Annotated in this window: 57 protein-coding genes and 1 tRNA gene (2 of these 58 cut by a window edge); 38 read left to right on the forward strand and 20 right to left on the reverse strand. The window is 52.1% G+C overall.

Going from position 1 to position 57671, the window contains the following annotated elements; translation table 11 throughout:
* The 6 genes from NNL21_RS27280 to NNL21_RS27305 form a co-directional block, all read left to right on the forward strand.
* Positions 1–129, forward strand: partial view of an HAD family hydrolase gene (locus NNL21_RS27280; protein ID WP_256555512.1) — the end only. The gene continues 600 nt to the left of window position 1, outside the view; only the last 129 of its 729 coding nucleotides appear in the window; the start codon falls outside the window, past its left edge; the stop codon is at positions 127–129.
* Positions 108–1010: a hypothetical protein gene (locus tag NNL21_RS27285; protein WP_204820518.1), complete on the forward strand. Its 903-nt coding sequence runs from the start codon at positions 108–110 to the stop codon at positions 1008–1010. The genes NNL21_RS27280 and NNL21_RS27285 overlap by 22 nt, the downstream gene beginning before the upstream one ends.
* A 97-nt stretch (positions 1011–1107) precedes the next feature.
* Entirely contained in the window at positions 1108–2034 is a 927-nt protein-coding gene (locus NNL21_RS27290) for a DMT family transporter (RefSeq protein WP_204820519.1), read from the forward strand.
* Between the two features lie 402 nt (positions 2035–2436).
* Positions 2437–2925 (forward strand): hypothetical protein, encoded by a 489-nt coding sequence (locus NNL21_RS27295; RefSeq protein WP_204820520.1) that lies wholly within the window; start codon positions 2437–2439, stop codon positions 2923–2925.
* A gap of 157 nt (positions 2926–3082) precedes the next feature.
* On the forward strand, positions 3083–3628 hold the full coding sequence (locus tag NNL21_RS27300) for an STM3941 family protein (RefSeq protein WP_204820521.1): 546 nt from the start codon (positions 3083–3085) through the stop codon (positions 3626–3628).
* A 6-nt stretch (positions 3629–3634) separates the two neighbouring features.
* Positions 3635–4582: a Gfo/Idh/MocA family protein gene (locus tag NNL21_RS27305; RefSeq protein ID WP_256555513.1), complete on the forward strand. Its 948-nt coding sequence runs from the start codon at positions 3635–3637 to the stop codon at positions 4580–4582.
* An 83-nt stretch (positions 4583–4665) separates the two neighbouring features.
* Here NNL21_RS27305 and NNL21_RS27310 read toward each other — a convergent pair whose 3' ends face one another.
* Positions 4666–5058, reverse strand: coding sequence for a c-type cytochrome (locus NNL21_RS27310; protein WP_256555514.1), 393 nt, complete (start codon positions 5056–5058; stop codon positions 4666–4668).
* 183 nt (positions 5059–5241) lie between these two features.
* On the opposite strand from NNL21_RS27310, the gene tatC reads away from it, so the two are divergent.
* Together tatC and tatA are read left to right on the forward strand one after the other, a co-directional pair.
* Complete coding sequence (gene tatC, locus NNL21_RS27315) at positions 5242–5979, forward strand: twin-arginine translocase subunit TatC (RefSeq protein WP_204820523.1); 738 nt, start codon at positions 5242–5244, stop codon at positions 5977–5979.
* A gap of 17 nt (positions 5980–5996) precedes the next feature.
* A complete protein-coding gene (gene tatA, locus NNL21_RS27320) occupies positions 5997–6191 on the forward strand; it encodes a twin-arginine translocase TatA/TatE family subunit (RefSeq protein ID WP_204820524.1) in 195 nt (64 codons plus the stop codon).
* Between the two features lie 199 nt (positions 6192–6390).
* Here the strand turns inward: tatA and NNL21_RS27325 are convergent, their stop codons facing one another.
* Positions 6391–8106, reverse strand: a complete 1716-nt coding sequence (locus tag NNL21_RS27325) for a GMC family oxidoreductase (protein ID WP_204820525.1) — start codon at positions 8104–8106, stop codon at positions 6391–6393.
* 20 nt (positions 8107–8126) lie between these two features.
* Positions 8127–8909: a gluconate 2-dehydrogenase subunit 3 family protein gene (locus tag NNL21_RS27330; protein ID WP_256555516.1), complete on the reverse strand. Its 783-nt coding sequence runs from the start codon at positions 8907–8909 to the stop codon at positions 8127–8129.
* Between the two features lie 122 nt (positions 8910–9031).
* Here NNL21_RS27330 and NNL21_RS27335 point away from each other — a divergent pair, with 122 nt between their 5' ends.
* The 10 genes from NNL21_RS27335 (at position 9032) to lepB (ending at position 18950) form a co-directional block, all read left to right on the forward strand.
* Positions 9032–9721 carry a hypothetical protein gene (locus NNL21_RS27335; protein ID WP_204820527.1) on the forward strand — a complete coding sequence of 230 codons (690 nt, stop codon included), beginning with the start codon at positions 9032–9034 and terminating at the stop codon, positions 9719–9721.
* Between the two features lie 618 nt (positions 9722–10339).
* Complete coding sequence (locus tag NNL21_RS27340; protein ID WP_204820528.1) at positions 10340–11224, forward strand: ABC transporter ATP-binding protein; 885 nt, start codon at positions 10340–10342, stop codon at positions 11222–11224.
* Positions 11225–11237: 13 nt separating this feature from the next.
* A complete protein-coding gene (locus NNL21_RS27345) occupies positions 11238–11996 on the forward strand; it encodes an ABC transporter permease (protein ID WP_204820529.1) in 759 nt (252 codons plus the stop codon).
* Between the two features lie 6 nt (positions 11997–12002).
* The gene (locus NNL21_RS27350) at positions 12003–13151 is read left to right on the forward strand and encodes a sensor histidine kinase (RefSeq protein ID WP_204820530.1); all 1149 of its coding nucleotides are present in this window, start codon (positions 12003–12005) and stop codon (positions 13149–13151) included.
* On the forward strand, positions 13148–13750 hold the full coding sequence (locus NNL21_RS27355) for a response regulator transcription factor (RefSeq protein WP_204820531.1): 603 nt from the start codon (positions 13148–13150) through the stop codon (positions 13748–13750). The genes NNL21_RS27350 and NNL21_RS27355 overlap by 4 nt, the downstream gene beginning before the upstream one ends.
* 192 nt (positions 13751–13942) lie before the next feature.
* Complete coding sequence (locus NNL21_RS27360) at positions 13943–15346, forward strand: S-layer homology domain-containing protein (protein ID WP_204820532.1); 1404 nt, start codon at positions 13943–13945, stop codon at positions 15344–15346.
* 116 nt (positions 15347–15462) lie between these two features.
* A complete protein-coding gene (corA, locus tag NNL21_RS27365; protein ID WP_204820702.1) occupies positions 15463–16413 on the forward strand; it encodes a magnesium/cobalt transporter CorA in 951 nt (316 codons plus the stop codon).
* Between the two features lie 101 nt (positions 16414–16514).
* Positions 16515–16802: an alpha/beta-type small acid-soluble spore protein gene (locus NNL21_RS27370; RefSeq protein WP_204820533.1), complete on the forward strand. Its 288-nt coding sequence runs from the start codon at positions 16515–16517 to the stop codon at positions 16800–16802.
* Between the two features lie 182 nt (positions 16803–16984).
* Positions 16985–17533, forward strand: a complete 549-nt coding sequence (locus NNL21_RS27375) for an RNA polymerase sigma factor (protein ID WP_256555519.1) — start codon at positions 16985–16987, stop codon at positions 17531–17533.
* Positions 17520–18950, forward strand: coding sequence for a signal peptidase I (gene lepB / locus NNL21_RS27380; protein WP_204820534.1), 1431 nt, complete (start codon positions 17520–17522; stop codon positions 18948–18950). Before NNL21_RS27375 ends, lepB begins: the two co-directional genes overlap by 14 nt.
* 35 nt (positions 18951–18985) lie before the next feature.
* Here lepB and NNL21_RS27385 read toward each other — a convergent pair whose 3' ends face one another.
* Both NNL21_RS27385 and arfA read right to left on the reverse strand, forming a co-directional pair.
* The gene (locus NNL21_RS27385; RefSeq protein ID WP_204820535.1) at positions 18986–19648 is read right to left on the reverse strand and encodes a TrkA C-terminal domain-containing protein; all 663 of its coding nucleotides are present in this window, start codon (positions 19646–19648) and stop codon (positions 18986–18988) included.
* Positions 19649–19874: 226 nt separating this feature from the next.
* Complete coding sequence (gene arfA / locus NNL21_RS27390) at positions 19875–21386, reverse strand: arabinosylfuranosidase ArfA (RefSeq protein ID WP_204820536.1); 1512 nt, start codon at positions 21384–21386, stop codon at positions 19875–19877.
* Between the two features lie 159 nt (positions 21387–21545).
* Here arfA and NNL21_RS27395 point away from each other — a divergent pair, with 159 nt between their 5' ends.
* The gene (locus tag NNL21_RS27395; RefSeq protein ID WP_204820537.1) at positions 21546–22460 is read left to right on the forward strand and encodes an ArsR/SmtB family transcription factor; all 915 of its coding nucleotides are present in this window, start codon (positions 21546–21548) and stop codon (positions 22458–22460) included.
* 118 nt (positions 22461–22578) lie between these two features.
* Positions 22579–23454: a TRM11 family SAM-dependent methyltransferase gene (locus NNL21_RS27400; protein WP_309145359.1), complete on the forward strand. Its 876-nt coding sequence runs from the start codon at positions 22579–22581 to the stop codon at positions 23452–23454.
* Between the two features lie 17 nt (positions 23455–23471).
* Here NNL21_RS27400 and NNL21_RS27405 read toward each other — a convergent pair whose 3' ends face one another.
* From NNL21_RS27405 to NNL21_RS27420, 4 genes are all read right to left on the reverse strand, one after another.
* Positions 23472–24458, reverse strand: coding sequence for an aldo/keto reductase (locus tag NNL21_RS27405; RefSeq protein WP_204820538.1), 987 nt, complete (start codon positions 24456–24458; stop codon positions 23472–23474).
* 92 nt (positions 24459–24550) lie between these two features.
* On the reverse strand, positions 24551–25372 hold the full coding sequence (locus NNL21_RS27410) for an ABC transporter ATP-binding protein (RefSeq protein ID WP_204820539.1): 822 nt from the start codon (positions 25370–25372) through the stop codon (positions 24551–24553).
* A gap of 21 nt (positions 25373–25393) precedes the next feature.
* Positions 25394–26434, reverse strand: a complete 1041-nt coding sequence (locus NNL21_RS27415) for a FecCD family ABC transporter permease (RefSeq protein WP_204820540.1) — start codon at positions 26432–26434, stop codon at positions 25394–25396.
* On the reverse strand, positions 26431–27414 hold the full coding sequence (locus NNL21_RS27420) for a FecCD family ABC transporter permease (RefSeq protein WP_204820541.1): 984 nt from the start codon (positions 27412–27414) through the stop codon (positions 26431–26433). The genes NNL21_RS27415 and NNL21_RS27420 overlap by 4 nt, the downstream gene beginning before the upstream one ends.
* A gap of 260 nt (positions 27415–27674) precedes the next feature.
* On the opposite strand from NNL21_RS27420, the gene NNL21_RS27425 reads away from it, so the two are divergent.
* Entirely contained in the window at positions 27675–28670 is a 996-nt protein-coding gene (locus NNL21_RS27425; RefSeq protein ID WP_204820704.1) for an ABC transporter substrate-binding protein, read from the forward strand.
* 101 nt (positions 28671–28771) lie between these two features.
* Here NNL21_RS27425 and NNL21_RS27430 read toward each other — a convergent pair whose 3' ends face one another.
* Positions 28772–29644 (reverse strand): aldose epimerase family protein, encoded by an 873-nt coding sequence (locus tag NNL21_RS27430; protein ID WP_204820542.1) that lies wholly within the window; start codon positions 29642–29644, stop codon positions 28772–28774.
* Positions 29645–29766: 122 nt separating this feature from the next.
* Here NNL21_RS27430 and NNL21_RS27435 point away from each other — a divergent pair, with 122 nt between their 5' ends.
* On the forward strand, positions 29767–29952 hold the full coding sequence (locus NNL21_RS27435) for a YjfB family protein (protein WP_204820543.1): 186 nt from the start codon (positions 29767–29769) through the stop codon (positions 29950–29952).
* Between the two features lie 86 nt (positions 29953–30038).
* On the opposite strand, the gene speE is transcribed toward NNL21_RS27435, so the two are convergent.
* Both speE and NNL21_RS27445 read right to left on the reverse strand, forming a co-directional pair.
* The gene (gene speE, locus NNL21_RS27440; protein WP_204820544.1) at positions 30039–30911 is read right to left on the reverse strand and encodes a polyamine aminopropyltransferase; all 873 of its coding nucleotides are present in this window, start codon (positions 30909–30911) and stop codon (positions 30039–30041) included.
* Between the two features lie 84 nt (positions 30912–30995).
* Positions 30996–32186, reverse strand: a complete 1191-nt coding sequence (locus tag NNL21_RS27445; RefSeq protein WP_256555521.1) for an S-adenosylmethionine decarboxylase related protein — start codon at positions 32184–32186, stop codon at positions 30996–30998.
* Positions 32187–32441: 255 nt separating this feature from the next.
* On the opposite strand from NNL21_RS27445, the gene NNL21_RS27450 reads away from it, so the two are divergent.
* The 4 genes from NNL21_RS27450 to NNL21_RS27465 all read left to right on the forward strand — a co-directional run bounded on the left by NNL21_RS27450 (position 32442) and on the right by NNL21_RS27465 (position 35990).
* On the forward strand, positions 32442–32762 hold the full coding sequence (locus NNL21_RS27450; protein WP_204820545.1) for a PadR family transcriptional regulator: 321 nt from the start codon (positions 32442–32444) through the stop codon (positions 32760–32762).
* On the forward strand, positions 32759–33313 hold the full coding sequence (locus NNL21_RS27455; RefSeq protein ID WP_204820546.1) for an HAAS signaling domain-containing protein: 555 nt from the start codon (positions 32759–32761) through the stop codon (positions 33311–33313). The genes NNL21_RS27450 and NNL21_RS27455 overlap by 4 nt, the downstream gene beginning before the upstream one ends.
* The gene (locus NNL21_RS27460; protein ID WP_204820547.1) at positions 33310–34260 is read left to right on the forward strand and encodes a DUF4097 family beta strand repeat-containing protein; all 951 of its coding nucleotides are present in this window, start codon (positions 33310–33312) and stop codon (positions 34258–34260) included. The genes NNL21_RS27455 and NNL21_RS27460 overlap by 4 nt, the downstream gene beginning before the upstream one ends.
* Positions 34261–34529: 269 nt before the next feature.
* The gene (locus NNL21_RS27465) at positions 34530–35990 is read left to right on the forward strand and encodes an HD-GYP domain-containing protein (RefSeq protein WP_204820548.1); all 1461 of its coding nucleotides are present in this window, start codon (positions 34530–34532) and stop codon (positions 35988–35990) included.
* A 46-nt stretch (positions 35991–36036) separates the two neighbouring features.
* Here NNL21_RS27465 and NNL21_RS27470 read toward each other — a convergent pair whose 3' ends face one another.
* Positions 36037–36924: a helix-turn-helix domain-containing protein gene (locus NNL21_RS27470; protein ID WP_204820549.1), complete on the reverse strand. Its 888-nt coding sequence runs from the start codon at positions 36922–36924 to the stop codon at positions 36037–36039.
* 277 nt (positions 36925–37201) lie between these two features.
* Here NNL21_RS27470 and NNL21_RS27475 point away from each other — a divergent pair, with 277 nt between their 5' ends.
* From NNL21_RS27475 to NNL21_RS27485, 3 genes are all read left to right on the forward strand, one after another.
* A complete protein-coding gene (locus tag NNL21_RS27475) occupies positions 37202–37423 on the forward strand; it encodes a hypothetical protein (protein WP_204820550.1) in 222 nt (73 codons plus the stop codon).
* Positions 37424–37506: 83 nt separating this feature from the next.
* Positions 37507–41361: a response regulator gene (locus tag NNL21_RS27480; RefSeq protein WP_204820551.1), complete on the forward strand. Its 3855-nt coding sequence runs from the start codon at positions 37507–37509 to the stop codon at positions 41359–41361.
* A 97-nt stretch (positions 41362–41458) separates the two neighbouring features.
* Positions 41459–42169, forward strand: coding sequence for a response regulator transcription factor (locus tag NNL21_RS27485; RefSeq protein ID WP_204820552.1), 711 nt, complete (start codon positions 41459–41461; stop codon positions 42167–42169).
* A gap of 61 nt (positions 42170–42230) precedes the next feature.
* Here the strand turns inward: NNL21_RS27485 and NNL21_RS27490 are convergent, their stop codons facing one another.
* Positions 42231–42449 carry a hypothetical protein gene (locus NNL21_RS27490; RefSeq protein ID WP_204820553.1) on the reverse strand — a complete coding sequence of 73 codons (219 nt, stop codon included), beginning with the start codon at positions 42447–42449 and terminating at the stop codon, positions 42231–42233.
* Between the two features lie 685 nt (positions 42450–43134).
* Between NNL21_RS27490 and NNL21_RS27495 the strand changes: the two genes are divergently transcribed.
* On the forward strand, positions 43135–44682 hold the full coding sequence (locus NNL21_RS27495) for an ATP-binding protein (protein WP_204820554.1): 1548 nt from the start codon (positions 43135–43137) through the stop codon (positions 44680–44682).
* Positions 44683–44802: 120 nt separating this feature from the next.
* Here NNL21_RS27495 and NNL21_RS27500 read toward each other — a convergent pair whose 3' ends face one another.
* Together NNL21_RS27500 and NNL21_RS27505 are read right to left on the reverse strand one after the other, a co-directional pair.
* The gene (locus NNL21_RS27500; RefSeq protein WP_204820555.1) at positions 44803–46308 is read right to left on the reverse strand and encodes a copper amine oxidase N-terminal domain-containing protein; all 1506 of its coding nucleotides are present in this window, start codon (positions 46306–46308) and stop codon (positions 44803–44805) included.
* Between the two features lie 18 nt (positions 46309–46326).
* A complete protein-coding gene (locus NNL21_RS27505) occupies positions 46327–47766 on the reverse strand; it encodes an MBOAT family O-acyltransferase (RefSeq protein WP_204820556.1) in 1440 nt (479 codons plus the stop codon).
* A 445-nt stretch (positions 47767–48211) separates the two neighbouring features.
* Here NNL21_RS27505 and NNL21_RS27510 point away from each other — a divergent pair.
* The 4 genes from NNL21_RS27510 (at position 48212) to NNL21_RS27525 (ending at position 50463) form a co-directional block, all read left to right on the forward strand.
* Positions 48212–48286: transfer RNA gene (locus NNL21_RS27510), tRNA-Thr, on the forward strand.
* A gap of 205 nt (positions 48287–48491) precedes the next feature.
* On the forward strand, positions 48492–48962 hold the full coding sequence (locus NNL21_RS27515) for a hypothetical protein (protein WP_204820557.1): 471 nt from the start codon (positions 48492–48494) through the stop codon (positions 48960–48962).
* Positions 48963–49217: 255 nt separating this feature from the next.
* The gene (locus tag NNL21_RS27520; protein WP_204820558.1) at positions 49218–49697 is read left to right on the forward strand and encodes a hypothetical protein; all 480 of its coding nucleotides are present in this window, start codon (positions 49218–49220) and stop codon (positions 49695–49697) included.
* Between the two features lie 166 nt (positions 49698–49863).
* Positions 49864–50463: a tyrosinase family protein gene (locus NNL21_RS27525; RefSeq protein WP_204820559.1), complete on the forward strand. Its 600-nt coding sequence runs from the start codon at positions 49864–49866 to the stop codon at positions 50461–50463.
* Positions 50464–50587: 124 nt separating this feature from the next.
* Here NNL21_RS27525 and NNL21_RS27530 read toward each other — a convergent pair whose 3' ends face one another.
* Positions 50588–51256, reverse strand: coding sequence for an NUDIX hydrolase (locus NNL21_RS27530; protein ID WP_204820560.1), 669 nt, complete (start codon positions 51254–51256; stop codon positions 50588–50590).
* 1 nt (position 51257) lies between these two features.
* Positions 51258–51764: a large conductance mechanosensitive channel protein MscL gene (gene mscL, locus NNL21_RS27535; protein WP_204820561.1), complete on the reverse strand. Its 507-nt coding sequence runs from the start codon at positions 51762–51764 to the stop codon at positions 51258–51260.
* Between the two features lie 182 nt (positions 51765–51946).
* On the opposite strand from mscL, the gene NNL21_RS27540 reads away from it, so the two are divergent.
* The gene (locus NNL21_RS27540; protein ID WP_204820562.1) at positions 51947–53752 is read left to right on the forward strand and encodes an ATP-binding protein; all 1806 of its coding nucleotides are present in this window, start codon (positions 51947–51949) and stop codon (positions 53750–53752) included.
* A gap of 74 nt (positions 53753–53826) precedes the next feature.
* Here NNL21_RS27540 and NNL21_RS27545 read toward each other — a convergent pair whose 3' ends face one another.
* Positions 53827–54750, reverse strand: a complete 924-nt coding sequence (locus NNL21_RS27545; RefSeq protein WP_204820563.1) for a diacylglycerol/lipid kinase family protein — start codon at positions 54748–54750, stop codon at positions 53827–53829.
* 412 nt (positions 54751–55162) lie between these two features.
* On the opposite strand from NNL21_RS27545, the gene NNL21_RS27550 reads away from it, so the two are divergent.
* From NNL21_RS27550 to NNL21_RS27560, 3 genes are all read left to right on the forward strand, one after another.
* Positions 55163–55294 carry a hypothetical protein gene (locus NNL21_RS27550; RefSeq protein WP_256555522.1) on the forward strand — a complete coding sequence of 44 codons (132 nt, stop codon included), beginning with the start codon at positions 55163–55165 and terminating at the stop codon, positions 55292–55294.
* Positions 55291–56361, forward strand: coding sequence for an FUSC family protein (locus NNL21_RS27555; protein ID WP_204820564.1), 1071 nt, complete (start codon positions 55291–55293; stop codon positions 56359–56361). Before NNL21_RS27550 ends, NNL21_RS27555 begins: the two co-directional genes overlap by 4 nt.
* Positions 56362–56512: 151 nt before the next feature.
* Positions 56513–57277 (forward strand): DODA-type extradiol aromatic ring-opening family dioxygenase, encoded by a 765-nt coding sequence (locus NNL21_RS27560; protein WP_204820565.1) that lies wholly within the window; start codon positions 56513–56515, stop codon positions 57275–57277.
* Between the two features lie 122 nt (positions 57278–57399).
* On the opposite strand, the gene NNL21_RS27565 is transcribed toward NNL21_RS27560, so the two are convergent.
* Positions 57400–57671 carry the 3' portion of a transposase gene (locus NNL21_RS27565; protein ID WP_204820566.1) on the reverse strand. Its footprint extends 13 nt past the window's final position, so the window shows 272 of its 285 coding nt (coding positions 14–285); the start codon falls outside the window, past its right edge — the gene reads right to left on this strand; it ends in the stop codon at positions 57400–57402.

Consider the following 57671-nt stretch of genomic DNA (forward strand, 5'->3'; position numbering starts at 1 on the left):
CGCGGTGTTCGGCCGATTGGACGAATAGACCGGTTGAGCGAATTAATCCCATTGCTGGAGAAGCAGAACGAAAGCGATTCAACGTATACGGATCAGGAGGGACCGATATGCGGAACAAACAAAGGCTGATTGCCGCTATCGCAGTCTGCGTACTTGTTGGGGTGTTCATCGCTTTCAGGCTTCTGAACGGGACGTTAACGGCTTCAACCATTCATATCGTTGAGAAGAGTGAGGATCCAAGCGGCGAAGAGAGATGGATTCAGGCTTATGATCCGAATAATCAAGAGAAGGAGCAAGCCTTCAGGATCATGGTCAAGGACCGGACGGCCTGGAATCTGCTGGAGGTGGGTAACGAATATTTTGCATCTTATGAACGAAGAAGTGATAACGATGTTTACAAGCTTCGCAAGGCGGAGCCGGATGCTGTAAGAGATTCGTCCAATGGTACCGGGCCAGCCGCTATTAACGGCAATGTGGCGATCAATTCACCGATGACGATCTCCAATACACCGATTCCGGGCACGAACAGCACGCTCAAGCTCCGGCTTGTCGAGGGCAGCTATTCCGAGGACTGGCAGCCGGGCGCCTATCAAGGCACGGTCTACGAGGGGGAATTCATCTTCGAGGTGCAAGATGAGGTCGGCAATACAATCCAAACGACGGCGCTAAACCAATTTTATAATGAGCCGCTTACCTTCACGCATCTCTTCCTTCTATCACTTGATGATTACAATGGGGACGGTCTGCTGGACTTTACATTGGGTCAGCATGGCAACAGCAACGGTAATGAATACCGGATCTTCAGCGTGCAGCCGGATTTCAGTATCGTCGAGCTGCCGGTTCCAGGCTCAAGCTTATATGTCAGCGGCGGGACGGGAGATAAATATTCCATCAAGCTGGAGGCCGAAGAAGGCGGTATATTGCACTATTCCTACTACTCGCAGGAGGAAGGGAACTACGTTCAAAAGAAGCTGGGCTGGAAGGATGGAGCGTTCGCCGAGATGAAATAACAGTGGTGTATTTTCTTCTAACCGATCGAATCGAATTCATGATATGATGATGCCTGATTCTAGAAAAAGATGTATCGGATAGGAGATTATTCGCCGCATGGATAAAAAATGGATCTATTACGCAGGCCTCGCTGCAGTTGCGATAATTTGGGGGGCAAACTTCGGTGTATCCCGGCTTGCGATGGAAACGTTCGACCCGATCTTGTTTACTTTCTTAAGGTTCGGGCTGGCTGTCCCGTTCTTCTTCCTGCTGCTTAAGCTGAAGGAGGGAAGCATCGGGATATCATTCAAAGATGGTCTTCGGCTGGCCATCATCGGTCTTGTAGGTGTCACGGGGCTTGAGATCGCATGCATGTATTCCATCAAAATGACGACGCTCGCGAACGCTTCGCTGCTCAACGTGGCGCCATGGCCGATATTCGCGGCATTGTTTGCCCCATTATTCATGCGTGAGCCAATCTCTTCCCGGTTAATCGGCGGCGGCGGAGCCGCTATCGTGGGGGTCTGCTTCATCATTCTTGGCGGAGGGGAAGGCCTTAGTCTCTCCTCCGATAATATGATCGGTAACCTGCTTGCTTTTGGCATCAGCATTATCGGCGCTCTGTACAACGTAGCCTGCATGCCGCTGATGAAACGCTATTCCGCGCTGCGGGTCAGCACATGGCTCTCTTTCTTCGGCAGTCTATTTATGTATCCACTGACGCTCGGCTCTTGGAGCAAGGTGGATTGGAGCGGATTAACGGCAGGAAGTTATATGGCGATCGCCTACAATGTGCTGATCTGTACCGTGTTTGCCTTCATCGTATGGAATGCGTCGATGTTCAAGGTCGGTGCCGCGCGCGCGAATTTCTTCCGCTATGTCGTTCCTGCGGCTGCTGTAGCAGCGGGTTATCTGATGTTCGATGAGACGATAACGGGCTGGCAGCTGATGGGTACGCTGTTTATGGCCGCCGGACTCTTATGGATCAGTATGGAGAAGCAGAAGGGGGCGCCTTCCCTATCGGCTCCGGCTGCCAGGGGATAGCAATAGTAGATAGCGGAGAATGACATCGTGGCTGTTATAAGATGACAAGAACATATATCGTTAACCGGAAATGACATGAACGTTATCAGACGTATAATCATAGCACAGAAAGGACCGTTAGGATGATCAACCCTGACGGTCCTTTCTTATTTTCCCTGATAATATGATAAGAAGGTATAGCCTCTTTCATATACCTGTTTTAAAGGAAGCAGCTAGTTAGGGCTTACGCCATGGCTGGTTTTGTGTTGTTTCGTGGAATGAACAGAGTGCCCAAGTTTATCTATTCGGGCCGTCATTCCTCTTGAAAGTCATTATTGACGGCAGCCAGAAGGTGAGAGTAGAATTAACAAGGGTTTCTTACATCACCACATATCGGGCTACGGAGCGTGCTGCTGAACCATTATGAACATGAGATTATGGGCTATTTGCTGCTATGTCGCATTCATTTATTGGCTTTCCCTACATATTGCGCCGATGAAAATGCTGTTCTATCCCACGTTAGGCGCGTTCTGCTTTCTATTCATGTCCCGCACGGATTATAAGGGGATCGGCAAAATATCATTGGGAGCGTTCGGAGCTTCTATCATCGGTACAATCATTTATACCGTTACAATCGTCTACACTTTCATACCGGACATCCTTGCTCTATTTATCAATACGCTCGTCATTATTCGATTAATTCAGAAGTGCCGGCTTAATGCGCCCCCGGTGCTCGCCGTTTCGTTCATTCCGTTCTTTGCCGGAGGAAGCGGGGCCTCGATATGGTATATTCCTCTGTTTGTCGGCGCATCGCTCGCTGGATTGACGCTGCTTCTCATGGGGGTGGACTGGGTAGAGAAGACGCAGCGTTCCTGGGTCACATCCAGAAGCGGCGTTACGGAAGCGGAATAACTATGAAGACCGAAGCTTGTTCCCCATTAGAGAAGGAGGGACAAGCTTTTTTCAGTTTCCTCTGACTAATCAACAGTGATAAATTCGTGCTACACTCCCTTGCCGGGCGGGTAATTTGCCATTAGAGTGAATGAAAGGGAAAGGGAGGTGACACCGAATGCATACAAGGAATGAGGAGCTCGTTTTTTATCCCTCACCTAGGAAGCTGCTGGGTTTGAGCGCAGCTGCGATTATGTTCGTCCTGATTGGCGGGGTTATGATCGGGGTAAGCCGGAATGAGGAAGATTCGTCTGTTAGTATCCTGATAATAGGGCTGGTAAGCGTCCTTTTCTTTGGGCTATGCCTGATCTATCTTCTGTATCGCTTATTAAACCGGAAACCGTCTGTTGTACTGAATGATCAAGAAGTTGTGGATGATTCCTCTTACATAGGCGGCGGCCGGCTGCGTTGGGATCAGATTGAAGAGATTATGCTGTATGATTTTATGGGACAGCGGTTCATTGGAATTAAACTGTTGGATACGCCTGCGTTTCTGTCCCGGCAGAGCGGTCTCAAGAAACTACTCATGAAGCTCAATCGAGGGATGGTGAAGGCTCCCATTAATATCGCGCAGCAGGGGATAACACTTCCTCTTGAGGAGCTTTATGAGCTAATGATCGATCGTTGGGAAAGATCTGTGCAATCTAATAAGGCGAGGGAGTGATCGGTCGTGAGTTCAAAACGGGTTGGCATGATCGGGATCGGCGATATTGCCCGTAAAGCCTATTTACCGCTCTTGGCTGTGCATCGCGGCATCCAAATCGCAGGCTTGATGAGCCGTAACCCAGATACGGTAAGCGAGGTAGCGGAGCAGTACCGGATTGAAGGCCGGTTTACCCGCTTGGAAGAGCTGCTGGAGCAAGAGGTCGATGCTGTATTCGTACATAGTGCGACGGAGACGCATTACGACATCGTCATGCGCTGCTTGGCGCGCGGCGTTCATGTGTATGTGGACAAGCCGCTTTCCTACGATATCGGGCAATCCGAGGAAATGGCGGCAGAAGCGTCCCGGCAGGGGAAGCTGCTCGCAGTAGGCTTCAACAGACGATTCGCTCCGATGGTGCTGCGAGCCAAGGAATGGATCTCGGAGGCTGGTGGAGCGGGAACGATACTCGTTCAGAAAAACCGGATCAAGCTGCAGGGGCATTCGGCTAAGGAGACCCTATACGACGATGCGATTCATGTCATCGATTTGGCGGCATGGCTCGCCGGCGGTGCAGGCGACGGGCCGCAGCTATCGGCGGGATCGGTTCGCAGCAATGATAAAGGGCAGCTGTTATCCGTATTTGGCATGATGCGCGGGGAAGACTCGGGCTGCGTATCTGCATTTTCCATGGAGCGATGCTCGGGAGTGGATGCGGAACGGCTCGAATGGCATGGAGGCGGCCGGACAGCCATCGTGCAGGACTTGGAGCACGCGGTGCTGTCAGAGCCCGGGATTGGCGGGCGAACATTGACCTTCGGAGGCTGGGATTCCCATTTGTATCGCAGAGGGTTCGCCGGGATCGTGGATCACGTGCTTGCGGTACTTGATGATCCGCTGCGGTGCACGGTCCGCGCAGATCAGGTGCTCGGCAGCCACCGGTTAGTGGAGGCGCTCCTGTCTGAACGAGGTTAAAGGGCCATATGGAACAAGAAGAAGGATAGATCCCTGCGCTGCGGATGGATCTATCCTTCTTTTGTGTGAAGTCATGGCCGCAGTTACTTGTGCGAAGCAAGCCAATCGGTCAAAGCTTTGATATCCTCTTCGCTGAGACTGTTCTTAAAGCCCGGCATACCGCCGCCGCCGTCAGCGATCTTGGCTTGGATTTGATCTGCGCTCATACTGCTCCCGACCTTCTGAAGGTTCGGTCCAACGCCTCCGGCGAGATCCGCGGCATGACAGCCGACACAATTCTGCTTGTACACATTCTCAGCGGTTGCGTTGACCGTTCCTGCATTGCCTGCGTTGCCTGCATTGCCAGCATTGCCAGCATTGCCGGTATTCCCTGTATTACCGGTGTTCCCCGTATTGTTAGCGTTATTGCCGCATGCGGCTGCAATGATCAGGAGCAGTACCGCGCCAATCATGATGAGCATCATTCTTTTCTTCACTAACAGCAACCCCCTTGAATGTCGGTTCGATATTAGATTTCCCCTTTTTTTTACTGCCATGCACGCAAATTAAACATCCTTAATTAGCGCGTATAAGAGGAAGCCGAATGGATAAAATAAACTCATCCTTCATGAAAATGTTGGGACAACCGCATATAATTTGCAACTGGGGGTCTGCCTGGCATGGAAAACAATGAAGAGCTGATCCGGCATCTGACCGAGCTCCGCAGACGAATCATCATCGTCATATGCTGTTTCGCGGTTACTCTTGGCGGGGGGCTGTACGTCTCGCCGCAAATTTTGCTCTATATCAAAGCGCAGCCTGCAGCGGTACCGATCGCATGGAACGTCTTCTCCTTTACGGACGGGCTGTTCATCTACCTCCGTTGTGCCTTCATCTTCGCCGTGCTGTTCACGCTTCCCGTATTGCTGTTCCATACGTGGGCCTTCATCCGGCCTGGCTTGACGGAACGCGAGGCGAAGGGAACGCTCGCGTATGTCCCGGTCTCCTTTTTGCTGTTCTTGAGCGGGATCTCGTTTAGCTATTTCTTGATCTTTCCGATGATGCTGCGTTTCATGATGCGGATGAATCAAAGTATCGGTGCTATAGAAACCTATGGAATCGACCGCTATTTCGCCTTCCTGTTCAATGTCGTTTTTCCGCTGGGCATTGCTTTTGAGATGCCGCTCATTATTTTGTTTCTGACGCGGCTCGGGCTGCTGACGCCAAGCAGGCTTCGCAGCACGAGGAAGTATGCTTATGTCGGCCTTGCCATCGTCGGCTCCTGCATCTCGCCGCCGGATTTTGTCTCGCATCTGTCCGTTACCATCCCGTTGATCTTGCTGTTTGAACTGAGCGTCCTCATATCCGTGAGGTACTATAACCGCAGAATAGCCGCTCCCTTGCCAACCGGCGGCTAACGAAAGGAGAATGTAAGATGTTCAACAATATTGGAATATCGGGGCTCGTCATTATTTTGCTGATTGCGCTTATCGTGTTCGGTCCAGCAAAGCTGCCCCAGTTAGGAAGAGCGTTCGGCGACACGCTGCGGGAATTCCGCAACTCGACGAAAGGGATCGTCGATGAGGATATCATCGAGGCCGCTAAGGAAGAACCGAAGAAGCTGAATTAAGACACTGCAAGAGGCGATACTGATATGGCACACAAGAAGGCAGTCCGGCAAGGGAATGATCCACTCCCATGCAGAACTGCTTTTTTTTGCGTCAACGATTGTGGTCGATTGACCACCCTCATGCAGCGAAACACCGCGCGCTGTGCATAAACGAAAGAAAGGCACCGCGAGCGATGCCCTTCTTTCATTTGAGCGTATACTACTCCACTAGACCGCCTTTGGTCCGGTATTTCAATATGCCTTCAGCAGCTCTGTACGCGAGCGCGCCAACCGTTCCTGTCGGGTTATAGCCCGCATTCTGCGGAAAAGAGCTGGCACCGACGACGAAGAGATTGTCGGCATCCCACATTTGCGAATAGGAGTTGACCGCCGATGTTTCGGGAGACGAGCCCATAATAGCGCCTCCCGTGTTGTGCGTCGACTGGTAGGTCACGATATCATAGGGACCCAGTTCTTTTAAGGAATCGACGTGGTTGGCGCCCATTTCCTTGAGGATTTCACCGCATTTGCCGGCAAGGAACTTAGCAAGCTCGCGATCCTGATCTTCAAAGTCGAAGGTCAGACGCATCAAGGGATCGCCGAACGTGTCTTTATAGGTAGGATCTAAGTCTAGAAAGTGATGCCGATATGACATCGAAGACCCTTGACCTCCAACGGAGAGAGCGCGGTTCGCGTATTTAAGCGAGTTGTTCTTGAACTCGGGCCCCCATGTGGGCGACCCGCCTGGAATCGGATTGTTCAAGATCGGACGCTGACCAGTTTGGCTGAGCGATATGGAGCCGCCATGGATAAACTTCAAGTTTGAGTGATCGAAGTTATCGCCGTTGTAATCATCGATATTGACGCCTAAGGCTCCTGCGCCTGCGAAATTGTTGAATTGTTCCTTCTCGAAAAAGCCGACGGAGGCGCCTTTGATAACCTGATAGGCATAGTTTTTCCCGATGACGCCCGTTCCGGTGCTTGGATTATAGGGCTTCCCGATGCCGGACATGAGCAGCAAACGGACGTTGTTGAATACATATCCCGTCAGTACGACGATATCGGCGGGCTGCTCGATTTCTTTACCGGTCGTGACGTCTGTGTACATGACCCCCGTCACCTTGTTCCCGTTATGTAGGATGCGCCGCACCTGGGAGTGGGTCCGGATTTCGAACTTACCGGTTTTTTTGGCGACCGGGATGACCGTTACGACCGGATCCGCTTTAGCTCCGTATTCGCATCCGAAGCGCTCACAATACCCGCAATATTGGCAGGCCGCTCGAGAGATGCCGTCCGGATTCGTATAGGTTTCCGACAGGTTGGCGGAAGGCATCATATACGGGTGCAGCTTCATCTTGGTCGTCGCTTCGACGAACTTTACCATAGCAGGCGACTTGATCATCGGAGGTGTTGGATACGGATTGGACCGTTTGCCCCCAAGCGGATTCTCGTCACCTGATATACCCGCCATTTTCTCGAATTTGTCGTAATAAGGCTCAAGCTTGTCATACGTGATGCCCCAATCGAGAATGGTCATGTCGGTTGGGATTTTGTTCTTTCCGTAACGTTCGATCGTTTTGCTGCGGATTTCAAAATCATACGGCAGAAAGCGGTAAGTCTGCCCATTCCAATGTACTCCGGATCCTCCTAAGCCGTCGCCGATCAGGAACGATCCGTACTGCCGCATGGGCAGCGCACGTATTTTCTCATTGCTGCGGAAGGTGACTGTTTCCTTGGATAAATCCTGCATCAGGTCGTAGCGGACTCCGTAGCGGAGCTCGTCATGGACCATGTAGTAATCTTCCGTCTTGCGTGAGCGTCCTTTCTCCAAGCCGACGACGTTCAGGCCCCCCTTGGTCAATTCGGAGGCTATGATGCCGCCGGCCCAGCCGACGCCTACAATGACAACATCTGTTTTCGGTAATTTTGTGGCCATGTGTGAAATCCCTCGTTTCGCTATTTGGCCGCCATATGATCTTGGAGGCTGCTCGGGGCAATGGTTTTGAAATCTTTGTCAATAATCGACGTAAAGCTCATTTGGTTGCCGGGGTAGTTGCGCATGCGCCATCCGTCCATATTTGCATTGCCGCCGTAGAGCGGATCGCTGTATACCCCTTCTAAAGTGTTGCTGCGTAATATTTTGAAAAACCCGCTGGGGGAAATGGTTGTAATTTCAACGGCATCCTCTTCGAACGCTTTCAACACTTCATCCTGCTGCTCGCCAGCCAGCTGAGAGAAGCCCTTCTGAAATTGGGCTTGGCTGTAGTTCTCCATTTCCTGCAGGGCGATATCGTACATTTCGCGCCTCTTCAGATGGCCTTGATAGCCCTGGACCTTCTCGCCCTTGAAATAAGGGGGAGACATATATTCCCTGCCGTTGAAACCATAGTCGCCGGCTAATTGGTGATCGATAAAGAAAGCGACCCCCAGCTCCTTTGCTCCAGGTCCATTCGCATCTTTAGGGAAGATCCGCTCAGTCGCGGCATCCACGATCGAGAACTGCTCCTGGTTGAAAAACATCAACGCACGGTTGTAGTTGGCCGGCACAGCCGGTTTTTCCTCTGTCGGTGCAGGTTCGGGCGCCGCAGGCTCCTTAGCCTTCCTTCCAATGATACTGCCCAGTGCGCCGCCCACGACGACCCCGCCTATCGCAAATCCCGCGTTGACGAGAAATCGTCTGCGTGAAGGTTCTTGTACGTCTTGTTTAGCGGGTTCTTTGTGCTCGTCGTTGTTTTCCAAATCGTTCACCTCCTGTTTGTCATCTCCGTTATTATTTTCCACTGGGATGCGTTTATACATTCGGAAGGGAAGGGGATGATAAATTATAAAATTATTTGTTAATGAGATATGGAGGAGTTGTCATGAAAATACCTTTAGCCTTAACCGTAGTCGTAATCGGGTCAATGGCGTTAACCGGCTGTACGGCAAACAATGGCCAAGCGAAGGTTGAGGTTCAATCCGTTCGGCAAAGCCATGATCCCTATCGGGGTCATACAGCGAATTTAAGTGATGCCAATGTAATTCCGAGCGCCGATCGAATGAAGATCCGGACGACGAATGAGTACGGGCATACGACCTCGGGCATGGGGACCACAGTCTATAGCAGGATTGGAAGCTCCGGCTTGAACAGTGACGGATTCTCCACACATCTGGAGTCGAGGCTGAGCGAGGCGGGGATCGATGGTGTGACGGTGTTCGTCATCGACGACATGGTTGTGCTTGCCGCGGATAAGCGTGAGACCACCGCGACAAAGTATGATTCCATGCAGCAGAAGGTGCTTAGCGGGACGGCAGGCTTCTCTGGCCACGGCAAGGAGCCGAATAGTAAAGCGGGCACGTTCGGAACCGGTAACACGATGGGAGACAATTTAGAGCAGGCGGAAAGCCGGATCAAGTCGTTTATTGGGGGAGAGGTGCGGGTGCTCAAGGTCACGAGCGCGGAAGCAGTTAAGACGATTAAGCAGATCCGCACTTACGCGGATAACGGCGGGACCCCCAAGCAGGTGGCGGCCGGCGTACAGAAGCTGTTGGAGCTGGCAAGTAAGAAGTAATGAAATGATGAAGACGTAGACGGTAGTGCCGCTCTGAATGGCCCATGTAAGAACAGCATGGCAAGATCAAGATCGGAGCAGCTGTGGAGATAGATATGTAAGCTGTAAAATTGGACGACCCTCGTTTCGTAATCGAAACGAGGGTCTTTGTGTGTCGCGCATGACTCGCGCGTATATGTGGTAGCGTGTAACCGCTCATGTATTCCAAATTTTCATTCACGAAAATAATACACGAAAACAACGAAAGCCCTAACCTCTCAATCGTCTCTGCGGCTCCGAGGCCGCGCCAGAATGATCCCGTGTTCCTTCAAGCAGCCGGATAAAGGAAATCAATGTGGTTGGATGGGAGGATGAATCCTTACCAAATTAGAGGAAAAAACAAGGGGTTACATCTACTTCAAACAATAACTATACACTGCTCCATCTATATTGTCAAGCTATCGACCTTGACGAGCAATTCATGCTGTGCATTCCGACAGCTTGATCCCCATACCTCAGTAAGAGCAGAGAGGGCTTTGAAATATGACGTTTGTCATCTCAAAGAGATGTTATTCATGCATACCGGAGGTTTTTCCATTTCGGTACGATAAGTACAGATCAGAACAAGGAGTGATACACATGGCGGTCGCCATTCAATTGGATAACGTAAGCAAATCGTTCAAAGGTAAAAAAGCAGTCGACAGCTTGTCGCTTACCATCGAGCAAGGGACGGTGGTTGCGCTGCTTGGGCCCAACGGTGCGGGCAAGACTACGACAGTGTCCATGATTCTTGGGCTGCAGCAGCCGACAACGGGTTCGGTGAAGCTGCTCGGCGGCGATCCGCGGGAGATAAGCGTGCGCGACCGTATTGGGGCTATGCTGCAGGAAGTGAGCGTAGTCGACAGCTTGAAGGTGGCGGAGACCATTAATCTGTTTCGCAGCTATTACACCAAGCCGCTGCCTCTAGATCGTCTTCTGAAGGTCTCTAATTTGGAGGGGGAGCGTAATAAGCTGGCATCGGCGCTCTCAGGCGGTCAACAGCGCAGACTCGGCTTTGCGATTGCGCTTGCAGGCGATCCCGATGTGCTGTTTCTCGATGAGCCGACGGTGGGCATGGATGTTTCAAGCCGCCAGTTATTCTGGGAGACCGTACGGGCCATGGCGGGCCGGGGACGGACGATTGTATTGACGACGCATTATTTGGAGGAAGCCGATAGCGTTGCGGACCGCATCGTCGTGATCAACAATGGCAAGCTGGTGGCCGACGGCACGCCAAGCGAAATCAAAGCAGGAACGAATGGACGGGTCATCTCATTCACAGCCGGTTCATCCGTAACGACAGAATTACTGCGAGCGATTCCTGGTATCGATGATATCGAGTGGAGTCAGAACCGGGTGATGTTAAAGAGTGCGGACACGGACCGGCTGCTCATTAACCTGGTGAAATACGGGATTGAGATGAGAGATATTGAAATCATGAGCGGTGGTCTTGAAGAAGCCTTCCAGACACTTGTGAATAAATAAACGAAGAGGGGCGATGGATGTGAGTACGACGGCAAGAGCGACATTGGCTCAGATTAAGGCGGAAATATTGAGGACAGTCCGAAACAAGCGGTTTGTTATCTTCTCCATTATCATGCCAGCGGCATTCTATTTCATATTTACCAGCACAGTGGGGGATAACACGCAGGTAGGGGGCACGGACTGGAAAGCTTATTATTTAATGTCGATGACAACATACGGTGTTATCGGAGCTAGCGTTACATCACTGGCGGTGCGGATCGCGCGAGAACGTTCACAGGGCTGGACGCGGTTAATGCGAATTACCCCGCTGCCCGGCTGGGCACAAATAACGGCCAAAGTAGCCGGACAAGGGCTGTTGAACCTATGCATCATTCTGTTTATGTTCCTTATCGGTGCGCTAGTGAAAGATGTGAACTTAACGGCCTTACAGTGGATTGAAAGCGGGTTGTGGATTTGGCTGGGCGCATTCGCGTTCATGTCGCTCGGTACGCTACTGGGCACGATTCGCAATGTGGAAGTGGTGCAGGTTGTCGGCAACATGGTTTACATGGCGATGTCCATCGTAGGCGGACTGTGGATGCCAACGGCTACAATGCCTGATCTCATGCAGACCATTGCCAAAGCCATGCCGACCTATCAGCTGGGCCAGGGGGCGTGGAGCATCGTTGGCGGAGGGGCGATCGAGTGGATGGGAGTGGGAATTTTGGCTGCTTATGTCGTGGTGTTTATGATACTATCGACGTATATCATTCGTAAGCAGGAAGCGGTGTAACCAAGAATGAAGAATAAACAAACGCGGCCGCGGGAAGGGCCGCCTTTTGTCTTTACGTTCATCTGGCTCTTTTATTTGGCATTCCCCTTGCATACGATGCTGCAGCAGCCCATTGGCGAGATGGTAGTCGACTCGATACTCATTCTCGTATTCGCAGCCAGCTATATCATTAGCTTCCGGTACCATAAGGGAAGATTCGGACTTATTATCGTGATGCTGCTTATTGTGGCCGTATTCTGCATTCGCTATCATGAGAATTTTCTCTATATGGCCTTCTATCCATCGCCTGTTATCGGGACATTACGCTCCACAAGACGTATGCTGCTGGCGATGGGTGCCATGCTGCTATTATTCGGCTCGATCAGCCTGCACTATGAGCTGTATAGCGATAGTGATCAAATGCTTTCCCTGCTGCCTGCTATAATGGTCATGCTCTTGATGCCTGTAGCGATGCGCTATGGTTGGCGGTCACGCGAATTGCGCGGCAAGCTGACCTTGGCGAATGAAGAGATCGCAAGGCTGTCCAAGAATGAAGAAAGACAGCGTATATCGAGGGATCTCCATGATACGCTTGGCCATACCTTGTCGCTGATTACGCTTAAGAGCGAACTGGCGGAGAAATTAATCGTTAAGAATCCGGAGCGCGCCGTTAAGGAAGTGAGGGATATTCAAGACACCTCGCGGGCAGCGCTCAATCAGGTACGGGAGCTCGTATCGGGCATGAATACGGTTACGATTCAGGATGAGGTCGACCATGCCAAGCAGATTTTAGCGGCTGCCGGAATTGTACTCGAGACTAAAGGTGACTTCGATACGCATGTGGAATCAACGATTATCGATAACATTCTGGGGATGTGCCTGCGTGAAGCCGTGACGAATGTGGTCAAGCACAGCCAAGCGAGAATGTGCACCATTGAACGTGCGGAAGAACCCGGGAGGATCCTGCTGTCTGTGACTGATAATGGCAAGGGGGTTGTCAATCACGAAGGCAACCCCGCTGTGGGCTGCAACGGAATTAAAGGGATGAAGGAGAGACTTAAGCTCGTAGAAGGCGAGCTTCTCTTTGAACCGGATGGTGGCCGCGTCGGTACCCGTCTGACGTTCATCGTACCGCTGGTAGCCAAATCGATCGTGAAGGGAGGAGCGGAAGAATGAAGATCATTCTGGCGGAGGATCAAGCGATGCTCAGAGGGGCTCTGAGCGCCTTGCTCGACATGGAGGACGACATCGAAGTAATCGGGGAGGCAGAGAATGGGGAGCAAGCGCTGGCGATGACGCTCGAGCTAGAGCCCGATATATGCATTCTTGATATTGAGATGCCTCACTTGAGCGGCTTAGAAGTAGCGGAACGCTTGAAGAGCGACGGCTCGCCGTGCCGGATTGTCATATTGACAACATTTTCGCGGGTGGGCTATTTTCAGCGTGCCATGCGGGCGGGCGTACGGGGCTTCCTGCTCAAGGATTCGCCGATCGGCGAGCTCGCCGCCGCGCTTCGCACTGTGCACGAAGGCGGACGGGCGGTTAGTCCCGCGCTCGCGCTAACGTTCTGGGAAGCGGAGAATCCGCTGACGGAACGGGAACGCGAAGTATTGAAGCTGGCGGCGGAAGGGCTGCAGGCGAGTGATATTGCGAAGCGGCTTCATCTGACGGCCGGGACGGTGCGTAACTACTTATCTGAAGCGTTCCAGAAGCTCGAGGCCAAGAACCGCATCGACGCGATTGCGATTGCCGGCAAGAACGGTTGGCTGGATTGAACCGAGGCTTAGAAGCGAGAATACGGCAGCGTAACGGTAACGTTAAATAGAAGCGAGGAATCCTGCTCACAGGCTGGATAACCGTATTAAAAGCAGGGATATCCTAAGTTTTCGTAAGTTTTGTAAAAAGGAGAGCTGTTTATGCTATAATCTAGCAGATTATCCGCAGTCGATAGGAGGGGACATAGAGAGATGAAAGGAATTAGACAAGCCCTGGGGTTTGCCGTCGTCATAGCGGTAATACTTGCCTTTGCATTTCCTGCCCGCTTGCATGCAGCCAATCTCCCGCCGAGCTATTGGGCAGTCAAGGACATCCAAGAAGCGAAAGAAAGCCGCATCGTTCCGCGCTGGATTGAGGGCAATTACCGTGATGCCATCACAAGAGCCCAATTCTCGGAGATGATCGTCCTGCTCTACGAGGCCTTGACGGGCCGGGAGCTTCCGGATCCGGTGAACAACCCGTTTCGCGATACGCGGAACTATTATGTCGGTCAGGCCTATGAGCTGGGGGTTGTAAAAGGTACAAGTCAGAAGACCTTCTCTCCAAGTGCGCCTATATCAAGAGAACAGCTTGCTGTTATGGTGTATAACACACTGATCAAAGCGGGATTCCGGGACAGGCTGCAGACGAGTGGAATACCGACGTTTGCCGACCAGAAGAAGATTGCCGCCTGGTCCGAGGATGCGGTCGGGATCCTCGCCGCGAGCAGCCTCTTGCAGGGCAGCCAATATAAAGACAACGTCTGGTTTATGCCGAAGCAGACCACTTCTATAGAGCAGGCAGTTGTTCTCGTCAACCGGATTAACAAGCAGTATGGAACTTTCTTCGTTAAGAACGAATATGATCTGCTGGAAGCTGTAGAGAAAGGAACTTCTTTCATTATTCATGATGAGCAGACCAGACAGATTTATACCAAGGCGAAGGCGGTACTCGCTGATATCATCAAGCCTGGCATGAGTGATTATGAGAAGGAGCTTGCGATTCACGATTACCTGGTGCTTCATGTCGCTTATGATTATGACAACTACAGCAAAGGGACTGTGCCAGACGCGTCATATAGCGCTTATGGTACGCTGATGGATGGAATCGCCGTATGCCAAGGCTATGCCAATACAGCCAAGCTGCTGCTTAACATGGCCGGTATCGAAGCTCATATCGTGACAGGGAAGGTGAAAGGGGAGCTTCACACTTGGAATAAAGTCCTTATCGGCGGCGAGTATTATAATCTCGACGTCACATGGGATGATCCGGTGCCCGATGTGCCGGGACGCGTGGATTACGGTTATTTCAACGTGACAGACGAGCAGCTTCGCATCGACCACAGCTGGCAGGACACATTGCCCAAGGCGACTGCGACCAAGTATAACTATTATGTCTTCAACAGTTTGACGGTCGGGAGCTTGGATGAATTCGAAGCCCGCATCGCCAATGCGATCGAGATGAGGGCGCAATCCTTAACCGTCAAGCGGATGTACGCGGATGAAGACGGGATCAAGGGACTTAGCGCGATCGTCTTCCAATTCCCGCAAGTAGACCGGTATTCCTACTCGTTAGGCAGCGATGGCGTGATAACCATCACCTTTGTCTATCTATGATCGCCAGCTCCTGCCTTCTTGGGCAGGAGCTTTTACTTTGACCAGGCCGGAAGGGGGTTGGATATTCGGCGCCTTGGAGTGCTACAATGGGAAGAAAATGGATGGAGCGCCTAGACATGATTCGTACGCTTGTTGTGACCAAAGACCATCAGGTTCTCACTAATTGTCTGCTTCATGAAATCGATCGGGAACAGACATTGTGGTTTTGGGCCGATTTCTGTGAGCCTACAGATGAAGAGTCGAAGCTGCTGGAAACCTATTTCCATTTTCACCCGCTGGCTATTGAGGATTGTCTTATGTTTTTGCAGCGGCCCAAATTGGATCATTACGAGAATGTTCACTTCTTCGTTCTTCATGCGCTTCATGAGCATACGCTCAAGGCCGAGGAAGTCGACCTATTCATCGGGCCCGGGTATATCGTCACCTTTCACTTGAATAAGGTGCCGGAGCTGGACGAAGCGTGGGCGAGGACGGTATCGAAGCCGCGATACGAACCTTATGGATATGTGAAGGCCGCTCATTCCGTCATCGATAAGCTGGTCGATTATTACTTCCCGGCACTGCATGCGATTGAAGATCAGCTGCTTGATTACGAGACCGGTCCAGGGAGCCATTCAGCATCCAAAATGATGAATCGTGTTTTTGAAATCCGGAACAAGCTGCTTAAGCTCAGGAAGACGATCACGCCCATGCGGGATCTGTTGTACCGGATTATTAGCTCCCAGCGCATCGATGGTTTAAATCATTATCATATCTTTTTCGCCGATATTCATGACCATCTGCTCAAGCTGTCCGAGATGCTGGATTCCAACCGCGATATGACCTCGGATATGCGGGATCACTATATGTCATTAAGCTCTAACCGCATGAACACGATCATGAAAACCTTAACGGTTATTACAACGATCTTCATGCCGCTGACGTTCCTTGCTGGCATCTATGGCATGAACTTCGAATTTATGCCGGAAATTCGCTGGCGATACGGCTATTTTGGCGTATTAATCTTCATGGCCTTGCTTGGTGGCGGCATGTTTGCCTGGTTCAAACGAAAAGGCTGGTTCGATTGACAGCTCCTGCCTCCTGTTGCCTGTGACTACATAAACGCAGGGCCGAGCGGGCATGTTATGAACGACAATAATGTGGCGTTCCATAAGGAGGCTCATACGGTATGGCGAGAAGAAGCAGAAGAAGACTAGTCGTTCCCGGTGCGGAGCAGGGGTTGAGTGCCTTTAAGGCGGAAGTGATGCGACGGGAAGGATACACGGTTGATCCGAGCCGGCCCGATGACGTGAAGTATGAAGTTGCTCGTTCGCTGGGCGTACCGCTTAAGCCCGGCGACAACGGAGAGCTGACGACGGAATCCGTCGGTCATGTCGGCGGCCGCATTGGCGGAACGATGGTGCGCGAGATGATCCGTCTTGCCCAAGAGCAGCTCGTGAAACAGCCGCGGCCTTAATGCCGCCGACTGTTAACGCCTGTTACATTAAACGGGGTTAATCACGACTAAGCTGCTGGAAATCAATGATGCGAGGCCGTTCTCTACAAGAGGACGGCCTTTTTTTGGCGTGACGAAGGAAAATCTGCAACTTTCTCCCGTTCAAACAGTCTATTTCACGGGGAGAAAGGGGGGGAGCGTCTGTGCCAGGCGATGCGTTAATACATTTGACTGCGCTAAGTCCGCCGGATTTTCGCCGGGTGATGGAGGAATATGCGGAGGATGTTTGGTATTATGCTTATTTCTTGACGAAGAACAAAGAAGCGGCCGATGACCTCGCCCAGGAGACGTTCGTGAAGGCCTTTAAATGCCTAGACTCGTTCAGGGGAGAAGCTTCTGTAAAAACGTGGCTCATGACGATTGTGCGAAATACGTGGTACACGCATCGGCGTTCTGCCTTTATACGGAAGGTTGTACTGGTCGGCTTCATCAGTACGAAGGAAGTGAACCCTTCGGCAGAGGCCGATTACTTGAAACGGATGATGGTGGATGATATATGGCAGATCGTCATGAGGCTGCCTGTTATATACAGAGAAGTGCTTATTCTACAGGCCCATTATGAGCTGTCCATGGAAGAGATGGCTAGCCTGCTTAACCTGTCGGTTACGGCGGTGAAGTCGCGTCTGCGCAGGGCTCGGAAGATGGCTGCGGCTGCTCTGAAGGAAGGGGAGATGGTAGATGAAGAAAGCTGAGCCGGACTGGAGCCGTCTGCTTCGAAAGCGTCCTTTTCGCGAACGAATGTTTACGGCGGATATGTGGGATCAAGTGGAGAAACAGCTTGATTCACCGAATCGTTCGAGCCTATTGTCCGTACAAAAGGCGCTGCTCGCCGGATTTGCGGTTCTCCTCGTGTGCCTGATTCTGCTCATCGGTTTCGTGGATGTTCCCGCACTGCGGCCGTATGGCAGCGGCCAATTGGCTGCCTTATTCGACAGCCGATCACCGATTACCGATGACACGACGAAGGAGGAGCTGCCGCTGCTCAACGAAACGACGCTCTCCCAGCGGGTCCATGTCATCGTCAATGACGGTATGGCCTGGTCGCTGCAATTCGGCATGTCGACCCCGGTCGTTGTCGACCCCGATTATTACGATAACCTGGCTATATCGAGAGGCGATGTCGTCTATTTCAAGACCCAACCAAGCGCTAATTCCGTGAACGAGCCCTACGATATCTCCCGAGTAGTCGGCCTGCCGGGAGAAACCATTCGTCTTCAGGATGGCCAAATCACCATTGACGGAAGAGAGCTGGATGCCTTCTATGGTTCAGCATCACGAGGCAAGGAGGATTTAAAGGACTGGAATACGAGCATGACCAAGGATGTGAAGCTCGGGGAAGGACAATATTTTCTATTAGGCGACGTATGGTGGCGAAGCTTCAATGACAGCCAGACAGCGGGTGGTTTCGACCGGGAATCGATTCAGGGAAAAGTGGTCGGTTATATGAAGCCGAAGAAGGATAACGAGCTGGAGTGGACGGAGCTGTACGACCAATACGACAAGGGTCGTCTTCGAATAACGGCAGTCATGCCCGAGAGAGCTAATATCACAGAGCTTTATCAACGGATTAAGGTGGTGTGGGGCCAACGATACCGTGAGTATTATTGGCACTCGGTGGCGAATGCGTCATACGAACCTGAGGTATACATGACGGATATGGATCATGATAAGTTGACAGATGCGGTCATCGTGCTGACAACGGCATATGGGAGCGGCGTCCATGTAACGGAACCGCATATTATCCGGCACGATCTGACTGAAATCCCCGTCCGTGACCCGATTAAGGGGACGCTGGAAGCGGTGACCTCCGAAGTGAAGGTTAGCGATGGTAAAGTAGATGTCAAGGTCACGCTCGGCAAGCAAACGATCGCCAAACAATTCGAGGAATCCGATGCGGGGATGTGGTTCGACAAGCTTGGCCTTGGCTCTATTGTGAAGTATCGATTGGACGAAGAAGGGAGGTTATGGGCCGACATTACGGGCTTTGTGTCTCCGGGTACGGTCGTGGCAGAGTTATCCGTCCGGTTTGACTTGCAGGATCGGGAGTATGTGCCGGCAGCGTACACGATGCGGGATATCAGCGAAGATGCCCAGCGGTATAAAGAGTGATTGGCGAATGGAACCGAACAAGCTTGCGCGTGCCCCTAGCCCATTATCATTTCAGTGTTCTTCCGGTTGCTGCGCGTAAGCGATTCAAGCTGCTCCTTATCCCCATAGAACAGGATGAGATCACCCTCCAGCAGCTTCTGATCCCGGCATCCCTTCGTGATTTTTCCGGATTCTCTCCGAATCATGAGCGGGAGGGGCGCATCGTCATGCTCCAGAATGTCACTGAGCATTCGTCCGATCCATTGTGAACCTTCCTGCAGATGGATGCCAATCATTCGCTCTTTCTCTTCCACAATAATTTCTTCCAGTGGAATTTGATCGATTTTATGGTCGCCGTTCATCTTGGAGATCAGAAGAAGTGAAAGCTTCTCCTTCACTTTTTTATTTTTGACGACGAGCAGAACCGCTGCAAGGCATACAGTCCCAATCAGCAGCGGCATTAGATGGAAGCTCGTGGACAAGATGCTGCTAATGGTTGAGATAACGACAGCCAAGGAGAACACTCCGAAGAGGATGAGAAACAGCCCGATTTTCCGCCGGACGGGATGGCGCAAGATCAACTCCGATTCTTCGGTCGTGAAGCCTGTGGCCGTGAGCATGGAAACGACTTGAAAACGTGATTTTTCAGGCTCTAAGCCTGTAAATACGAGAAGGCTTACGGAAATTTCCATGACCAGAAATACGACGATGAAGTACATTGAAATAAATAGCAGACCCAGATTGAAGCCCCCCTTAACCGCGATTGTTTCCTCTGCTAATCCATTACCCGTTATGGCTAAGCTGATTCAGTTGGACAGCAAAAAAAAGAACGTGATGTAACGATACCGAAGTCTGCATAAGGGGAATCGCAAGAAACCCGCCAGGATCTTTATCCCGGCGGGTAATACACGTGCCATCGATCTAATATCCGTTATTCCGTAACGACTAACTCAGCTTAATGCGGATGACATTCCATGACGCTTTGGCAAGCACAGCTTCAATACGGCCGCCATTGAGTACGGCTGCATTGCCGCCGGTATGAGGCTTGACCCGGTCTGGCGTATCCGCGGTATTAGCCGCCTTTAGATCGTTATTCTCGAGCACGATATGCTCCAAGACGCGGCAGGTGCCGAAGCTGCGCAGGTCGATTTCGAGCGGCAGCGTACCGTTCACATCGCGGTTGACGGCAAACACGGTCACTTCGCCGTTCTCCTCATTATGAACGGACACCGCCTCGAGATAAGGCACATCGGTGTAATCCTTGGAATCGTATTTAGGCGATTGAATAAGGGGTACGAGTGCTGTCCCGCGGCCGAGCGTGCTCGTATGCATGTAAGGGTAATAGATGGTTTGCTTCCACGCTGCGCCGCCATTCACCGTCATGATGGGCGCGATAACGTTGACGAGCTGAGCCATGCAAGCCATTCTCACCCGATCGGCCCGTTTCAGCAAGCTGATCAGCATGCAGCCCACGACGAGTGCGTCCTCGTGAGTATATACATCTTCGAGCTGGGGCGGTGCGATTTGCCACGGTTTGATTTTGCCATCCGCCTCGTTGGAGTGATACCAGACATTCCATTCGTCGAAGGACAGGTTGATCTTCTTCTTGCTTCGTTTCTTCGCTTGGACATAGTCCGCCGTTGCAATGACAGTATGGATGAATTGATCCATCCCCATCGATTGGGCAAGGAAGTTCCCGGTATTGTTGTCGCGGTTGCCGTAATATTGATGGAGCGAGATATAATCGACGTGATCGTAAGTGAAGTCCAGCACGGTTGATTCCCAATCGGGGAAGGTCGGCATGCCGAGGCCGGAGCTGCCGCAGGCGACGAGCTCGATAGACGGATCGGTCCATTTCATCACCTTTGCAGCCTCTGCAGCGATACGTCCATACTCGACCGCAGTTTTGGCGCCGATCTGCCACGGACCGTCCATTTCGTTGCCAAGACACCATGTTCGAATGGCGTGCGGCTGCGTATATCCGTGCTGGATGCGCAGATCGCTCCATTGCGTTCCGGACGGAAAGTTCGCATATTCAACCAGATTGCGTGCTTCCTCCGGTCCTCGCGTGCCAAGGTTAACGGCCATCATCGCTTCGGAGTTCGCCTTCCTGCACCAATCGGTAAATTCATTCAAGCCGACCCAGTTCGGCTCGATGGTTCGCCAAGCGAGCTCTTGCCGGCGGGGACGCAGATCTACGGGACCGACGCCATCCTCCCAGTTATAGCCGGAAACGAAGTTGCCGCCGGGATAACGAACGATCGGCACATCGATTCCTTTGACCAGCTCCAGCACATCGGTTCGAAAGCCCTGCTCATCCGCTTGCGGATGATCCTTCTCGTAGATGCCGCCATAAACAGCCCGGCCCAGATGCTCAATAAACGAGCCATAAATGCGTTTGTCGACTTCACCGATCTGAAAATCCTTGTCCACTATCATTGTGGCTTTGTTTGACATGAAGCGCACCTCTCCCTTAAATTAATATTATTATTAATTAGTTAATGAGATAACGTTTTCAAAAATAGTAAACACGATTAACGCTATCATTACAAGCTTTTCTTATCGACAATCTTGAATGAATATATTTGTTAATTACGATATAGGGAGATACACACGATGAGGATACAAGCGAATACGGAGCGCAAATGGCTGCCGTTATATGAAGCGTTGGCCAGTTCTGTGCGTCTGCGCGTGCTGGAGCTGCTGGCCGGGCAGCCGATGAACGTGAAGGAGTTGGCTTCGGCGCTCGGGCTCAGCAGTGCAATTGTGACGATGCATACGAAGAAGCTGGAGAAGGGCGGTCTTATTCGAACGGAGCTGGTTCGTCGTAACGGCGGAACGCACAAAATATGCTCGCTTGCTGTAAACCGCATTGAGCTCATGATTCCGGAGAAGGGTGATCAGCCGCGCCCCTTTCAAGAGTTATCCGTTCCAGTCGGACACTACACCCGGTTTGATGTTCATCCCACATGCGGGCTGGCGACAACGGAACGTATTATTGGACAGTTTGACGACCCGCGGTACTTCTTCGAGCCTGAGCGGATGCATGCCCGCATATTGTGGTTCGGGAGAGGCTTCGTGGAGTATCGGATTCCGAACTACGTGCTGCCTGGCCAGACCTTGGAGGAAATTGAAATTTCACTCGAAATCGGCTCAGAGGCTCCAGGAACCTCCGAGAACTGGCCGTCCGACATCCACTTCTATTTGAATGATGTTCTGCTTGGCGTATGGACGAGTCCCGGTGATCCCGGTGAGGGGCGCGGCCAGCTGACGCCCGCTTGGTGGAGCGTTAATCAGTATGGCTGGCTCAAAATGGTGCGGGTCACGGCGGGCGGTACGTTCATTGACGGCCAGCGGCTGTCGGATGTGACGCTGGATGACATTCCCGTCTCGCGCAACGACTGGACACTGAAGATCGAAGTGCCCAAGGATGCGCTGCATGTTGGCGGCGCCACCCTATACGGGGAAGGCTTCGGCAATTATAATCAGGACATTGTGTTCCGGACATACCGGCAGCCAAGCGGTGGTTAAGCTGTGGCATATGGGAAATCGAACGGAGGGGAGCAGAATTGGAGGACCTATTGCAAGAGGAAGGCCAGGAGATAACTTATCTGTATACCGTCGCATGCCATGAGGATGAGCTAGAGCTGTGCCGGATGGAGATGAGGACGATGCTGGGCAGCGAGCCCGTGGAGGGCGGCGTTGTAAGCGGAATAGATATTTCACCGAGCCGATTCCTTTCATCAAATATAAAATCACGATTCGTTACGAAGGAACAGATATCTCAAGTCTTGCCGAGCAGGTTAGTGCCATTGAACTTGATGGGCTGACGTTCAAGGTCGTATTGGTAGAGACGGATGGCAATATCCCTTATGAGGATCAGCGGGGGATTGAGAGGCAGATTGGCCTGCGAATACGAGGTGAAGCGGAGATGCGTAAGCCGGATAGATTGTTCGGTGTCGCCTGCATCAGAGGAAGATGGATATTGGGCGAGTGTGAGAAGGGAGAGCCGGTATGGCTCAAGCATAATCAGAAGCCGCAGCCTTACTCGACGGCGCTTGGGACGCGTGTTGCGCGGGCAGTCGTTAATATTGCCGTTCCGATGCCCAGCGGGGTAAGGGTCGTGGACCCGTGCTGCGGTATCGGAACGGTTGTCATTGAAGCCCTGTCGATGGGCATGAATATGGAGGGGTTCGATCTGAACCCGCTGGCGGTGCGCGGTGCGCGGGTTAACCTGGCTCATTACGGAATGCCTGATGTCGTGCGGGTTGCGGATATGCGGACACTGACAGGCAGCTATGATACCGCGATCGTCGACCTGCCGTACAATCTATGCTCGGTGATGCCGCCGGAGGAGAGGCTCGCCATGCTCAGCAGCGCAAGACGCCTCGCCAGGCGGATTATCATCGTAACCATAGAATCGATCGATGATGACATCAATCATGCCCGGTTGCTCGTCCTTGATCGTTGCGTGGTGCGCAAAGGCCGATTTGAACGACAAGTGCTTGTATGCGTGCATGCATAGATAATCCCCGGTAACCATTATCGTCCGTAGAAGCTGGAGACGGATGCAAGCTCCGCGATCTCGTCTGCCTCCAAGGTGAAACGCATCGCCCTCACATTCTCTACTGCGTGATGGGGCTTGGACGCGCCCGGTATGGCGAATACGGTCTCACCATGAGCGTGAATGAGCCAGTTCAGCGCGACTTGGCTTGGCGAAGCCCCATATTTCAATGCAAGCTCCTGAAGCAGGTCTATGAGCGGCTGCGACCGCTTCAGACCTGCTGGCTTGAAGGCGCTGCTCCATCTGCGCGGCCCGGAAATTTGCTTGGCCAGCTCCGGATTTACGTGAAACTTGCCGGTCAGCAGTCCCTGCTCAAGCGGAGAGTATGCGATAATAGCGACGCCAAGCTCCTTAGCGGTCTCCATAATGCCATTACGCTCGATTCGCCGGTCGAGCAGACTGTATTTCACTTGATTGGAGGTCAGGCGGAGTCCAAACTCGCGAAGCGTGCGGTCGGCTTCGCGCATTTTGGCCGCGGAGAAATTGCTGACGCCGACATGCTTGATTTTGCCGACCTTCACCAGCTTGGCCATCTCGCGCATTTCGCTGGCCGCGGATGAGAACGAATAAGGCTGGTGCACCTGATGCAGATCGATCGGCCATCCTTTCAGGCAGCGCAGCCGCTGCTCGATCGTTCTCGAAATGCTGGATGCGGAACGCATAATCGGCCACCACTTCGTTGCAACATGCGCGCTCTCGGCGGCCTCGCCAGCCGCGTTCAGCGCATCGGCGAGCATCTGCTCCGACTGTCCGCCGCCGTACACCTCCGCCGTATCGAACCAATTGATGCCGCCGGCAAGACTGGTGCGCACAATATCCTGAATGACCTCATCACCGAGCACGGGCCAGAATTTGCCGACGATACCGCTGCCTTTGCTGAACTGCCAGCAGCCCAGACCGAGCGGCGAAAGCTTTAAATCGGAATTGCCGAGCTGACGGAGCTGAACATGAGTAGTCAAGGTCATCCCTCGCTTTCTTGCGAATCGAATGCGTTCTCTCCCCATCATAACGAACAAAAAGGCCGCATGACAAATGCGGCCTTACAAGCTGTGATCTGTTATAGCGCGATGGCTTCGAGCGGAGCCGAGCCTGCCTGGTGTCCTTTGCCTTGCGGGATGCAGAGCGGCGTTCCGTATATGGGATCGGGAATGATTCGCGACTGCAGGTGAAAGACTTCTTCGATCAATTCGGAATTGATGATATGCTCAGGCTGCCCTTGCGCGAATACGGCCTGATTCCGAATGGCGACGATATGATGCGCATAACGACAGGCCAGATTGATGTCATGGAGCACCATGACGATCGTTCTCCGCTCATTCTGGTTCAACTCGAACAACAGATCCAGCACTTCAATCTGGTGAGTCAGATCGAGATAGGTCGTGGGCTCGTCAAGCAGGATCGTATCCGTATCTTGTGCGAGCGTCATCGCGATCCAAGCGCGTTGGCGCTGTCCGCCGGAAAGCGAGTCTACCGTGCGTTCGGCCAATTCCGTCATTCCTGTCGCGTGCAGCGCCTGCTGAACGCAGCGCTCATCCTCCTTGGACCACTGCTGGAGCCAGCTCTGGTACGGGTAACGGCCCTGCTTAACCAGCTGCAGCACCGTAAGTCCTTCCGGCGCGGTTGGACCCTGCGGCAGAATCGCCAGCTGCTTGGCCACTTCCTTGGTGGAAAGACGGGCGATATCCTCGCCGTTCAGGATGACGGAGCCGTTCTGCGGCTTCAACAGTCTTGCCATTGCCCGAAGCAGGGTCGACTTCCCGCATCCATTGCTTCCGATGAATACCGAAATCTTGCCTTCAGGTATCGTCAGGTTCAAGTCCTCGAAGATGTTCGTACCCCCGTAGGACAAGGTCAGCTTACTCGCTTTAAGTGTGCTCATCTCTTTTGTTCCCTCCTGGTATTAGGCTTGATTTCGGTAACGGTACAGCATGTATAGGAAGAACGGGGCGCCGATCGCCGCCGTGAAGACGCCGGCTGGAACATCTAATGGCAGGAATGCGGTTCGGGCGATCAGATCCGCGATCAGCAGCAATATAGCCCCTATCAGTGCGCTTACGGGAAGCAGATTGCCGAAGGACGGTCCGACCAGCTTGCGCGCCATATGCGGTGCCATCAAGCCAATGAAGGTCACCGCTCCGCCGATTGCGACTGCAGCTCCCGCAAGGGCTACGCTCAACAGCAGCAGAATTAGCCGGTGACGTTGAACGCGGGCCCCAGTGCCGGTTGCTACCTCGTCGCCTAGCGCCAGTACGTTTACATGGCGCGCTTGCAGCCAAGTCAGGGGAAGCAGTACGCCAACCCATGGCAGCAGGTTCAAGACATCATTGTTCCAAGAAGCGCCATATATGCTGCCGGTCATGAACGTGAGCGATTTGCTGGCGAGAATGAGCGGGCCCGAGATGATCAGCATATAGGAGACCGACTTGAATGCGGCGGATAATCCCGTACCGATCAAGACGAGCCTCAGTGGCGATACTCCCTGCTTCCAGGCCAGTATATAGAGCAGGAAGGTAACGCCGAACGCGCAGGCGATCGACATAAGCGGCATCCAATGAATCGATACGGAATCTGAGAACAGAAACATGAATAAGACAGCGCCCAGAGAAGCGCCTTCCGTTATACCGGTCACATCAGGCGAGGCGAGCGGGTTGCGGACAATCCCCTGCAGGACGGCCCCCGCGACAGCCAGGGATGCGCCGATAAGTACGGCAATGACAATGCGTGGCAGGCGGAGCTGATTCACGATGACATCATTCATAGCGCTGCCATGGCCGAATACTGCCCGAATGACATTGATCGGAGAGATGTACTGGCTTCCGATGCCGGTGCTGATGATCATGATGAGAATCGTTGCCGCCAGCAGAGCTAAGGTAACCCATCCATGCTTCTTCTCGAACAGATACGAAAATTTATCGGATCGTAAGGATATGAATTTACTCATGCAAGGCGTTTTCCTTTCCGTGCAATGTAGACGAAGAATGGGACGCCGATTACAGCGGTCATGACGCCTACAGGAACTTCTTTGGGCATTGCGATATACCGCGAGCCGATATCTGCCGACACGAGCAGGATGGCCCCGAACAGCGCGCTATAGGGAAGTACCCAGCGATAGTCGCTGCCGATCAAATAACGTGCGATATGAGGAACGATGATGCCGACGAAGGCAATTGGCCCTGCTACCGCAACGGAACCGCCGGCAAGCAGGATGACTGCCGCTGCTGCGATCCACTTGATGTGCGCGGTGCGTTGTCCAAGTCCTTGCGCGACGTCATCGCCCATAGCCAATACGTTAAGATGGCGGGAAACGAGCAGCGCAAGGATCATACCGACAAGCATATAAGGAATGGCTGTAGTGAGCATGCTCATCTCCCGGCCTGCTACCGACCCTACCAGCCAGAAAAGCAGCTGGTCGAACATTTTGCCATTGGACAGCATAATTCCCTGCGTTAAGGAGGAGAAGAATGCGGCCATGGATGCGCCGGCCAGTGTGATCTTGATTGGCGTCATGCCGTCCCGCCCGATGCTTCCGAGTAGAAATACGATTCCGCCGCTGATTGCTGCCCCGACCAATGCGGCAACCGAGTAGGCTTGTAAGCCGCTTATGCCAAGCAGTCCAGAGGCCATGACGATCGCGAAGGCCGCACCGGAATTGACGCCGAAGGTGCTTGGCGAAGCGATCGGATTGCGTGTGATCACCTGCATGACTGCACCTGCAACAGCGAGGCAGGCTCCGACAGACGCTGCGATAAGCGCCCTTGGAACACGTGTCGTTTGAATAACGAGATGCTCCCTCGAGCCGGTATTGTGAATGAAGGAATCCCATACCGTAGATAGGGGGATATCCGTTACGCCAAATATGATACTGCTGACCATGACGAGCACGAGTACGCAAGAGGTAAGCAGAAGACCAAATATTCTCATAATAGCCTGCCTTTATATGATGAACTAATTTGTAGAGCTGCAATGGAAGTACGTTATGAATTTTAGAGGAATGAAACGGGTGTGTCAATGATTTTGAGAATCGTTCTCACAATTTTCATTGACAGGCACAATGTCAATCACGTATAGTTTTAAAATGTAAATGATAATTGTTTTCAATTGATAACGTGAATCGGAACAGTCCGGTTCGATAATCTGGGAGGAACTGAAAGGTGAACACAGTAAAACGGAACAAACGTACGATGACATGGAGTATGCTGGCCTTGGTGCTGATCATGATTTTGTCCGCATGCGGCAATGGCAATGGCAATTCGAATAACGAGAAGCCGGCTAATGATAGCGCGAATAACGCGGGCAACAATGGTGCAGGAGCGGCCGATCAAGATCAGGTGCGCACGGTGCAGCATGCAATGGGCACCGCGGATATCAAGGGCACCCCGCAGCGCGTTGTCGTTCTAACGAACGAGAGCACGGAAGCCGTGCTTGCCTTGGGCGTGAAGCCTGTCGGCGCTGTGAAATCTTGGACGGGTGACCCATGGTACGACCACCTGAAAGCAGATATGGAAGGCGTTACTGAGCTGGGTGAAGAGAGTCAGCCGAACCTAGAGCTGATTGCCGGCCTGAAGCCGGATTTGATCATCGCTAACAAAATGCGCCACGAAAAAATTTATGAGACGCTGAAAAGCATCGCACCGACCGTAGAGTCCGAGACGCTGCGCGGGGAATGGAAAATTAATTTCAAGCTGTATGCGGAAGCGCTGAATAAGAAAGCGGAAGGCGACGAGCTGGTCGCTGCATTCGATAAGCGGATCGAGGACTTCAAAACGAAAGCCGGCGATAAGCTGAAGGAAACGGTATCGGTTGTTCGTTTCATGGCCGACAAAACGCGTGTTTACCACACAGACACATTCTCCGGTATCATTTTCGACCAAATTGGTATTACACGTAATCCAATGACATTGAATGCCAAGGAGCAATTCGTCGACGAGATTACGAAGGAGCGTCTGCCGGAGGCGGAGGCAGATCGTTTATTCTATTTCACGTATGATACTGGCGACGGCAAAGCGAACGATACCGAGAAAGCATGGACGAGCGATCCGCTCTGGCAGAGCCTTGGCGCTGTGAAAGCGGGCAAAGCTTACAAAGTGGACGATGCGATCTGGAATACGGCTGGCGGCATTAAAGCGGCCAACCTCATGCTTGACGAAATGTATCAAATTTATGAAATCCAACAATAAGCTAAGATCGGCAGTTATAAAGAAGACGCCTGCTCATATAGGAGCAGGCGTCTTTTCTTATGCGTCAGGAACAATCGATCGATAGAGCAGCAAGCAGTAGTCTAACTCTGGTTGTAATGAATGGTGAGCTCGGCTTCCAGCGTTTGTCCGGCTGGAATCATCTGAAGCTCTTCCTTGCGGTTCAATTCCGCAGTCAATGCCATCCAAGGCTCGACGCAGACGAAAGGCTTGCCCTCCACCTGCCAAAGCACGACATACTTGAACACGTCGCTGTAGGTCATGCGCACGGTGCCTTGTCCTTCAGGACCCGGGAAAGAGATCGCAGGCTCGGTGGCGTCAAGAAGTGCGACGGATTCTTGCAATCCGTCCATATCGATTTCGCCTTGGATCGGTTTCACGACTTGATCATTGTAATCCAAGATTTGTGTGGCATCCGTGCCATACGCAATACGCTTCGAGCTTATTTTGAAATAGGGATGAAAGCCGGCATAAATCGGCATGCTGCTCTCGGATAAATTCCGGTAGGATTGCCGGATCTGCAGGGCGCCGTCCTTGAGCGCATAGGTAAAGAGCAGCTCGAAGTCAAAGGGATATTCGATTCGAGTTGCTTCGCCGCTGCACAGACGCAGTGTCAGGGCTGCTTCGCCTTCTTCGGATAGAGACACGAATTCCCATGGCCGATTGCGTGCGACGCCATGATTGCGCATGGGATAGGTTACCCCGTCCCATTCATAGCGTCCATCAACAAGCTGGCCGGAGATGGGGAATAGGATCGGATTGCCGCCGCGGATATTCGCTTCGGGGTCGATCAAAGTAGCCTCATCCAAGTAGAACAGCTCTTCGCCATTCAAGCGGCAGCTGATGGCAATCGCGCCGCGTTCCGGGCAGATGGTGACAGAGGAATCAGTCGCTGCTTCTGTCAATGTGTATAGGGTGTACGTTTCATCGTGCTTGCGCACTTCATACTGCTTCATATCCTACCTCCAACATGTTTGTCCATTTACTAAGGCCAGCATATCATATTCATCCATTGCCCTAAAGTACGGCCAGCGAATAGCCGATAAAAGAGATAGCAGAAGAGGAGGTCGGAAATACGATGGATATTCAGCGTGTAGGCACGTTGGTTTCTGGCATGGCGAAATCGAATCTGCAGCAGGCGGTGGGCATCGCCGTTCTGGGCAAGTCACTTGATAGCATGCAGATACAAGGACAGATGCTGACGCAGCTGATGGAGCAAAGCGCACAACCGCACCTGGGCGGGAATTTGGACATACGAGCTTAAGTTGCGAACGTAATCGAAGAATGAAAGAAAGCGATCCGGGTCAGGAAAGACTGACCCGGATCGCTTCTTTCATAGGGGGACCATGATCAATCCAACGCGGATTGAATGAAATTAGGCAGTTCGAAGGCAGCCGGGATAATCGCCTTATTAACGTATCGCGTGTCGGTAGGCAGGCGATCCATGCAGCCTAATAACGGATCTGTACCTTTGGAAGCCAGGGTAAAGCTCCACATACCGCCAGGGAATGAAGGGATCGCCGTCCAGTACGTCCGAACGACTGGGAATAAGCTGCGAAGCCGCTGGGTCGTAATCCGAAGCCCCTTCATATCAAAGAATGGCGATCCGGATTGAAAAACGGTGATACCATCAGCAGATAAGCTGTCATAAACGGATTTGTAAAAGGCCTTTGTATATAGCGCGGCAGAAGGGCCGTATGGATCGGATCGGTCGATAAGCAGTACATCGATCGGGACAGGGGGCTTGCGGATCCACTTGGCGCCGTCTGCATGGTGGAGATGTGTGAGCGAATCAGCCCGCTCAGAGGGATCGCGATTCAGCCACAAGCGGCAGACCTCCGAGACACGGGCATCAATTTCCACCACGTCAATCCGTTCAACCTCTGTGTACTTGGCCGCTTCGCGTGCGGGTCCGCAGTCACCGCCGCCGATCATGGCTACATGCCGCGGATGCGGATGCGTCACCATAGCCAAGTGTGTAATCATCTCGTTATAGATATAACCGTCTTTCTCCGTCACCTGAGGGACCCCGTCCAGCACGAGCATCCGGCCGAAGGCCGCGGTCTCCGCCACGCTGATTTCCTGATAGGGTGAGCGCTCGTAGTGCAGCAGCCGGTCGATCCGGTATCCTGCCTCCATGTGCAGCTCGGGCAAATCATCCCACAGCCACAGCTCGCTTCCCTCCTTCTCATAGCCGATTAATTGGCCGTCACTCGCTTTCACTGTTCGTCCACCCCTCCGGCCACTCGCGCATACGCTCCAGAAGCAGCCCGTCCGATGTATCGTTCTCGCCCATTACAAAATCCGTCATATAATGCGAGATATAGTCCCCATAACGGCTCTCTTGTCCCAGCAGAACTCATCGACCCAATAAACTCCGTTATCGAGCTTGTCGAGCATCAGTGTGCATACCGCGCCGTAAATTCCGCAGGCAACCTGCAAATAGGTGGCATTCGTGCCGTATATAGGGGCGATGGAATCGCTCCGCATGACATTATACATATACCTTTCTTTGTTGGGATAGACGAGCAGTATACCGACCAAATCAGCACCGTCAAGCGGCGCATCGTTTGGATCGAGCACTTGATGATGCCACGTCCATAGATCATCGGAGTCTTCTCTATGCTGCCGGAGCAAGCTCGTTACTTGGTCGCTCACCTTGTAAATAAATCCCGATTCCACGCCGAGAAGACGGCTCAGGGTCAACGATTCTTCATGAGGCATCAGGCAGCCGTGAAAAAGAAGGCTTCCCATCTTAACGCGGAACCTCACGTCGTAGACATGGTGGTACAAGAATAGCGGCACCCCGTTCGTGACGAGCATCGGATAGTTCAGCAGAGCCTCATCGAGAAAACATTCAGGAGACCATGTGCTGTAAATCGTCCGTTCCTCCATTCTCCCAGCATCGGCATAGAAGGTATCGTCCGTCTCCGCGATATAACATCCAATCGGTTGTTCGGCAGGATACATATTCTTCATCTTCAAGGCCATCCACTGGACGATCCCCGGATTCATGCCGGAGCCAATAATCGCTTTCACGCGGGTGAAGCCGCCGCGTGTCTCTTCGAATCGAAGAGAACGCTCAATCAATGTAAACCCTTCGAGCTCCGGCATTTCGTCAACGGCGGTATTTTCTAATGCAGTATTCGCATAGGCAATACCAAGCTCATCGCAGACGGACAATACGGACGTTGTGTCTGCCCAGGACAAATCAACAACGAGGCTTGCTCCTACTCTTCGTAATAAACGCTTCAGCCGGGTTGTATCATTCGCATCCAGGCTATGCAAGGACATGTCCGGAATCAGGAGGGGACAATGCTCATGATAGTACGACTTAGGGCGCTGCTTGATGTCAACGCAATGTATGCGGTAATTAGCCAGAAGCGTATGCAAGGGGCTGCTTGAATCTCCAGCGGAACGGTTCAGAAGCGCAAGAAAGGCTTTCGCGACACCGCCGCCGCTGCCGAGCAGCGCAATAATGAGTCGCTGCTGTTCCATACGGATCACCTCTCATTCATGTTGTTGCAACATTGTATGCTGAGGGAGCAAGACTTGTCCGAGTCGAATAGCGGGTACAGTTTGTCCAATTCTTACATGCGGGATGAGAATCAGGAGGCAAATTGGCTATTTTTTCTAAACTATGTTGCATAATTGAATAGTAAGTCATATACTATAGCAGCAGGGCCTTATTTTTTTGCAACGCTATTCTATATTGATGAATACTAAACGATAGGGTATAGGGAGAGCTGCTTGATGAATGTGCAGTTTAAGAAAGGCGTGCTGGATTTGTGCGTCCTGGCTTTGACCGCTTGGGAGGACCGGTACGGCTATGAGTTAGCTGTTGCGATTTCTTCGAAGTTCGAGATGGCCGTCGGCAGTGTCTATCCGCTGTTAAATAGGCTCACCGTGGAAGGTTATTTCTCTACCTATTTAAGGGAATCACCGGAAGGACCTCCGCGCAAGTATTACAAGCTGACTCCGCTGGGGCATTCGCATCTCATGGAATTGGTCAGTGAATGGAATACGTTCACCCGCGCGGTCAATGAATTGATTAAGGATGGTGTAGAACAATGATCAAAGAGCAGTATTTACAGCAGCTCTGGGGGCAGCTATCCAAGGTTCCGGAGCCACAGCGCCGGGAGCTTATGTTCGATTATGAAGACCACTTCCGCATCGCCGCGGAGCACGGACGAAGTGAAGAGGAAGCAGCCCGGGAGCTGGGCGATCCTCAGGTGATCGCCAGAGAACTGATGCTGAGCTATCGGGTTGTGGAAGCGGAGAATGGCGGAGGGGTCGTTCGCGTTTCCAAAGCCGTGCTGGCGACGGTGGGTCTAGGCTTTTTCAACTTAATCTTCGTGCTTGGCCCTTATATTGCCCTGCTGGGCGTACTGCTGGCGTTCTGGGCCGTTTCTGTGGCGCTGGGCATCTTGGCCGCCGGTGTCATGTATGAAGGGATATTCGGACAAGGAATACCGCTCCTTCAGGCTTCGTTCATGGCAATGACTGCACTTGGAATCGGTATGCTCGCCGGCGTGGGAACGCATAAGCTGACGCGGAGCGTATTCAAGATAACTTTGAAATATTTACGGTTTAATTCGAGAGTCATGGGAGGGAGAGACAAATGAGGAATTGGATTATTATTGCAGCGATTCTCGTTGTGGTCGGATTAATAGGACTCGGAGTAACTTTCAAAAGTACAGGTTTCTCGATCGGTACAGTGGAGATCGAGAAGCAGCAGCAGGCGGTGGATGCGGCAGGAGTGGAGCGTATTCGTATCGAGAACGACAGTGCGGATATTACGATCGTACCCAGCGCCTCCGATCAAATAAAAGCGGAATTAAGCGGGAACGTGAGTCAGAAGTTTATCGATGATGTCAAGCTGAGCCTTAAGAAAGAGGGAGATCAGGTCACGATCCGGACGGAATCGCATACCGGCTTCACGATTGGGATTAATATTCTGAATCTTAAATTGAAGGTCGAACTGCCTGAGAGAGAGTACCGCGAGCTTGTTCTGGATTCAAGCAGCGGTGAGATCCAGGTGCAGGACATGCTGGCGCAGACCTTCGAAATCGAGGCTGAGTCGGGCGATATCTCGTTGGAAGAACTGACAGGGGATCAGATGTCCGTGAAGACGTCATCAGGGGATATCATGCTTGGCAAGCTGACGGGCAAAGAAATCAATGTCCATGCGAGCTCAGGCGATATTAAGCTGGAGAAGGCAACGGCGGATGAGCTGACGATTGATGTATCCAGCGGCGATATCAAGCTCAAGGATGCCGATGCGAAGCTGCTGGTCGATACCAGCAGCGGCGAGATCGTCGTCAGCCAAGCAGCTATTACACATCCCATGACACTTAGCACCGGAAGCGGCGACGTGGTCATCCACACCGACCGGCAGCCGGAATCCGCCCAAATCCGCTATAATTCCGGTTCAGGCGATTTAGTGAATAGCTGGAAGGATCATAAGTCTTCCACGGATGGAGACGATTATGAAACGATTACGTTCGGCGATGGTTCGGTGATCGTCAGCGTAGAAACCGGCTCCGGGGATTTATTGCTTGGCCGGCGCTAGAGCAGTCGTATCGTTATGAAGAGAGGGTGCCAACTTATTCGTCTAAGTTGGCACCCTCTTTTTGAATACATGCGTTGTTAAGGAATGGATAATTTTATCGTAATTCCTATCAAATCTAATCCTTAAGTACTAAATATTCCCTCTGCCGCAGCCGATAAAATAGAAAAGCGATTCTTTCTACATTCATCTGATCACAAATCTAGGCCATCCAAGCTGCAAGTTAGATGTCAGTCATCTCAGATTCAGACATTCGAACAGGAGGAACTTCCATGCTGGGAAAAGGGAGGTCGCTACTCGGACCGATCCTGGTAACGATATTACCTATCATTGGCTGCGAGCTGCTGCGTACTTCGCAGCAGGCTGACATTGCAGTTACTTCACCTACCGGGCATTTCTACCTCGTCAGTATCATTGCAGGCCTTGCCATTATGCTAGCCATCGCCGTTGGCATTACGGGCTACCGTCTTCGAAACATTAAAGTCGAGTTTTTGGCACTGGCCTATCTCTCGCTTGCCGAGGTTTTCGTGCTGCACGGGTTGGCTACGCCGGGTTTGCTGCTGCACAGTACCAGCTTGGCCGGTATCGCCGCGCAATTAAGCATTTTGCTGGCGGTGATGTGGCTCTGCCTTTCGGCTGCCTCAGCGGATCACCCGATCGTGCGGATCTTAGCGCGGCGGAGGAAGTGGCTTATGCCCGCCTGGGGCATTCTTCTTGCGCTGTTTTGCGTAGCGGCCTTCAGCCGGCCGGAGCTTATCCATAAGTTCCCGCTCAATCGCGACCCCTATGTATGGATTGCCGCCGGTTTAACGGCTGCAGCTTGTCTCTGGACGATGTATCGCTATTGGCACTCCTATCGGGCGGCAAAGTTCCCGCTGCAGCAGGCGATTGTTTACAGCACAGGATGGCTGATTGCCTCGCAGTATATTATGGTGACAGGTACGACATGGAAGCTCAGCTGGTGGCTGTATCACGGTTTGCTGCTTGGATCGATGATTATGATGATCGGCGGGCTGATCCGTCAATATTTCTCACAGGGTTCATTCCGTTCTTCCTTCAAGGTGCTGTTCCAATCCGACCCTCGGGCTTGGCTCGAGGCTTGCATGACGCCTAGCGTGCGCGCACTCATTATGGCAACGGAAGTTCGCGATGCCTATACGGCCGGCCATAATATGCGTGTCGCTTTATATGCGCTGCGTCTGGGTGAAGAGATGATGCTGTCGACCGAACAGCTCCGCGCAATCGCGCAGGGAGGCGTCGTGCATGACGTTGGCAAGCTCAAGGTGCCGGACTCGATCTTGAATAAACCCGGCAAGCTGAGCGCGGAAGAACGCCGCACGATTGAGCGCCATCCCGTATGGGGCTATGATATGTGCAAGCGGCTCGGCTTTTTCTACGACGAGCTCTCCGTTATCCGTTCCCATCACGAGAAATGGGATGGGACGGGATATCCAGACCGTCTTGCAGGGAGCAGCATCCCGCTGCTTGCCCGAATTACCGCCATAGCCGATGTTTACGATGCGCTGACCTCATCACGCTCCTATCGCACGGCGATGACCCATGAAGAAGCAATGGTCATTATTGTGAATGGCAGCGGCGTACATTTCGATCCTGCTTGCGTAGCAGCATGGGAGAGATTGGCGCTTGAGGATTCGACGTTCCTCCTCGAAACAGCTGCCAGTGACCGGCACTTCAAGCTCGTCGATTCCTCCACCAAGGCTCAAATCGTGTAATGAAACCAGGCAGTCTCTCGTCCAGCGACGCGGGGCTGTCTTATTGTTATTCCCATATATCCTGCCGTTTGACGTTCAGCTCGGTGGCGATGAGATCGGCAGTGAGCCGGTGAGGCTTGCCAATCTTCCCGTTGCGCAGCTTGGAGATCGTCTGGACCGAGATGCCGGTCGCTTCGGACAGCTGCTGGGCCGAGATGTTGCAGCGGGCCATCAGAACCTTCAGCTTGATGGAGGGGTCCACCGGGTGCGAGTAGGCGCGCAGATCGGTGACGACGAATCCATTGTTCTTGAGGGTTTCATCTCCATTGTAGAATGGCGAGAAGGTTAACGTGACTTCCAAATCGACCAGATCCGCCAGCTTCTTGGTGCGAAACTTGAAATGCTGGGGCTGACGCCGATTAAGGTAGTGCTTGATTGCATCCTCGATAGGCTCCAGATCGTCTTCATGCACAATCTTGAAGAAGGATTGGTCCTCCACTGTAAATTCCGAATCAAACACAGGCATGGGGTAATTCTCTTCAATATTTTGAATAATGAACTGATTATCAACAATTCCGTACAGCATGACGTTGCCCGTTCTTAACTGGGTATCGATCCATAGCCGCGCGGTTATATCTTCGGCAATCAATATGCGGGTAGGCAGATCATAGCTCTCCACCGTCTGGCAAGTTAGCTTAACATACAATGTCCGGTCGTACTTGGTAACAAGAACATAGGGACAGAATATGCCGTCGCTATTGCTGGTGCTCTCCCAAGCGGAAAATAATCGCGATGGGGACATCTGGAACAGCTCCTGCTCCGAATATCCCGCTAATTTCAGGAATGCGGTATTTACTTTGTCAAAACGCTGCTCTTCGCCATACTTAATGATTAAGGCCATGGGCACATTAAACGAATGGAAAATCGTTTCAAATGCGTTCGTTGCGACGTTCATTACGATTCACACCTTTTCTAGTCTGCTCTTGTTGTCATAAGCCAAAGTTTGTTACTAGACAAAGTATAGTCATGAAACGACCATTTCGACAATTGTTTAAATAATTAAACTCCGGTGCATGCGAAGGTATAATCGAATGATTTCATCCCCTAAGCACAGGAAAACCCAAGCAAACAGGCAGTTTTAAGAGCTTTATGAAAAAGTGTCGTATCCCCATAATAGAACAAAAGTACTAGAAGGATAACAGCCTTCTCTTCCAAAGAAAGTGGGGTTACTAATGAATCTATGCATCATGGAAAACTGCATTAAACCGGTTAAGGCCAAGAAATACTGCGCGATGCATCACCAGCGCTGGCGCCGGCACGGCGATCCAAACACCATTAAAGTGCGCAAGTCAGATCCGCCTGCCGTCTGTCAATGGGTCAGGTGCGAGAAGCCCACCTTGTGCAAGGGATATTGTGCCAAGCATTATTACATCCAGCGCATGATGAAATCGTAACGAATCCTCTCTTCTCTACCTCTATGAAGTCCAACTGCCGGCGAGTATAATAGATCTACATCAGATGGCCCGGGAGGACGGATATGCTGCGCAAAATGTCGCTTCGCGTCAAAGTGCTCATACTTGTGATATGGATTACGACGATACCCCTTTCAATCGTTGGCATTGGCAATTATACGACAGCTAAACAAACGATTATGGATTCACTGATAGAGAAGGCGTCTTCCAAAGTGGTCAGCAATGCTTCTAACCTCTCGTCGTGGATCGATACCAGGCGGGCCGAGGCGGAGGTCATGAGCCGGACCGACCGGGTGCGGTACGGAACAGAGGAGATGAGGGAGGATTACTTCCAGCATGAGTCCAGGAGGGCGCAGTCTCCCTATCTGTCGATCGGGTTTGCCGACTTGAATGGCGTGATCCGGCTTAGCGACGGGAATACGATTCGTATCGATGAAGAACCATGGTTTCGCCATACGTTAGAAGGCGTAACGACGGTTACCGAGCCGTTCACCGGACGGGTATCGGGCGAACGTATCTTTGTTATTCAAGTGCCGGTGTTCGGTGAGGATCAGGAGGTCATCGGGCTCGTAAACGCCTCGCTCCCATTGGAAAGCGTTTACGAAAACTATTTGAGCTTTCAGGTCGGGGAGTCCGATGTGGTGATGCTCTACAATGATGAAGGTTCCATCCTCTATCATCCGGATCAGCGGGTGGCGGTCAACGAGAAGCTATCCTCGCCTGAGCTGCCCTACGCGCCCATAGCAGCCGATTTGCTGGAGTGGAGGGAAGGGTACCGGAAGTTCGACGATCCGGAGGGGCGATCGATGTTTTTTTTCGCGTCAGTCGGAGGAACCACGTGGAAAATAGGGATGGAGGTCCCGCTCAGCGAGTTTGAGAAGCCGCTTAAATCGCTTCTTGTGCGTACGATCGCCTATATTGTGCTAGCCGTGGCAGTGATGACGCTGCTTCTGCTTCTGCTGACAAGCCGTATTCTGAAGCGGATCAAACGTGTTCTGGAAGTAACGGAGGCCGCATCCGCAGGGCAATTCGACGTCTTGCCGGTGCCCGAAGCGGGAAACGATGAAATTGCCCAGCTTGCGTATTCGGTGAACGATATGACGGTCCATCTCAGGGATATGTTCGATCGTATGGAAGCGATCATTAATCAGAATGAATATGCATTTATCGTCATGGATGACGAGTATCGGGTGACCTATTTCAGCAAAGCCGCGGAACGGATGCTGGGCTATCGGGCGGAAGAAGTGCTTCATACGGCAACGGCGCTCACCTTCATCGACCAAGACGATATGCGGGCCGAAGCGGAGATGCTCAGCCGCAAGCTTGGACGTAAAATTACACCCGATATCAATCTTTTTCATGAGCTCCGCAAGGAGCACTTCTCTTACGAGCGGGAGTGGATGTATGTCCGGAAGGACGGAACGAAGCTGCCTGTCTCCCACAGCTCCAATGGCATCAGGGACCGCAGCGGGAACTTTATCGGGGTTGTTGGAATTGCCCGCGATATTACGGAGCAGAGGCGGACGTCGAAGGCGCAGAGCCAGCAGCTTGATGTAATGGAAGCGGCCAAGGATTTGATCGCGACATTCGATGAGCAGGGCAAGCTGCTGTATATTAACCCCGCTGGCCGCACGCTGCTTGGTCTGTCACCGCAGCAGGGGGAAGAGCTGAAGGACGAGGTGCCGAAGCGGATCATCGACGAGCTGCTGGAAGGCGTCGCTGGCGCGCGGGCGCGCGGATACCGCGAGAGCGAGGCGCTTCTGTTCACCGTGGACGGGAATTGGGTGCATGTGTCCAAAATATTGGTTGCCCATCGCGATGAATTAACGCGCGTGACCTTCTTCTCATGTATTGCCCGGGATATTACGGAGCAGAAGCGTGTCCAAGGCGAGCTTGAAGAGGCCAAGCGCGAAGCGGAAGAGGCGAGCCGGGCCAAGAGCGACTTCCTCGCGCGGATGAGTCATGAAATCCGAACGCCGCTTGCGGGTATTATTGGGCTTACAAGGCTGATGCAGAAGACGGGGCTGTCTGATCTGCAGCGCGACTATTTGGACAAGATGTGGTCTTCTTCCGAGGCGCTGCAGCGAATAATCAACGATGTGCTCGACTTGGCCAAGGTGGAGGCCGGTAAGATCGAGTTGAGCGAAGTGGCGTTCAATCCGGAACAGCTGCTTCAGAAATTAGCCGATTTGCTCAGCATGTTCGTCGGCGGCAAGGAGCAGTTTGAATTCATCATTGAGACGCCGGACACAATGCCATCCTCTCTTATTGGCGATCCGCTCCGGCTTGAGCAGGTGCTGCTTAACCTATGTGTCAATGCCGTCAAATTCACGAATTTTGGGCATGTTCGACTTCGCCTCGAGCAGCTGGAGGACGAACAGGACGATTACGCGGTTATCCGATTTACTGTAGAGGATACGGGGATCGGCATATCGGAGGAGCAGCTTCCAAGGCTGTTTGAGCCGTTCAACCAAGCAGGGGTCTCGACCACACGCAAATACGGAGGCACGGGGCTTGGTCTGGTCATCGCGAAAAGTCTTGTCGATATGATGGGTGGAGCGATCGAGGTCAAGAGCGAGAAGGGAGTGGGCAGCCAATTTACCTTTACGCTGCGCTTTGCGGCGGCTGCACCGGCAAGCAACCGGTATCGGATCGGCAAGGGAGGCGAGCATGCCGTATGGGTCGTGGAGGACTATGAGCTGACCCGGACTCACTGGTCTGCCCAGCTGGAGGAGATGGGCATGCTGCCGATTGAGTACGCCACCTGGAGATCGGCGCAGGACCGGCTCATGCGTGCAGGCATCGGGGCGTTACCTAATGCGCTCCTGCTTGATTTTGAAATGCCGGATATGTTCGGCGATGAAACATGGCATTCCTTACATAAATCGACCCAAGAGGCTGGAGTGCCGACGATTGCCATTACGACCGCCTTCGGCCGCGAAGAGCTGCTGAAGCTGCCGCTTGAGAACCGTCCAGACGCCATATTGGTCAAGCCGGTCAGCCGGATCAGCTTGTACCAAGGGCTATACTCCGTCTTGGAGCGTGCAGCAGATCGTGCCAGCATAACCGAGACTGCGGCCGATCTCGAACGGCCGGAGCATCCCAAGGGGAATATATTGCTGGCGGAGGATAATGTGATCAATCAGCTTGTAGCTGTCGAACAGCTTCGCGAATGGGGCTTCTCGGTTGAAGTGGCCGAGAACGGCCGCGAAGTGCTGGAGAAGCTGGAGGGCGGGCATTGGGATCTGATCTTGATGGATATTCATATGCCGGAGATGGATGGGGATGAAGCGACGAGGATCATCCGAACGGATTCCAGGTTCGACCGGCTTCCAATCGTAGCTCTGACGGCGAATGTAATCCGGGAGGATCATGAGCGGTACATGCAGCTTGGGATGAACGACGTCCTGACGAAGCCGATCGATGAGGAGAAGATGTTTCAGGTCATCGTCAAGTGGCTGCGAACCGGGAGCAGCTACCAGACTGCGCTGCCACAGGCAGCCAAGACCGCGATTACGCCGCCATGGGCCAATGAGGAGGAGCCGGCGCTTACCATCCCAGGGATCGATGAGGCGTCCGCACTGGAACGCGTCAATGGCAAGCGGGACATTCTCAATCACATGCTGAAGCTGTTTGTTCGAGATTACGCCCCGTTTTGCATCCGCATGGAAGAGGCCCTGCGGGCGGGCGATTACACGCAGGCGAGAAGAATGGCTCACACGCTCAAGGGAGTGGCAGGCAATCTGTCTGCCGGGGAGCTGGCGGCTACGGCCGATCAGCTGGAGACGTTGCTTAAGCAGCCGGCGGAATCCATAGATCGTCCCTCGGCTTTCGCAGCAGCAGCATGCGTGAGGATCGTTATAGAACCGATTCTTACCGCTCTTATGCAGCAGGATACGACATTCGACAACAATTCCTAACATTTTTCTAACAATCTATTGTTGACCCATGACTCCTGCTGTATATTAATAGTAGATAAACTCAAGGACAATCTTCAATTCCTCTCGAGGTGAGGCCGTGTATAAGATTCTAATCATTGAAGATGATGTCATGATGAGCGATATGCTGGCGATGTATTTGTCGGAAGAGGGTTATGCAGTTGAACAGGCGCCTAATGGGGAATCCGGCCTGCTGCTGCTGGAGCAGTTCAAACCGGATTTGGTTCTGCTGGACCTGATGCTCCCTGACTGGGACGGTACGGAGCTGTGCCGAAGCATTCGGCAATCCTCGCTGGTCCCAATCATGATTGTATCGATGAAGACGGAAGTTTCCGAACGTGTACAAGCGCTGCGCGCAGGGGCGGATGATTATCTATGTAAACCGTTCAGCATGCATGAATTGAGCGCCCGTTCGGAATCGCTCATACGAAGAGCCCACATGATGCAAGCTGCCACGGTGCAGGACGGAATGAGCTATGCCACCGAGGATGCGTCTATTCGTCTTGATACGGAGAGAAGGCTACTGCTCGTTCGCGGAATGCTCGTGGAGACGACGTTCTCGGAGTTTGAATTGATGAAGCTATTTCTAGCCAACCCCGGCAAGGTATTCAGCCGTGAAGATTTGATCAATGCCATCCGCGGCTTCGATTCGTTCGTCACCGATCGGGCCATTGACGTCCATATCGTAAATCTCCGCCGCAAGGTAGAGCCTAATCCGAAGGAGCCGAAGTATATACGCACTGTCTGGGGCGTTGGCTACAAGTATATTCAAGAAACGGTCTTATCGTAAATCTGCAAAGAAGCCTGCGTCACCCCCACCGGGGCAGCGCAGGCTTCTTTGCGGTTTTACGTCAGCTGACCTCCATATAAAGCTTGGTTCCGTCATTATATTGTAATATCGCCACGTCGCGGATCATTTCTACGGACGATATCCGTTTCCACTTTTTGCGGAAGTCAAAGTTGTACTCCATCTCGAACAGTTTGTTGCGCAGCATTTCTATATAGGTAGTCTGCTCGGAAGGGTAGTGAACCGGAACGCTACGATTCTTATAGGTAATGACCTCTGTCATTTTCATGCACCCCCGATTTCGATTTAATGCTATTATAAGCGAAATCCTTTAGTCCCTTATAAAGGAGGCGTCAGACATTTGTTTAATTTCCTAACATTGTTCTAACAATTTCAGCTGGAAGTTAAACAGGCACTTGAGCAGCCTTGCCGTGAACTCTAACAGCCGCCTTCGTTCGAGCTAGGCGGCTGCTGGGGTCGCGTTCTATGTCCAAGAAGTCCATTCACACCGCGTGAAGCCTGATTTAAGAGAATGCTGCCGTAGGGAATGGCCGCCTATATGTTGTATAACCCGCTTAAGATCAAACGAATCGTTGCTGCCGTGATAATCCGCCCAGCCATGCAAGCTGGAAGGAGCAGGGCAAATATGGCAAATCGGAGTCATCCAAAGCAAAGCAGGGTAATGACCATCAGTTCGATTATTGATCGCTCCTGGTAGTGGAGAGGTTCGTGGGATGTGTCAGGACTATCCGGAATGGATCATGGGCGAAATGGCCCGGTTCCCGCGGTTATCGACGGGAGAGTCCTCCATTTTGCGCCTGTGAACTGCAACTTCTGTATCAGCTTTAGTATATGCGCCGTTGTGGTGTGGTAAGAACAGACTTGCGTGTTGTACAATCGTTATAATACTTTATCGTATTATCGTACAAAACGATTAGGGCGATTCGGTAGGGTGGGAGGAGTCGCACTTGAATTTCGCTAAAACATTCTTCGCCAGTATCAGTATCATGATCACATTGGCTTATATATTCAACATCGGCTATAAATACATTTTTCAGCATGCTTCAGTACGGGTGAAATATGGCTTGACGATCGCTGTGTTCATCATTGGCGGCTGGTTTGCCATGCTGTTCGGTATCCGTGTTCATGGCGTGACGCTGCTCGATCTCCGGTTCGTTCCTTCCATTGTTGCTGTATTGGTTTTTCCGAATCCTTGGGTGATTATCGGAATTAGCAGCGGTATCGGAGTCGGCAGGCTCTTCTTCGGCACAGACTTGTCGGCATGGACCGGAGTGGGCAATATGATTCTGACCGGGTTTGCATGTGCGGCCCTGCATATTTGGCTGAAGCGTATGACCTGGCGCTTCGTATGGAAAAGCGCGGTTACCATCCTGATCGTTAATGTCGTCTACGCGCTGCTTGCCATCTTCTCGATGTATGTAACGAAGACCATGACTATTACCGCCTACTGGAATGCGATTGGCGTCTATGTATTTCCGGTCAGGATCGTGCTCTGTGCCTTATTCGTCTTTATTATCCGCGATTTTCAAAAGGAGCAGCTGCGCGTGGATGAACTGCGCACGATGAATATGCTGCTGCGAAGGCAGACGAGCGAGCTGCGCCAGGCGAAGCGGGATGTAGAGGAGAAGGCAAGGGAGCTGCTGCAGGCATCCAAATATAAATCCGAGTTTCTAGCTAACATGTCGCATGAATTAAAGACGCCTCTGAATAGCGTCATTCTGCTCTCGCAGCTGATCCACGACAATGACGAAGGTCGTTACGAGGGCGATGAGGTGAATTATGCCGAACTGATTCATGTGGCGGGCAATGATCTGCTGCAGCTCATTAACGATATATTGGATTTATCGAAAGTGGAAGCAGGTAAGATGGATGTTAATTTCGAGCAGGTCTCGACGCATGAGCTTGTCCAGCTCCTTCATCAGCAATATCTGCCGCTCGCCGATCAGAAGAAGCTGGCATTCGAAACGGATATCTCCGCAAGCGTTCCCGTTACGCTGATGACCGATGCACTGCGCGTCAATCAGATATTGCGTAACCTGCTTGTCAATGCGTTCAAATTTACGGAGACGGGCAGCGTCAAGCTAACCGTCAGGCTGGAAGGAGGCGCCAAAGCGATCGAATCCGGTCAGCCTGGGAAGGGGCGGACCCGCACGTGGAATCTGGCTTCCTGGGGACGCCACGCCGCAAGGCCCATACCGCCGCAGCGGATTTCATTCACCGTGGCCGATACGGGAATTGGGATCGAGCCGGAGAAGCAAGAGCTGATCTTTGAGGCCTTCCGGCAGGAGGACGGGGCGATCAACCGCAAATATGGGGGAACCGGCCTCGGCCTCTCAATTAGCCTGCAGCTTGCACGGCTGCTCGGCGGTTCATTGAAGCTCAAGAGCGAGAAGAACAAGGGAAGCTCCTTCACGCTGTATCTGCCTATGAAACCGCCAGTGAATCCGGCAGAGGAGGTTGCGGAGCAAGCCGCGGTTAAGAGAACCGGCAAGTGAACATGTGAATAAACCCATGCTGCAGCCGCTCCTGTCAGGTGCCGGGCGGCACGTGAATAGAAAGAAGAACAGCCCGCCGTCATGCTTCATGACGGCGGGCTGTTCTCTATTATCGTGGTGTTAAGGTTGGATAAGGGTAATGCGCTTGGTCACTTGATCCGGCTCTTCCTGCTTGACTTCCCAGCCGAGCGCGCTTGCCATGAACGCAAGCGGAACGATCGTCTTCCCGCCTATTAATTCGACAGGGTAAGGTACATCCACAGCTTTGCCGTCTATCTTCGCTTCCATGCTCCCGACGGTTAAGACAATTTCATGAGCGTCCCGTGTAACGGTCATCGTCTTGGTTGCCTGATCCCATACCAGCTCCGCGCCGAGTACGGCAGCAGCTTCCTTCGATGGAACGAACAGCAGTTTGTCCGGACCACGAAGCTCCTTCTGCGTGAACGTGACGGCTTTGTCAGGCGCAGAAGCAAATCTTACCGGCACCCTCAACAGGTCGCCTGCACCGGTAACAGCCACATCCTCAACCTGCTGGCGAAGATCGTCGACAAACGAATCTACATTATCTTCCGTCACCCGATACTTCGGATCGTCTTGTCCGACTGCACGTGCAATCCACGTATTCACATTCTGATTATGGTGAGATAGATCCTTGAACAGATTCAGGTTAAATGTCCATTCCGCTTCCGTTTGGAAATCATATACCTTCACGTTCGGATACTGCTTGAATTTCTCGAACATCCATTTTTTCATGGTGAGCTGCTGCTCATAACGGGCGACGTTCAGATCGCGCCAGACGGCTTGACGGAGAATCGAGTACGGCGGGTAATAAAACTTGAATTCGATTTCGGGATGCTCCTTGATGAGCGGCTCGATGTAATCGGTGAAATTCTTCTGGACGACCTCGAGCGGCTCTTCGTTCATACCGACCCGAACCTCTTCGCTCAGCGCCTTCTTATAAAACTTCATCGCGTATTGTTTCCCGTACACCACATAATAATTCCAGTTGTACAGGTATTCGAGTCCCATGAGACGCTTGCCGTTCTCGCTTGCGGTCATCCGCTTGTAGATGCCTTTGGCAAGCTCCTGATACGGTGTCACGTTGAACCAATATTTGTAGTCATTGAGGAAATTGTCATCGTACAAATAATGCGGGTAAGGACCTTGAGCATCCAGGTTAGCCGGCTTCAGGGCGAAATAGTCGATTCCCCACAGCACCTGCTTCACCTTGCCGGTACGAAAAGCAACCTGTGCAATATCATACTGTTCTTCGGCATAGGAGCCTCGGATCGACAGCTTGATTGTCTTCCCGCCAAGCTCTTTGTCAACTACGGAAGGCAGGAAATTCTCCGTCATCGAGGTGCCGAGAATGACGGTGTCATAGTCGTAATTGCGTGCAAGGCCCGGATTCTGGTAACGCTGCTCGTTCGAGAAGATCGGATCGTACAGCGTGGCCTTCCGATAGAATTGAAGCGGGTCGATGATATACATCGCTAATATGGTAAACGCCGCAAACAGCAGGGCGCCAGTCGTAAATCCGATCAGCATTCGCTTGCTGGCCTTTGTGGAAAGCGTCCGACGCCGCGGCGAAGTTTTGGGCTTGAGCGTTTCATCTTGAGCTTTCATGGACGTTTCGCCGCCTTTCTAGAAATTGAAGTAGAGGAACTCGCTGATGCGGTTAAAGTACAACAGGGAAATGATAAATAACAGTGCCATTGCTACGCCTGTACGCCATGTCGGGCGATAAGTCTGCATGCGCTCGGACGAATTGCGCGCGAATACGGCGATCGGGAAGAAGATCAGAATCATCACGATCGCGGGCAGCAGCAGCTTCAACATCGCCATTGTCGGCATGATGCCTTCCAGACCGGACATCCCCCGGAGAATACGGACAGCTTGATCGTAGCTCGCCGCGCGGAAGAACACCCACGTAAAGTTAATGAACAAGAAGGTAATTAACCAGGCAAGCCATTTTGGCATCTTAATGCCAAGCCTGGTCCATAGCCTATGGATAACCGAGCCGATCCCGTGCAGGCAGCCCCATATGAGGAACGTCCAGCCCGCGCCATGCCAGAGGCCACCGACGACGAAGACCATCGATATGTTAAACAGCATGCGGGGTTCGCCTTTGCGGTTGCCGCCGAGCGGGATATAGATATAGTCGCGCAGGAAGCGGCTGAGCGTCATATGCCAACGCCGCCAGAAGTCCTGAATATTAAGCGCCTTGTAAGGCGAGTTGAAGTTCTGCGGCAGCCGGATGTTGAACAGCAGCGCGGCGCCGATAGCCATGTCTGTATAACCGCTGAAGTCAAAGTACAGCTGGAACGTATAGGATAGGGAGGCGACCCATGTATCAACGAATGAAGTTGCCGTTGCGAATCCGTCATTGGCATAGCCAGCGAACGAATCGGCAATGACCACCTTTTTGAATAAACCGATACAGAATACATAAACGCCGAGAGAGGCGTTGCGCCAGCTCCATACTTTACTCCGCACACGGTCGAATTGAGGCATCATTTCACTGTGATGCAGAATCGGGCCGGCGATCAAATGCGGATAGAAGGTAACAAATAGAACGTAGTTGACAATATTTGCTTCGCGGGCCTTCCGTCTATACGCATCCACGAGAAAGGCGATTTGCGTAAAGGTGAAAAAGCTGATGCCCAGAGGCAGGATAAGCTTAAGCAGCGGGAATGAGGAGCCAGTCATATCATTAATGTTGCTCAGGAAGAAGTCCGCATACTTGTAATAGATCAGCAATCCGATATTACTTATGATACCAAAGGTAAGAAGCGCTTTGCGCTTTCCGCGGTTGTGCTCATTTAAATACGAGGCTTGTCCATCTCCGGTTGCCGGATCGCCGGACTTGTGACGCATGAGCAGACGGCCAATCGTATAGTTAAAGGCGATGGAAGCGAGAATGAGCGGAACATACTTGACGTCCCACCAGCCGTAGAAAAACAGCGATGAGAGCGCGAGCCATACTTTGGCGGCATCGGACAGCCGAAACCGGTTCAACAGGAAATAGACGACGACAGTGACGGGTAAAAAGGCGAATATAAAGACGTACGAGTTAAACAGCATATGCGGCCTAACACTCCTAACTTCTTATGACGGATTCGAGGACAAACTAACACATTAATTTATATCATATTCGTCCGCTTTCGTCGAATTTGTACATCGATTGACAGCATTAGCGCCGGCGGAAGCAGACCTATTGATTTGACGCCTTGAACAGTCAAAATGTTTGATCAACATGCCGATGCCATAAAATGGACACAATTCTATAGGCGAAGGGGGCTAGCCGACAAAAGGGGTATTTCTATAAGGCGTGTCAGTTGTCCAAACGGCTAGCTAACGATAACAAGCGAATCTTAATGATTTGGTTATCCAAATCTTAACGTTTCCTTAACTGGCGGGGAGATCCCGTTCACATTGCCTCAGGGGGAAAAAGGAAACGAAAAAGACTTGACTTAGTCGAAACTCATGCGATATATTATAAAAGTCGTCGCGACGACATTGCACTTATGCTGATGTAGCTCAGGGGTAGAGCAACGCACTCGTAATGCGTAGGCCGGGGGTTCAATTCCCTTCATCAGCACCATTCCTTTCATCAATGATACGCGGTTCCTCTTAGGAGGGGCCGCGTTTTTTGGTTTTCTGCTAGAATAGGCACCTACCGGGGAAGGCGCTGGTACCCGCGTCGTTATTGACTTTCAAAAATGCATGAATGACAGGGAGCACTTGTCCACGCTCTTTCACGTTTTTCTCATAGGATAGATTAAGCTCAATTCTAAGGAGGAATCAACGTGTCAGCAAAATTCAAAATGAAAAACGTCAAAGTGGTGCGTAAGACGACAAAACGCGCTCGTATTTCGTCGTCGTCGACGTCGGGATGTCGCAGACGCTGTGATGAGGCAGTAGATGCGGTTCAAGAAGCCGGAGCCGATCTATCGGATTTATTTTGCCAGCTTAAGGACCGCAGGGCTGCTAGGGAGCTCGTTCGTGGAATCCGCTGCAAAAACAAACGTCTTGTCGAGCATCTGATCGGACACAACTGCAACGTTGTAAGATTCTTCGATCAAGACCGCCAGTCCTGCGTTCGCATCAGCTGTACGTTTGGCGATTGCTGCGACGTACGCATCACATTCGACATCTGTGTCTCGAATGAGCACTGCAGAAACTTGGTCGGCGGCGTAGAGGATAATAACCGCAGATGCTGCGGAAACTCTTTCGGCAGAAGCAACATGTACGGCGGCAACGGTTTCAACAATTACTAATCGCATCTCGGGTAACAAAGCGCACTCCTAATGGGCAGGCTAGGGATTCTATTTCATTACAAAAAGAGATTTGCGGTTCCTCTATGGAGGAGCCGCATTTTTTTTGCTGCTAGATGAGAGGCATTTGCAGGGGAAGGCGATGCAACCCGCGCCGTTATTGACTTTCAAATTACGCGAATAGCGGGGATCACTTGTCCACGCGCTTTCTGCTTATTCTCATAGAATAGATTAACTCAACAAGAGGAGGAATCATGCATGTCAGCCAAAGTGAAAGTAAGCAATGTTAAAGTGGTGCGTAAGACGAAAAAACGTGCGCGTGTCTCTTCGTCTTCGTCGTCATGTAAAGAAAGATGTGATGAAGCTGTTGAAGCGGTTCAAGAAGCCGGAGCAGACTTGTCTGATTTATTTGGCCAATTAAAGCATCGTATGGCGGCGAAGGAGCTCGTTCGTGCAATCCGCTGCAAAAACAGACGTCTTGTCGAGCATCTGATCGGCTTCAACTGTAACGTGGTCAGATTCTTCGACCAAGACCGCCAGTCCTGTGTTCGCATCAGCTGTACCTTCGGCGATTGCTGTGACGTCCGCATTACATTTGACATCTGCGTCTCGAACGAACACTGCAGAAACCTGGTTGGTGGCAGGAGCGATGAGAACAATAGAGGCTGCAACCAATACGGAAGAGGAAATATGTACGGCAATAACGGCTACAACGGCTACAACGGCAACGGCTATTAACAATTACTGACTGTATGGGGGCGCTTCACGGCCTTCGTCTTACGTCCGTCACACCCCCGCCTCCATGGGAGGCGGGGGGTTCTGTTTTTAGTCCAGAGAGAGTGAACCGTTCTTCAGGCAAATTCATAGACTGAATAAACGTCAAACCTGACTGGAGGGATCTGTTATGCCGACAATACCGAATTTTCCACCGGCCCTTCTGGAGGAACATCGCCGTTGGCATCACGAGAACCATCAAGCTGACCCTAATAATCTACCGCCCGGATATGGAGAGCGGTTTCTGCAGTTTCACCGGAATTATATAGGCCGTGCGCTGCAATGGTATAACCAGATGGGATACGACCCCCGCCTTGTCGCACCATGGCAGGAGGTGCCGGCAGCAATTCGCAATTCCCCTTGCTACAATCAAGCGGCCGAGATGCGGATTCGCTTTAATCCCCAGTCATTTGCTTCGGCAGATGAGCTAGGGGCTTTGATTGAAGGCTCTAACTTGCATGGCTGCATGCACCTGGAAGCCGCCAGGATTTACGGTGAGTCGGATATGAACGATTTCGATCTCGCTCCGCGCAATACGATTTTCTACAATATTCATACCATGATTGATGGTTGGTACCAGCAATGGGAACGGGCGAAGGGTCTTCGGGGAACGGGGAAAGCGGACAGATCCAAGCGGACGGTCATCCGCGGTATCGATGGAAGCAGGAGCCGGATTCAAGTGAAGCCGGCCGCGTCTAAGAAGACCGCTTCGCCGAAATGGAAGAAATGAATCGAGGCCGCGCCAGCGTTCACTGGAGCAGCCTCGGGTGGAGTGGGAGGTACGATTGGCAGGAGACGGAATCCGTCCGGTACGGACAACTGCTGTGTCGCCCGCGCACGTTATGGTTTTTAGACTAGCTTACGATGTGATTGAGGAGAGCGCGGAATACGCCGGCATAATAGGAGGCGGGCCGTGTTACAAAGTCTGAAGCATAGACGATACGCTCCGTTTCCTGAAGCCGGCCGCCGCTCCCGTACTCCATGCCAGAGGCGGTTACATACGCCAACCGATTCTCGAACAAGGCGATCATATCATCCAGATCAGCTTCATAAACGCCGGCGACCTCTTCGGCTTGCAGTTGAAGAGCCGACAGCGTACCCTCATAAACAAAGCCATGTACTGAACTAATCTCGCGATCAATGAACGGAACACCCTTAGCCGTGCCAACGGCTTCGTGTCTGGCTTCGCCCAGCGGCAGCAAGGATTCGTACTGGACGCCGACACCAAGCTCCTCCTCGACTTCCCGGGACGCATCCTGCATCGTCTCGCCAGCCGCCAGGTGACCGGCGGCTGTTATGTCATAATGGAGTGGAAAGGTGTCCTTATTCGCGCTGCGCTGTTGGAACAAGACAAGCTTGCGCCCTCCGTCTTGACGGATCAGCCAGCAGTGAAAGGAGCGGTGCCAGTAGCCCATGGCATGCACCGTACTGCGTGCAGCCGTACCGATCCAAGTCTCTGCTTCGTCATAGATATCGAAGCGTTCTTCTTGCTCGTCTCCTTCTTCACTCCGGGTGAGACCCATCCTACGACACCAGGCTGCCTTCTGCTGCGCTATGCGGTTCGGAAATATGGGAGGTGCAATGTGAGCAGCGGGTCGCTTTCAGGGGGATTTTGGACAAGCAGTACGGGCAATCCTTCTCTGTTGGTTCCACTGCTGCAGGCTCTTCTTCCTTAGCGTTCATTCTCCGCAAGGTATTCGCGCCCTTCACCATTAAGAAGATACAGAAAGCGACAATCGTAAAATCGATAATGACGTTAATGAACTGGCCGTAGGCAATAACGACGGCGCCGTTTGCCTTCGCTTCAGCAAGTGTCTTCGACGGCTCGTCTATTTTGCCGGTATCCAGGGTAAGGAACATATCAACGAAATTGACGTTGCCGAGAATTTTGCTGATCGGCGGCATGATCATATCGTTGACCATCGAAGTCACGATCTTACCGAATGCGGCGCCGATAATAACCCCCACAGCTAAATCCAGCACATTTCCTTTTACTGCAAATTCTTTAAACTCCTTTAAGACCTTCATCATCTTACAAGACGCCTCCTGCTGATATTTTCGTTCTATTATAACTCAGACTTGTTCTTACAGACAGTGCTGAATGAGAGAGAAGGGCGAGGTTATTTTTCCTGTCGTAAAAAAAAGGATTATATGTAAAAATGTCGAATTTTACCTTTGGAGCTTACTACTGATGCAATCGAGGACAGAACTAAATGGATGAACTGATTTTGTCTGATAAATGGATGTTTCTTCTGTTGGCACTGGCTATAAATCTGTTTGCCTCTTTTACGATGTTTAATATGATTGGACATCCGAAGCTAACCGGTACCTTCCGAAATTACTGGCTGTTCAACGGAGCGCTCGTATATGGACTCGGATTGTGGGTATCCCGGTTCATTATTGACCTTGCGACGGATAACATGATCATCATGGATTGGACGTCTGTGTTTAAGCTGGTTTCTTCGACGGTAACGGCCTTCTTCGCTTTTCGCTTCCTTCGCGTGGATAATTGCCGGCCCTTGCGAATTATCGTAAGCGGCTTATTGATGGCGGCGGGCACGAGCGCCTTGAATTATGCCTGCTTGATGGGAGACCAAATTCAAGCCTATGAGTTTAAACCCTGCTTTGCCATTATCGCTTTTATCGTGAGCTTTGCAGGCGCGGTTGGCTCATTCTACTTGTATGAACGGCGCAGGGGCTCGTACCTGCTGATAGCTGGTCTGGCACTGGGACTTTCCGGAATCGTTGTTCAATTGCTGGGCATCGTGGCGATCACGATCACTTACGATGTCGTGCTGACGGCGGATCGGCTCAATGAATACATGGGGCTGCTTGCCGTTGTGCTTGGTGTTGCAACCTCAGTTATCTTCGCATTCAGCTTGATCGCCCGATTCGTGGATCAGCGCTTCAGGGCTATGTACGAAAGATATCGGCTGCTCGTGGAGAATTCGATCGACATGATCGCCATTATCCGTGATGGAAGGTGGGAATACGTGAATCGTTCGGGGATCGCCATGTTCGAAGCATCAGGGGAAGGCGATCTGATCAACCAGTCTATCTACCATTTCCTTCAGCCCAAATGCCATGACAAGATGCGGCGCATGCTGCAGGTGACAGAGGGGGGTGTGCAGTCCGCTCCGGTCGAGTTGGAATGGTATTCGGTCAAGGGCAGACCCTTCCCTACCGAGGTCATTCAGACTTGGGCACGATTGCCCGGTAAACCGGCCCTTCAAGTTATTATCCGGGACATCTCTGAACGCAAGAAAAACGAGGAGCTCCTTATCAATTCGGAGAAGCTGTCTGTAGCAGGGCAATTAGCAGCCGGCATCGCCCACGAAATTCGCAATCCCTTAACGTCGTTAAAGGGCTTCCTGCAGCTGATCGCTTCCGGAAGGCAGAATAACAAAAATTATTTTGATATTATGAAATCGGAGCTGACCCGCATTGAATCGATCGTAAGCGAGCTGCTTATGCTGTCTAAGCCTCAGATCTATGAATTATCCTACAGGGATCTCCGGCACGTCATGCGGGAAACGGTGACGCTGCTGGAAGCCCAGGCGCTGCTGCACAGTATCGAGCTGGACATTCAATACGGAGAAGAGGCGTTATGGGTACACGGGGTGGAGAACCAGCTTAAGCAGGTCTTCATTAATGTGCTCAAGAATGCGATCGAAGCGATGGGAGATGGAGGAAGCATCCAAATCGTTTGCGTACGAGAAGGCGGGGATGTTATCGTGCGCATACAAGATTATGGACCGGGTATTCCGCGGGAACAGATGGCGAAGATCGGGCAGCCCTTCTATACCACGAAGGATAAGGGAACCGGTCTCGGCCTGATGGTAAGCTACAAGATCGTCGATAACCATCAAGGAAACGTAAGCGTAAATAGCACGCTGGGATCAGGAACCACATTCGAAATTAGTCTCCCTTACAATAATCCTGAAGAATCGTCCAACGGAGGCAGTTCGAACAAAGTGACGCCGATTCATCGAAGCAAACAGGAGGACGATGCTAAGTGACGGTATCCTCCTCCTGTTTCTTTTTGCCTGTGTTAAGAAGCGAACAATCCATACAACTGCAAAGCCGGATAAGGCTAATGGAGCAATAATAGCAACCCCTTAGCCGCTTGCGCGGATAAGGGGACGGACCCTACCGTCTCACCGTCACCGAATACTCTAGTTGGAGCGGGACCGTCGGCAGAAACGGCGACGGCTCGTCCCCGGAGCAGCGTGACATAGGACAGCCGGGTATGTGTACCGCTCAGCAGTGTCGGGAAAAGCCGCAGCAGTTGGAAAGGTTTACAGCTGTGTACGACGCACACATCGAGCAAACCGTCCGTAGACGAGGCATCAGGACAGATGCGCAATCCGCCCCCATATGAGGGGGTATTGCAAATTGCGGACAGCCAGCCGCGCTCGAAGCTGTGTTCCAAGCCGTCGATTGTAAGCTGCAGCCTTCGCGGCTGATAAGTCAGCAGTGTTTGGAAGACGCCGATGATATAAGCGAGCGACCCGGCACGCAGCAGATTGCACAGCTTTTTGTACGACGATTGATTGACCGCGTCTGCGACAGCAGCATCGAAGCCGATCGCAAGCGCTGTCAATACCAGCCGTGGAAGAGCGGGTGAACCCCCGGTGAGCAGCAGCAGGTCGACCGGACGTGCTAACGACGTGAATACACGTTCGAGCGCTTGAAGCGGCTGCTTGGGAATGCCGAAGGCACGTGCGGTATCGTTGCCCGAGCCTGCCGGAACTATACCGAGCGGAATGCCGCTGCCTGCTAATACGGGCAGCAGCCCATGAAGCGTGCCGTCCCCGCCGATAACGATGACCGCTTTGATATCTTCGCTTGGGCGAAGCTCCAATTCCGTGCGGATGCGTGCGCTTGCCTTATCAGGACAGCTCGTCAGGATCGCGAGATAGGGAATTCCGCGCCGTTTGACATCCGCCTCCACCTTCTTCCATACGCGTCTCCCCCTGCCGCCTCCGGCCTGTTCATTCACCGCAAAAATCCACATCTGCTGCTCTCTCCCGTCATGTTCAAACCGATGTCCTGAAGTTATGGCTTATATTATATGATGCTGCCGGGAGGATTGAAACTTCTTTTTTCATGCCGCGTACGTTTGTTGTATCATGGTAAGAGAAACTTGAGGAGTATGCCGAAAGGGGTTTTTATGAAGAATATGCTCAGGCTCCGAGATCGCGGATGCCTTAAGCATTTTTTTGAAATGTGAAGCTATGTGGTTAAGGATAAGAAAGGAATATGGCAGATCGGTAGTTATCCGCACGAGGGCTGCTATCGATGTGTAAGAGGAGAAGATGGCTGCCGGTAATCTCCCATCGATCGACCGTGGTTCTATACGGGTTGCCGCTGCGGTATGCGGAGCGGGGGCGGATAAGCTATAATGACGTGAGGAGGCGATATAAGAGATGGCCGAACCTTTGAAAGCGATGCACGACGGGCCTATATTGCTGCCAATCGCCTTGCGCGTTCAATTGAAAAGGACGCCCTTGGATAAAGGGCTATTCATAGCATTAAAGACCGGGGGTGATGAACGATGACCATCGGTGCTCGCGTATTGAAGACAGGTCTTGCGGTTGCACTCGCCGTGTTTGTTAGCGGATTAATCGGCTTTGCGTCGCCGATTATCGCAACGGTTGCAGCCATATTTACGATTCAACCGTCCATATCACGATCCTGGCAGCAAGTAAGCGATCAGCTGCAGACGAATGTGCTGGGTGCGGTCGTTGCCTTGATTGCAGTTAAATTATTCGGGCATACCGCGATAGCCGTTGGACTTGTATGTATTATTGTCATACTCATCAGCATCCGGCTGCGGATGGAAAGCACGATCGGATTGACACTGGTAACTGTAGTTGCCGTCATGGAGGCAACCGGGGGTGAGGGCTGGGTGTTTGCGCTCCAGCGTTTTTCGATGGTGCTTACCGGTATGGGGGCAGCCTTTTTAGTCAATCTGCTCGTATTTCCGCCTCGTCCCCGCAAGCAGTTCACCGAGCAGGTGCATGAAGCGTATGCAGAGCTTTCTCTGCTTCTTCGTATGGCCATTTCCAATGAGCTGCGGGAGGATGTACATAGGAATGAGAAGGATAAGCTGCACCGCACGCTGCGCAAGCTCGAGGAACGGTATACGCTCTTTGAAGAAGAGCGGACCCTGCGTGCAAGCCGCAAGCTGATCAAGGCCAGGCAGCTGCTCCTATCGAAGCAGTTGATTAAGACACTGCAGCAGGGAGCGGATCTATTGGACGTGGTGGAGGAGCATTATTTTGCTGCTCCGGAGGCAAGCAAGTGGGCGAGCCGTTTCGACCGCCAGATTGAAGATTTGACCAAATACCATGAGCAGATTCTGCTGAAAATCGAGGGGAAAGTGAAGCAGGGGGCCATATTCGAACCGGAGGAGGAACGGGAGACGCGGCTTGCCATGCAGTTAACCGATTATCTGGTTGAAGATTCCGATGACCGCAAGAGGCTTGTGTTTGTCGCCTCTGCCATATTCGAATATTCCTATCACCTGCGCAGGCTGGAGCGACTTTCCGACCAGGTTATGCAGCGTGATGCTGAAGCTGATGGCAAGCCAGCCGGCAAATCCGAGTCGGTACCGGAACATTAATGAAGGATAGGGAGGCCCGTCAATCCGAGTTTGGAGCGGCGGGCTATTCATATATCCATCATAAGATTTCAATCGAATGAGTTACTTGACATAATTTAATATAAAACATATACTTACTTACATAAAGTAACTAAAAAAAGGAGAGATCCTTATGATACCCGCATTATTTTTAGCTCATGGTTCACCGATGCTTGCGATTGAACAGACGCCTTATACGGCTTTTCTTGAGAAGCTGGGCCAGCAGATTCAACCGAAGGCGATTGTGGTTTTCACCGCTCATTGGGAGACGGAGAAGGTTACGATCTCTTCAATGGATGATGAATACGAGACGATCTATGATTTCGGCGGATTCCCGGATGAACTGTACGCGATTCAATACAAGGCCAAAGGCTCAACCGAAATCGCCTCGTTGGTGGCGGAGAAATTAGCTTCGCATGGTATTGCGGCAGAGAAGGATTCGCAGAGAGGGCTGGATCACGGCTCATGGACACTGCTTCACCGTATGTATCCAAGAGCAAATATCCCGGTTGTGCAAATATCGGTTAACCCGTACCGATCGCCTGAGGATCAGTATAAGATCGGCGCCGCGCTTAAGGGATTAGGCGGCGAAGATATACTCGTTATCGGTAGCGGGGTGACGGTTCATAATTTGCGCGTGCTGAACTGGGGGCAGTCAACTCCGGAGCCATGGGCGGTTGAATTCGATGACTGGCTGCTCGATCGAATGGAGCAGCAGGATTTAACGTCACTGTTCCGGTATGCGGAGCTGGCGCCGCATGCCAAGCTGGCAGTACCAAGAGCAGAGCATTTCGTGCCGTTATTTATTGCGATGGGAAGCGGCAGCCAGCAGCAGGCCAGCGTTATACACCGCAGCTACGATATGGGGACGCTCAGTTATCTTTGCTTGCAGTTTTGAGTCAGGAATGCCGAGGATGGCAGCAATAGAAACAACATAAATAGCTGAACAGGTCTGGGGCCTGTTCAGCTATTTATGTTGTTCATTCCAGGTAATACCGTCTGCTGGAGTCAGCGGCTGCTTTATTTGTCGCCGCGATCGACGTGACCACGGGGGCTCTTAGAACCGGAATTGGCGTTATCTTCAGCCTTCGGTACGAGACGCGGGTCGGTGTGTCCTTTATGATGGTTGTCGAAATCGAGCTCGGCAAGCTCCCATTCTGTAGATCCGAGCATGACGTCGGCTGGAAACGTTTGGCCGCGCTTCAATTTCTCCTCGCCGCCCCATTCGTTCTTGTACACGCCGTCGACTTCAACGGTTTCACCGGATACAGGTTCCATCTCATAATGGCGTT

The organism is Paenibacillus mendelii, from assembly GCF_024498075.1.
GTDB classification, from domain to species: domain Bacteria; phylum Bacillota; class Bacilli; order Paenibacillales; family Paenibacillaceae; genus Paenibacillus_Z; species Paenibacillus_Z mendelii.

What these genes read in the sequence shown, in the direction of transcription:
- NNL21_RS27285 (WP_204820518.1), top strand. Translation starts at nt 108, where the DNA reads ATGCGGAACAAACAAAGGCTGATTGCCGCTATCGCAGTCTGCGTACTT.
- NNL21_RS27290 (WP_204820519.1), top strand. Translation starts at nt 1,108, where the DNA reads ATGGATAAAAAATGGATCTATTACGCAGGCCTCGCTGCAGTTGCGATA.
- NNL21_RS27295 (WP_204820520.1), top strand. Translation starts at nt 2,437, where the DNA reads ATGAACATGAGATTATGGGCTATTTGCTGCTATGTCGCATTCATTTAT.
- NNL21_RS27300 (WP_204820521.1), top strand. Translation starts at nt 3,083, where the DNA reads ATGCATACAAGGAATGAGGAGCTCGTTTTTTATCCCTCACCTAGGAAG.
- tatC (WP_204820523.1), top strand. Translation starts at nt 5,242, where the DNA reads ATGGAAAACAATGAAGAGCTGATCCGGCATCTGACCGAGCTCCGCAGA.
- tatA (WP_204820524.1), top strand. Translation starts at nt 5,997, where the DNA reads ATGTTCAACAATATTGGAATATCGGGGCTCGTCATTATTTTGCTGATT.
- NNL21_RS27325 (WP_204820525.1), bottom strand. Translation starts at nt 8,106, where the DNA reads ATGGCCACAAAATTACCGAAAACAGATGTTGTCATTGTAGGCGTCGGC.
- NNL21_RS27335 (WP_204820527.1), top strand. Translation starts at nt 9,032, where the DNA reads ATGAAAATACCTTTAGCCTTAACCGTAGTCGTAATCGGGTCAATGGCG.
- NNL21_RS27340 (WP_204820528.1), top strand. Translation starts at nt 10,340, where the DNA reads ATGGCGGTCGCCATTCAATTGGATAACGTAAGCAAATCGTTCAAAGGT.
- NNL21_RS27345 (WP_204820529.1), top strand. Translation starts at nt 11,238, where the DNA reads ATGGATGTGAGTACGACGGCAAGAGCGACATTGGCTCAGATTAAGGCG.
- NNL21_RS27350 (WP_204820530.1), top strand. Translation starts at nt 12,003, where the DNA reads ATGAAGAATAAACAAACGCGGCCGCGGGAAGGGCCGCCTTTTGTCTTT.
- NNL21_RS27355 (WP_204820531.1), top strand. Translation starts at nt 13,148, where the DNA reads ATGAAGATCATTCTGGCGGAGGATCAAGCGATGCTCAGAGGGGCTCTG.
- NNL21_RS27360 (WP_204820532.1), top strand. Translation starts at nt 13,943, where the DNA reads ATGAAAGGAATTAGACAAGCCCTGGGGTTTGCCGTCGTCATAGCGGTA.
- corA (WP_204820702.1), top strand. Translation starts at nt 15,463, where the DNA reads ATGATTCGTACGCTTGTTGTGACCAAAGACCATCAGGTTCTCACTAAT.
- NNL21_RS27370 (WP_204820533.1), top strand. Translation starts at nt 16,515, where the DNA reads ATGGCGAGAAGAAGCAGAAGAAGACTAGTCGTTCCCGGTGCGGAGCAG.
- lepB (WP_204820534.1), top strand. Translation starts at nt 17,520, where the DNA reads ATGAAGAAAGCTGAGCCGGACTGGAGCCGTCTGCTTCGAAAGCGTCCT.
- NNL21_RS27385 (WP_204820535.1), bottom strand. Translation starts at nt 19,648, where the DNA reads ATGTACTTCATCGTCGTATTTCTGGTCATGGAAATTTCCGTAAGCCTT.
- arfA (WP_204820536.1), bottom strand. Translation starts at nt 21,386, where the DNA reads ATGTCAAACAAAGCCACAATGATAGTGGACAAGGATTTTCAGATCGGT.
- NNL21_RS27395 (WP_204820537.1), top strand. Translation starts at nt 21,546, where the DNA reads ATGAGGATACAAGCGAATACGGAGCGCAAATGGCTGCCGTTATATGAA.
- NNL21_RS27405 (WP_204820538.1), bottom strand. Translation starts at nt 24,458, where the DNA reads ATGACCTTGACTACTCATGTTCAGCTCCGTCAGCTCGGCAATTCCGAT.
- NNL21_RS27410 (WP_204820539.1), bottom strand. Translation starts at nt 25,372, where the DNA reads ATGAGCACACTTAAAGCGAGTAAGCTGACCTTGTCCTACGGGGGTACG.
- NNL21_RS27415 (WP_204820540.1), bottom strand. Translation starts at nt 26,434, where the DNA reads ATGAGTAAATTCATATCCTTACGATCCGATAAATTTTCGTATCTGTTC.
- NNL21_RS27420 (WP_204820541.1), bottom strand. Translation starts at nt 27,414, where the DNA reads ATGAGAATATTTGGTCTTCTGCTTACCTCTTGCGTACTCGTGCTCGTC.
- NNL21_RS27425 (WP_204820704.1), top strand. Translation starts at nt 27,675, where the DNA reads ATGACATGGAGTATGCTGGCCTTGGTGCTGATCATGATTTTGTCCGCA.
- NNL21_RS27430 (WP_204820542.1), bottom strand. Translation starts at nt 29,644, where the DNA reads ATGAAGCAGTATGAAGTGCGCAAGCACGATGAAACGTACACCCTATAC.
- NNL21_RS27435 (WP_204820543.1), top strand. Translation starts at nt 29,767, where the DNA reads ATGGATATTCAGCGTGTAGGCACGTTGGTTTCTGGCATGGCGAAATCG.
- NNL21_RS27445 (WP_256555521.1), bottom strand. Translation starts at nt 32,186, where the DNA reads ATGGAACAGCAGCGACTCATTATTGCGCTGCTCGGCAGCGGCGGCGGT.
- NNL21_RS27450 (WP_204820545.1), top strand. Translation starts at nt 32,442, where the DNA reads ATGAATGTGCAGTTTAAGAAAGGCGTGCTGGATTTGTGCGTCCTGGCT.
- NNL21_RS27455 (WP_204820546.1), top strand. Translation starts at nt 32,759, where the DNA reads ATGATCAAAGAGCAGTATTTACAGCAGCTCTGGGGGCAGCTATCCAAG.
- NNL21_RS27460 (WP_204820547.1), top strand. Translation starts at nt 33,310, where the DNA reads ATGAGGAATTGGATTATTATTGCAGCGATTCTCGTTGTGGTCGGATTA.
- NNL21_RS27465 (WP_204820548.1), top strand. Translation starts at nt 34,530, where the DNA reads ATGCTGGGAAAAGGGAGGTCGCTACTCGGACCGATCCTGGTAACGATA.
- NNL21_RS27470 (WP_204820549.1), bottom strand. Translation starts at nt 36,924, where the DNA reads ATGAACGTCGCAACGAACGCATTTGAAACGATTTTCCATTCGTTTAAT.
- NNL21_RS27475 (WP_204820550.1), top strand. Translation starts at nt 37,202, where the DNA reads ATGAATCTATGCATCATGGAAAACTGCATTAAACCGGTTAAGGCCAAG.
- NNL21_RS27480 (WP_204820551.1), top strand. Translation starts at nt 37,507, where the DNA reads ATGCTGCGCAAAATGTCGCTTCGCGTCAAAGTGCTCATACTTGTGATA.
- NNL21_RS27490 (WP_204820553.1), bottom strand. Translation starts at nt 42,449, where the DNA reads ATGACAGAGGTCATTACCTATAAGAATCGTAGCGTTCCGGTTCACTAC.
- NNL21_RS27500 (WP_204820555.1), bottom strand. Translation starts at nt 46,308, where the DNA reads ATGAAAGCTCAAGATGAAACGCTCAAGCCCAAAACTTCGCCGCGGCGT.
- NNL21_RS27505 (WP_204820556.1), bottom strand. Translation starts at nt 47,766, where the DNA reads ATGCTGTTTAACTCGTACGTCTTTATATTCGCCTTTTTACCCGTCACT.
- NNL21_RS27520 (WP_204820558.1), top strand. Translation starts at nt 49,218, where the DNA reads ATGTCAGCCAAAGTGAAAGTAAGCAATGTTAAAGTGGTGCGTAAGACG.
- NNL21_RS27525 (WP_204820559.1), top strand. Translation starts at nt 49,864, where the DNA reads ATGCCGACAATACCGAATTTTCCACCGGCCCTTCTGGAGGAACATCGC.
- NNL21_RS27530 (WP_204820560.1), bottom strand. Translation starts at nt 51,256, where the DNA reads ATGGGTCTCACCCGGAGTGAAGAAGGAGACGAGCAAGAAGAACGCTTC.
- mscL (WP_204820561.1), bottom strand. Translation starts at nt 51,764, where the DNA reads ATGATGAAGGTCTTAAAGGAGTTTAAAGAATTTGCAGTAAAAGGAAAT.
- NNL21_RS27540 (WP_204820562.1), top strand. Translation starts at nt 51,947, where the DNA reads ATGGATGAACTGATTTTGTCTGATAAATGGATGTTTCTTCTGTTGGCA.
- NNL21_RS27545 (WP_204820563.1), bottom strand. Translation starts at nt 54,750, where the DNA reads ATGTGGATTTTTGCGGTGAATGAACAGGCCGGAGGCGGCAGGGGGAGA.
- NNL21_RS27550 (WP_256555522.1), top strand. Translation starts at nt 55,163, where the DNA reads ATGGCCGAACCTTTGAAAGCGATGCACGACGGGCCTATATTGCTGCCA.
- NNL21_RS27555 (WP_204820564.1), top strand. Translation starts at nt 55,291, where the DNA reads ATGACCATCGGTGCTCGCGTATTGAAGACAGGTCTTGCGGTTGCACTC.
- NNL21_RS27560 (WP_204820565.1), top strand. Translation starts at nt 56,513, where the DNA reads ATGATACCCGCATTATTTTTAGCTCATGGTTCACCGATGCTTGCGATT.